The 57,671-nt window shown below is 67.6% G+C and carries 54 protein-coding genes and 2 tRNA genes (2 of these 56 running past the window's edge); 28 read left to right on the top strand and 28 right to left on the bottom strand.

All coding sequences use genetic code 11. The annotated features are described in order from the left end of the window. The 4 genes in view from pcaB to CJ179_RS39560 are tightly spaced (at most 33 nt apart) and all read left to right on the top strand, a layout consistent with a single transcriptional unit that may run on beyond the window. Positions 1-632, top strand: the 3' portion of a protein-coding gene (gene pcaB / locus CJ179_RS39575; RefSeq protein WP_095865154.1) for a 3-carboxy-cis,cis-muconate cycloisomerase. 721 nt of this gene lie to the left of the window's left edge; only the last 632 of its 1,353 coding nucleotides appear in the window; its start codon lies beyond the left edge, outside the window; it ends in the stop codon at positions 630-632. After that, the gene (gene pcaD / locus CJ179_RS39570; RefSeq protein WP_095865153.1) at positions 629-1,822 is read left to right on the top strand and encodes a 3-oxoadipate enol-lactonase; all 1,194 of its coding nucleotides are present in this window, start codon (positions 629-631) and stop codon (positions 1,820-1,822) included. The genes pcaB and pcaD overlap by 4 nt, the downstream gene beginning before the upstream one ends. After that, positions 1,819-2,616: an IclR family transcriptional regulator gene (locus CJ179_RS39565; RefSeq protein WP_072946553.1), complete on the top strand. Its 798-nt coding sequence runs from the start codon at positions 1,819-1,821 to the stop codon at positions 2,614-2,616. Before pcaD ends, CJ179_RS39565 begins: the two co-directional genes overlap by 4 nt. Positions 2,617-2,649: 33 nt before the next feature. Further along, positions 2,650-3,861: an acetyl-CoA C-acetyltransferase gene (locus tag CJ179_RS39560; protein ID WP_072946552.1), complete on the top strand. Its 1,212-nt coding sequence runs from the start codon at positions 2,650-2,652 to the stop codon at positions 3,859-3,861. Between the two features lie 73 nt (positions 3,862-3,934). Here CJ179_RS39560 and CJ179_RS39555 read toward each other — a convergent pair whose 3' ends face one another. Further along, complete coding sequence (locus tag CJ179_RS39555) at positions 3,935-4,426, bottom strand: metallophosphoesterase (RefSeq protein WP_072946551.1); 492 nt, start codon at positions 4,424-4,426, stop codon at positions 3,935-3,937. A gap of 37 nt (positions 4,427-4,463) precedes the next feature. Further along, entirely contained in the window at positions 4,464-5,378 is a 915-nt protein-coding gene (locus tag CJ179_RS39550) for a shikimate dehydrogenase (RefSeq protein WP_095865152.1), read from the bottom strand. A 109-nt stretch (positions 5,379-5,487) separates the two neighbouring features. Between CJ179_RS39550 and CJ179_RS39545 the strand changes: the two genes are divergently transcribed. After that, positions 5,488-6,165, top strand: coding sequence for a TetR family transcriptional regulator (locus CJ179_RS39545; protein WP_072946549.1), 678 nt, complete (start codon positions 5,488-5,490; stop codon positions 6,163-6,165). Between the two features lie 122 nt (positions 6,166-6,287). After that, a complete protein-coding gene (locus CJ179_RS39540; RefSeq protein WP_095865151.1) occupies positions 6,288-7,688 on the top strand; it encodes an MFS transporter in 1,401 nt (466 codons plus the stop codon). Positions 7,689-7,748: 60 nt separating this feature from the next. Here CJ179_RS39540 and CJ179_RS39535 read toward each other — a convergent pair whose 3' ends face one another. The 5 genes from CJ179_RS39535 to CJ179_RS39515 all read right to left on the bottom strand — a co-directional run bounded on the left by CJ179_RS39535 (position 7,749) and on the right by CJ179_RS39515 (position 13,092). Next, the gene (locus tag CJ179_RS39535; protein WP_072951781.1) at positions 7,749-8,564 is read right to left on the bottom strand and encodes an ATP-binding cassette domain-containing protein; all 816 of its coding nucleotides are present in this window, start codon (positions 8,562-8,564) and stop codon (positions 7,749-7,751) included. Positions 8,565-8,569: 5 nt separating this feature from the next. Then, the gene (locus CJ179_RS39530; protein WP_072951783.1) at positions 8,570-9,628 is read right to left on the bottom strand and encodes an ABC transporter permease; all 1,059 of its coding nucleotides are present in this window, start codon (positions 9,626-9,628) and stop codon (positions 8,570-8,572) included. A gap of 146 nt (positions 9,629-9,774) precedes the next feature. Next, positions 9,775-10,773 (bottom strand): substrate-binding domain-containing protein, encoded by a 999-nt coding sequence (locus tag CJ179_RS39525; protein ID WP_095865150.1) that lies wholly within the window; start codon positions 10,771-10,773, stop codon positions 9,775-9,777. Between the two features lie 188 nt (positions 10,774-10,961). Next, a complete protein-coding gene (locus CJ179_RS39520) occupies positions 10,962-12,323 on the bottom strand; it encodes an MFS transporter (RefSeq protein WP_095865149.1) in 1,362 nt (453 codons plus the stop codon). Positions 12,324-12,354: 31 nt separating this feature from the next. After that, positions 12,355-13,092, bottom strand: coding sequence for a GntR family transcriptional regulator (locus CJ179_RS39515; protein WP_072947097.1), 738 nt, complete (start codon positions 13,090-13,092; stop codon positions 12,355-12,357). Between the two features lie 203 nt (positions 13,093-13,295). Between CJ179_RS39515 and iolC the strand changes: the two genes are divergently transcribed. The 11 genes from iolC (at position 13,296) to CJ179_RS53430 (ending at position 26,185) form a co-directional block, all read left to right on the top strand. Then, positions 13,296-14,285 carry a 5-dehydro-2-deoxygluconokinase gene (gene iolC, locus CJ179_RS39510; protein ID WP_072947096.1) on the top strand — a complete coding sequence of 330 codons (990 nt, stop codon included), beginning with the start codon at positions 13,296-13,298 and terminating at the stop codon, positions 14,283-14,285. After that, positions 14,278-15,177 carry an aldolase gene (locus CJ179_RS39505; RefSeq protein WP_072947095.1) on the top strand — a complete coding sequence of 300 codons (900 nt, stop codon included), beginning with the start codon at positions 14,278-14,280 and terminating at the stop codon, positions 15,175-15,177. The genes iolC and CJ179_RS39505 overlap by 8 nt, the downstream gene beginning before the upstream one ends. A gap of 21 nt (positions 15,178-15,198) precedes the next feature. Further along, positions 15,199-16,095: a 5-deoxy-glucuronate isomerase gene (gene iolB / locus CJ179_RS39500; protein WP_095865148.1), complete on the top strand. Its 897-nt coding sequence runs from the start codon at positions 15,199-15,201 to the stop codon at positions 16,093-16,095. Continuing rightward, positions 16,092-18,050, top strand: coding sequence for a 3D-(3,5/4)-trihydroxycyclohexane-1,2-dione acylhydrolase (decyclizing) (iolD, locus tag CJ179_RS39495; RefSeq protein ID WP_179377856.1), 1,959 nt, complete (start codon positions 16,092-16,094; stop codon positions 18,048-18,050). The genes iolB and iolD overlap by 4 nt, the downstream gene beginning before the upstream one ends. Positions 18,051-18,085: 35 nt before the next feature. After that, complete coding sequence (locus tag CJ179_RS39490) at positions 18,086-18,991, top strand: sugar phosphate isomerase/epimerase (protein WP_072947093.1); 906 nt, start codon at positions 18,086-18,088, stop codon at positions 18,989-18,991. 26 nt (positions 18,992-19,017) lie between these two features. Further along, positions 19,018-20,118 carry a Gfo/Idh/MocA family protein gene (locus CJ179_RS39485; protein ID WP_095865147.1) on the top strand — a complete coding sequence of 367 codons (1,101 nt, stop codon included), beginning with the start codon at positions 19,018-19,020 and terminating at the stop codon, positions 20,116-20,118. 5 nt (positions 20,119-20,123) lie between these two features. Then, a complete protein-coding gene (locus CJ179_RS39480) occupies positions 20,124-20,996 on the top strand; it encodes a sugar phosphate isomerase/epimerase family protein (protein WP_095865146.1) in 873 nt (290 codons plus the stop codon). A gap of 11 nt (positions 20,997-21,007) precedes the next feature. Beyond that, a complete protein-coding gene (locus CJ179_RS39475) occupies positions 21,008-22,513 on the top strand; it encodes a CoA-acylating methylmalonate-semialdehyde dehydrogenase (RefSeq protein ID WP_095865145.1) in 1,506 nt (501 codons plus the stop codon). 66 nt (positions 22,514-22,579) lie between these two features. Then, on the top strand, positions 22,580-23,968 hold the full coding sequence (locus CJ179_RS39470; RefSeq protein WP_095865144.1) for an NAD(P)/FAD-dependent oxidoreductase: 1,389 nt from the start codon (positions 22,580-22,582) through the stop codon (positions 23,966-23,968). Then, positions 23,965-24,948, top strand: a complete 984-nt coding sequence (locus CJ179_RS39465; protein ID WP_095865143.1) for an ROK family protein — start codon at positions 23,965-23,967, stop codon at positions 24,946-24,948. The genes CJ179_RS39470 and CJ179_RS39465 overlap by 4 nt, the downstream gene beginning before the upstream one ends. 1,009 nt (positions 24,949-25,957) lie before the next feature. Continuing rightward, entirely contained in the window at positions 25,958-26,185 is a 228-nt protein-coding gene (locus tag CJ179_RS53430; protein WP_306454271.1) for an RGCVC family protein, read from the top strand. Between the two features lie 316 nt (positions 26,186-26,501). Here the strand turns inward: CJ179_RS53430 and CJ179_RS39450 are convergent, their stop codons facing one another. Beyond that, positions 26,502-27,044, bottom strand: a complete 543-nt coding sequence (locus CJ179_RS39450) for a hypothetical protein (protein WP_095865141.1) — start codon at positions 27,042-27,044, stop codon at positions 26,502-26,504. 251 nt (positions 27,045-27,295) lie between these two features. Here CJ179_RS39450 and CJ179_RS39445 point away from each other — a divergent pair, with 251 nt between their 5' ends. The 3 genes from CJ179_RS39445 to CJ179_RS39430 all read left to right on the top strand — a co-directional run bounded on the left by CJ179_RS39445 (position 27,296) and on the right by CJ179_RS39430 (position 30,113). Then, positions 27,296-27,790: a hypothetical protein gene (locus CJ179_RS39445; protein WP_095865140.1), complete on the top strand. Its 495-nt coding sequence runs from the start codon at positions 27,296-27,298 to the stop codon at positions 27,788-27,790. Between the two features lie 791 nt (positions 27,791-28,581). Beyond that, positions 28,582-29,604 carry a DUF222 domain-containing protein gene (locus tag CJ179_RS39435; protein ID WP_095865138.1) on the top strand — a complete coding sequence of 341 codons (1,023 nt, stop codon included), beginning with the start codon at positions 28,582-28,584 and terminating at the stop codon, positions 29,602-29,604. Continuing rightward, positions 29,601-30,113: an HNH endonuclease signature motif containing protein gene (locus CJ179_RS39430; protein WP_095865137.1), complete on the top strand. Its 513-nt coding sequence runs from the start codon at positions 29,601-29,603 to the stop codon at positions 30,111-30,113. Before CJ179_RS39435 ends, CJ179_RS39430 begins: the two co-directional genes overlap by 4 nt. A 10-nt stretch (positions 30,114-30,123) precedes the next feature. Here the strand turns inward: CJ179_RS39430 and CJ179_RS39425 are convergent, their stop codons facing one another. After that, complete coding sequence (locus CJ179_RS39425; RefSeq protein ID WP_095865136.1) at positions 30,124-31,590, bottom strand: sugar porter family MFS transporter; 1,467 nt, start codon at positions 31,588-31,590, stop codon at positions 30,124-30,126. 236 nt (positions 31,591-31,826) lie between these two features. Between CJ179_RS39425 and CJ179_RS39420 the strand changes: the two genes are divergently transcribed. Further along, a complete protein-coding gene (locus tag CJ179_RS39420) occupies positions 31,827-32,879 on the top strand; it encodes a LacI family DNA-binding transcriptional regulator (protein ID WP_083395824.1) in 1,053 nt (350 codons plus the stop codon). A gap of 22 nt (positions 32,880-32,901) precedes the next feature. Here the strand turns inward: CJ179_RS39420 and CJ179_RS39415 are convergent, their stop codons facing one another. The 10 genes from CJ179_RS39415 to CJ179_RS39365 all read right to left on the bottom strand — a co-directional run bounded on the left by CJ179_RS39415 (position 32,902) and on the right by CJ179_RS39365 (position 43,166). Then, on the bottom strand, positions 32,902-33,768 hold the full coding sequence (locus CJ179_RS39415) for a sugar phosphate isomerase/epimerase (RefSeq protein ID WP_095865135.1): 867 nt from the start codon (positions 33,766-33,768) through the stop codon (positions 32,902-32,904). A gap of 79 nt (positions 33,769-33,847) precedes the next feature. After that, a complete protein-coding gene (locus CJ179_RS39410) occupies positions 33,848-35,035 on the bottom strand; it encodes a phytanoyl-CoA dioxygenase family protein (RefSeq protein WP_083395823.1) in 1,188 nt (395 codons plus the stop codon). Positions 35,036-35,115: 80 nt separating this feature from the next. Then, a complete protein-coding gene (locus tag CJ179_RS39405; protein ID WP_083395963.1) occupies positions 35,116-35,892 on the bottom strand; it encodes a M23 family metallopeptidase in 777 nt (258 codons plus the stop codon). 288 nt (positions 35,893-36,180) lie between these two features. Continuing rightward, complete coding sequence (locus CJ179_RS39400) at positions 36,181-38,115, bottom strand: bifunctional sugar phosphate isomerase/epimerase/4-hydroxyphenylpyruvate dioxygenase family protein (RefSeq protein ID WP_095865134.1); 1,935 nt, start codon at positions 38,113-38,115, stop codon at positions 36,181-36,183. 7 nt (positions 38,116-38,122) lie between these two features. Further along, on the bottom strand, positions 38,123-38,563 hold the full coding sequence (gene aroQ / locus CJ179_RS39395) for a type II 3-dehydroquinate dehydratase (RefSeq protein WP_072947109.1): 441 nt from the start codon (positions 38,561-38,563) through the stop codon (positions 38,123-38,125). A gap of 67 nt (positions 38,564-38,630) precedes the next feature. Continuing rightward, positions 38,631-39,911, bottom strand: a complete 1,281-nt coding sequence (gene clpX, locus CJ179_RS39390) for an ATP-dependent Clp protease ATP-binding subunit ClpX (protein WP_005248181.1) — start codon at positions 39,909-39,911, stop codon at positions 38,631-38,633. Positions 39,912-40,151: 240 nt separating this feature from the next. After that, positions 40,152-40,814 carry an ATP-dependent Clp protease proteolytic subunit gene (locus tag CJ179_RS39380; RefSeq protein ID WP_072947079.1) on the bottom strand — a complete coding sequence of 221 codons (663 nt, stop codon included), beginning with the start codon at positions 40,812-40,814 and terminating at the stop codon, positions 40,152-40,154. Positions 40,815-40,862: 48 nt separating this feature from the next. Next, positions 40,863-41,450, bottom strand: coding sequence for an ATP-dependent Clp protease proteolytic subunit (locus CJ179_RS39375; RefSeq protein ID WP_011594411.1), 588 nt, complete (start codon positions 41,448-41,450; stop codon positions 40,863-40,865). Between the two features lie 184 nt (positions 41,451-41,634). Then, positions 41,635-43,029, bottom strand: coding sequence for a trigger factor (gene tig, locus CJ179_RS39370; RefSeq protein WP_095865133.1), 1,395 nt, complete (start codon positions 43,027-43,029; stop codon positions 41,635-41,637). A gap of 60 nt (positions 43,030-43,089) precedes the next feature. Next, positions 43,090-43,166, bottom strand: a tRNA-Pro gene (locus CJ179_RS39365). Between the two features lie 139 nt (positions 43,167-43,305). Here CJ179_RS39365 and CJ179_RS39360 point away from each other — a divergent pair. Both CJ179_RS39360 and CJ179_RS39355 read left to right on the top strand, forming a co-directional pair. Beyond that, a tRNA-Gly gene (locus CJ179_RS39360) sits at positions 43,306-43,376 on the top strand. A 248-nt stretch (positions 43,377-43,624) separates the two neighbouring features. After that, positions 43,625-44,461, top strand: coding sequence for a hypothetical protein (locus tag CJ179_RS39355; protein WP_095865132.1), 837 nt, complete (start codon positions 43,625-43,627; stop codon positions 44,459-44,461). A gap of 8 nt (positions 44,462-44,469) precedes the next feature. On the opposite strand, the gene CJ179_RS39350 is transcribed toward CJ179_RS39355, so the two are convergent. Together CJ179_RS39350 and CJ179_RS39345 are read right to left on the bottom strand one after the other, a co-directional pair. After that, positions 44,470-45,267, bottom strand: coding sequence for an Fpg/Nei family DNA glycosylase (locus tag CJ179_RS39350; protein WP_095865131.1), 798 nt, complete (start codon positions 45,265-45,267; stop codon positions 44,470-44,472). A gap of 6 nt (positions 45,268-45,273) precedes the next feature. Next, on the bottom strand, positions 45,274-45,747 hold the full coding sequence (locus CJ179_RS39345) for a ribose-5-phosphate isomerase (protein WP_005248193.1): 474 nt from the start codon (positions 45,745-45,747) through the stop codon (positions 45,274-45,276). A 67-nt stretch (positions 45,748-45,814) separates the two neighbouring features. On the opposite strand from CJ179_RS39345, the gene CJ179_RS39340 reads away from it, so the two are divergent. Then, a complete protein-coding gene (locus CJ179_RS39340; protein ID WP_095865313.1) occupies positions 45,815-46,789 on the top strand; it encodes a M48 family metallopeptidase in 975 nt (324 codons plus the stop codon). Positions 46,790-46,801: 12 nt separating this feature from the next. Here CJ179_RS39340 and CJ179_RS39335 read toward each other — a convergent pair whose 3' ends face one another. Continuing rightward, complete coding sequence (locus tag CJ179_RS39335) at positions 46,802-47,458, bottom strand: DsbA family protein (RefSeq protein ID WP_095865130.1); 657 nt, start codon at positions 47,456-47,458, stop codon at positions 46,802-46,804. A gap of 100 nt (positions 47,459-47,558) precedes the next feature. Here CJ179_RS39335 and CJ179_RS39330 point away from each other — a divergent pair, with 100 nt between their 5' ends. After that, positions 47,559-48,794: an NAD(P)/FAD-dependent oxidoreductase gene (locus CJ179_RS39330; RefSeq protein ID WP_095865129.1), complete on the top strand. Its 1,236-nt coding sequence runs from the start codon at positions 47,559-47,561 to the stop codon at positions 48,792-48,794. A 72-nt stretch (positions 48,795-48,866) separates the two neighbouring features. Next, a complete protein-coding gene (gene pepN, locus CJ179_RS39325) occupies positions 48,867-51,494 on the top strand; it encodes an aminopeptidase N (RefSeq protein WP_095865128.1) in 2,628 nt (875 codons plus the stop codon). A gap of 21 nt (positions 51,495-51,515) precedes the next feature. On the opposite strand, the gene dinB is transcribed toward pepN, so the two are convergent. From dinB to CJ179_RS39305, 4 genes are all read right to left on the bottom strand, one after another. Continuing rightward, positions 51,516-52,742 (bottom strand): DNA polymerase IV, encoded by a 1,227-nt coding sequence (dinB, locus tag CJ179_RS39320; RefSeq protein ID WP_072947072.1) that lies wholly within the window; start codon positions 52,740-52,742, stop codon positions 51,516-51,518. Positions 52,743-52,871: 129 nt separating this feature from the next. Beyond that, on the bottom strand, positions 52,872-53,348 hold the full coding sequence (locus CJ179_RS39315) for a DUF5130 domain-containing protein (protein ID WP_072947071.1): 477 nt from the start codon (positions 53,346-53,348) through the stop codon (positions 52,872-52,874). Then, entirely contained in the window at positions 53,335-53,595 is a 261-nt protein-coding gene (locus tag CJ179_RS39310; protein ID WP_012688329.1) for a hypothetical protein, read from the bottom strand. The genes CJ179_RS39315 and CJ179_RS39310 overlap by 14 nt, the downstream gene beginning before the upstream one ends. Before the next feature lie 75 nt (positions 53,596-53,670). Next, positions 53,671-54,342 carry an HNH endonuclease gene (locus tag CJ179_RS39305; protein WP_167372212.1) on the bottom strand — a complete coding sequence of 224 codons (672 nt, stop codon included), beginning with the start codon at positions 54,340-54,342 and terminating at the stop codon, positions 53,671-53,673. A gap of 140 nt (positions 54,343-54,482) precedes the next feature. Here CJ179_RS39305 and CJ179_RS39300 point away from each other — a divergent pair, with 140 nt between their 5' ends. After that, positions 54,483-54,878, top strand: coding sequence for a globin (locus tag CJ179_RS39300; protein WP_043824253.1), 396 nt, complete (start codon positions 54,483-54,485; stop codon positions 54,876-54,878). A gap of 67 nt (positions 54,879-54,945) precedes the next feature. After that, complete coding sequence (locus CJ179_RS39295; RefSeq protein ID WP_072947069.1) at positions 54,946-56,541, top strand: glycoside hydrolase family 13 protein; 1,596 nt, start codon at positions 54,946-54,948, stop codon at positions 56,539-56,541. A gap of 33 nt (positions 56,542-56,574) precedes the next feature. Here CJ179_RS39295 and CJ179_RS39290 read toward each other — a convergent pair whose 3' ends face one another. Together CJ179_RS39290 and CJ179_RS39285 are read right to left on the bottom strand one after the other, a co-directional pair. After that, positions 56,575-57,261 (bottom strand): hypothetical protein, encoded by a 687-nt coding sequence (locus tag CJ179_RS39290; protein ID WP_095865127.1) that lies wholly within the window; start codon positions 57,259-57,261, stop codon positions 56,575-56,577. Next, positions 57,254-57,671: the 3' portion of a thioesterase family protein gene (locus CJ179_RS39285; protein WP_095865126.1), read on the bottom strand. The gene runs 8 nt beyond the window's last position; 418 of the gene's 426 nt are visible here — the last part of the coding sequence; the start codon falls outside the window, past its right edge; the stop codon is at positions 57,254-57,256. Before CJ179_RS39285 ends, CJ179_RS39290 begins: the two co-directional genes overlap by 8 nt.

Here is a 57,671-nt window from a genome sequence, read left to right as displayed (position 1 = left end):
CCCGCATCGCACTGCTCGCGTCGGCGCTCGGAACGGCCGCGGGCGCGGTGTCGAAGATCGCCACCGACCTCGTGTTCCTGTCGTCCACCGAGGTCGCCGAGGTCAGCGAAGGGTCGCCCGGCGGTTCTTCGGCCATGCCGCACAAACGCAATCCGGTGGCCGCGATCACCGCCCGCGCCGCGGCCCGCCGCACCCCGGGACTCGTCGCGACGATCCTCGGCTCGATGGATCACGAGCAGCAGCGCGCCGCCGGCCCCTGGCATGCCGAGTGGGAAACGCTCACGGACCTGCTGCGCCTCACCGGTGGCGCCGTCGCGCGGATCGCCGACTCGCTCGGCGGACTGAACGTCCACCCCGACGCGATGGCCCGCAACCTCGACATCACCGGCGGCCTGCTCCTCGCGGAACGGGTCACCGGAGCCCTGTCCGCCCACACCGACAACGCGCGGGACCTCGTCACCGCCGCCTGCCGGAGCGGGCACCGACTCGACGAGGATCCGGGGCTCCTCGAATACCTGCCTGCGGACGAGATCCGCGCCCTGCTCGACCCTGCCGGGTACCTCGGCCACGCCCACGACATCGTCGACCGCGCACTGGACACAGTGGCCCGCGGCCGGGAAGGAACGCGATGACAGTCGCACTTGCACACGAAATCTCCGGACCCCGCAGCGGCGCGGCCGACGCCCCCGTCGTCGTCCTGCTCGGATCGCTCGGCTCCAACCGGTCCATGTGGGACCCGCAGATCGCGGCGCTGTCCGACGAATGCCGGGTCGTCGCCGTCGATCAGCGGGGCCACGGCGAGTCGCCCGCACCGGACGGGCCGTACTCCGTCCGCGAACTGTCCGAGGATGTTCTCGCCCTACTCGACGCCCTCGGAGTCGACGCCGCCCACTTCGTCGGACTGTCCATGGGCGGCGCGATCGCCCAGTGGCTCGGCGCGCACACCCCGCGGCGGGTGCTGTCGCTGTCGCTGCTGTGCACCGCCGCGAAGTTCGGCGAACCGCAGGGATGGATCGAACGGGCCGCCGCGTCGCGCGCCGAGGGCCCCGAATCGCTCGCCGATGCCGTCGTCGCACGCTGGTTCAGTGAGGGCCTGGCCAAGCGGGACCCCGAATTCGTCCGGCACTACCGCGACATGATCGCGTCGACGTCGCCCGAGGGATACGCCGCGTGCTGCGACGCCCTCGCCGACTGGGACTTCACCGCCGACCTCGCCCGGATCAGCGCACCGACACTGGTGATCGCGGGCGAGGAGGATCCGTCCACCCCGCCGTCGGTCATGCAGGTCCTCGCGGACGGCATCACCGGCGCCCGGTTCGAGGTGCTCTCCCCCGCCGCCCACGTCGCGAACCTCGAGCAGGCGGGCGCCGTCACGGCGCTGCTGCGCGAACACATCGCCGGCGGCGGATACGCGCGCGGACGACGCGCCGCGCACGCACAGGGCATGACCGTGCGCCGCTCGGTGCTCGGCGACGCCCACGTGGACCGCTCCGTCGCGGGGACCACCGACTTCACGGCACCGTTCCAGGACTTCATCACCCGCACCGCGTGGGGCGACATCTGGTCGCGCCCCGGGCTGGACCACGAACTGCGCCGGCTGCTCACGATCGCCGTCCTCACCGCGGTCGGCAACGAGCACGAACTCGACATGCACATCCGGGCCGCCCTCCGCGCGGGCGTCGACGCCGACACCATCGGCGAAGTGCTCCTCCACACCGCCGTCTACGCGGGAGTGCCCAACAGCAATCTCGGGTTCGCCCTCGGCAAGCAGGCCCTCGCCGACCTGGCCGCCGAGCCGACAGTGGAGGATTCGCAGACATGACAGCCACCGAACCGACGGAGAAGATCCTCCCGTCCCCCGACTACGTGCAATCGCTGGCCCGGGGCCTGGCCGTGATCCGCTGCTTCGATCACCAGAATCAGCGGCGCACGCTCAGCGACGTCGCCCGCGCCACCGACCTGACCCGCGCCACCGCGCGCCGGTTCCTGCTCACCCTCGTCGAACTCGGCTACGTGGCCACGGACGGTTCCGCATTCTGGCTCACCCCGCGGGTCCTCGAACTCGGGTACAGCTACCTGTCGAGCCTGTCACTGCCGGAGGTCGCGCAGCCGCACCTCGAGAAGTTGAGCCACAAGGTCCACGAGTCGTCGTCGGTGTCGATCCTCGACGGCGCCGACATCGTGTACGTCGCCCGCGTGCCCGTCAGCCGGATCATGACGGTGGGCATCACCATCGGCACCCGGCTGCCCGCGTACGCCACCTCGATGGGACGGGTCCTGCTGGCGGGACTGCCCGACGACGAACTCGACGCGTACCTCGAGAAGCTCGACATCCAGCGGCTCACCGAGCGCACGATCACGGCCCGCGACGAGCTGAAGGCCGCGATTCTCGCGGTCCGCGCGGACGGCATCTGTGTTCTCGACCAGGAACTCGAGGCGGGCCTGCGGTCGATGGCCGCACCGATCCGCAACGCCTCCGGGCTCACCGTCGCCGCGGTGAACATCTCCACGCCGGCCGCGCGGTACAGCCTCGAGGATCTGCATTCCGATCTCATCCCGTCGCTGCGGGTCACCGCAACCGACATCGAACAGGACCTCGCCACCGTCAACCGTTGACGGTGGCGAGGAATCTTCACGAAAGGCCTTTCCATGCGTGACGTCGTCATCTGCGAGCCCCTCCGGACGCCGGTCGGGCGGTTCGGCGGAGTGTTCAAGGACATCACTCCCCAGAGCCTCGCCGCCACCGTCATCACGGCGCTCGTCGAACGCACCGGCATCGACGGCAGCCAGATCGACGACGTCATCCTCGGTCAGGCGTCCCCGGGCGGAGAGGCCCCGGCCCTCGGCCGGATCGCCGCCCTCGACGCCGGACTCGGCATCGACGTCCCCGGCATGCAGGTGGATCGCCGCTGCGGATCCGGTCTGCAGGCCGTCATCACCGCCGTGCTGCAGGTGGCGTCCGGCGGCAACGACCTCGTGCTCGCCGGCGGCGCCGAATCCATGAGCCAGGCCGAGTTCTACACCAACCCCAACATCCGCTGGGGCGTCAAGGGCGAAGGGGTGCAACTCGCCGACCGGCTCGCCCGCGCCCGCGTCACCGCCGGCGGCGCGAACTTCCCCGTGCCCGGCGGCATGATCGAGACCGCCGAAAACCTGCGCGCCGAGTTCGACATCAGCCGTGAGGACCAGGACGCGCTCGCCGTGCAGTCGCACCAGCGGGCCGTCGCCGCGCAGGAATCGGGGCGCTTCGCCGAGGAGATCGTCGGAGTGACGGTACCGCAACGCAAGTCGGACCCGCTCGTCGTCGACAAGGACGAGCACCCGCGCGCCGACACCACGGTGGAGTCGCTGTCCAAGCTTCGCGCCATCCGCTCCAAGATCGACTCCGCCTCCACCGTCACCGCCGGCAACGCCAGCGGACAGAACGACGGCGCCGCCGTGTGCATCGTGACGACCGCCGAGAAGGCGAAGGAACTGGGACTGAAGCCCCTCGCCCGGATGGCGTCGTGGGCCGTGGCCGGGGTCCCGCCGCGCACCATGGGCATCGGCCCGGTGCCCGCCACGGAGAAGGCGCTCGGTCAGCTCGGACTGTCACTGTCCGACCTGGGTGTCATCGAACTGAACGAGGCCTTCGCCGCGCAGACCCTCGCCGTCCTCCGCAGCTGGGACCTCGACCCCACCGACGAACGCCTCAACCCCAACGGGTCCGGCATCTCGCTCGGGCACCCCGTCGGAGCCACCGGCGGTCGCATCCTCGCCACCCTCCTGCGGGAGATGGACCGTCGCGAATCCCGCTACGGGCTCGAGACGATGTGCATCGGCGGCGGTCAGGGACTGGCCGCGGTGTTCGAGCGGGTCTGATCCAGCGGCTTTCAGCGCACGCACATCGGCGAGCAGGCTCCGGGCCTGCTCGCCGATGTGCGTCCGGGGCCGGTCACAACCGGTGCAACTCCACGTCGCCGAGTTCCCCGTCGCGCACGGTGGCGGTCAGGTACGTGCAGTGCGGCTGACGCCGCCGATCGGTCGGCGATCCCGGGTTCAGCAGTCGCAGACCGGTTTCCGTGGTGGTGTCCCAGGGAATGTGGCTGTGCCCGAAGACCAGGACGTCGGTGTCCGGGAAGGCGGCCGACATCCGTTTCTCCCTGCCAGCGGCGGCCCCGGTCTCGTGCACGACGGTGATGCGCACACCGTCCAGGGTCACGTCGGCTCGCTCCGGCATCAGGGCCCGCAGGTCGTCGCCGTCGTTGTTGCCCCAGCACGCCACGAGTCGCGCCGAGCGTGAGCGCAGCGCCTCGAACGTGGGGAGATCGACCCAGTCGCCGGCGTGGATCACCACGTCGGCGCGGTCGACCTCGTCCCACACCCGGGCGGGCAGGTCTCGCGCCCGTTTCGGGACATGAGTGTCGGCGAGCAGCAATAACCTCACCGTGACAGTCTGCGCCGCCGTGTGGCAGACGCGGGCCTTACGCGCCCGCGAGCGCGGCGGCGTCCTCCGCTTCCAACAGCAGACCCATGTACTCACACATCCGCTGGGCGTCCGGTTCGAGGCCGGTGAAGATCCGGAAGGAGTCGACGGCCTGACCGATGGTCATGCCGATTCCGCTCAGCGTCCGGGCGCCGATTTCACGGGCGCGGCGGAGGAGTTCGGTCTCGGCCGGACGGTAGACGACATCCGCGACCCACAGGTCGGGGCGCAGCAGTGCGGCGTCGAGTGCCATGCCGGGGTGTGCCGCCATGCCGATCGGCGTCGCGTGGATGAGACCCTGGGCCGCACCGACCGCGGCGGGAACGGCGGCGAGGTCGCCTGCCTGGATCTCCCGGTCCGGGAACAGTTCGGCGAGCGAGTCGCGCAGAGCCGTCGAGCGCGTGGCGTCGGCGTCGATGATCGTGAAGTGTCCGACGCCCCGGGTGAGGGCTGCGTAGGCGACGGCCGCTCCGGCCCCGCCCGCCCCGAGTTGCACGACGCGGTTCATCGGCGCGCCTTCGAGGCCCTCGTCCATGTTGCGCGCAAATCCGGACCAGTCGGTGTTGTGGCCGATCAGGCGCCCGCCGTCGATGTGGACCGTGTTGACCGCGCCGAGTTTGCGGGCGTCGTCGGACAGGTCGTCGAGCAGCGGAATGATCGCCTGCTTGCAGGGATGCGTGATGTTGAGCCCGTTGAATCCGAGGAGCTTGGCGGCGCCGAGGAGCCGCGGCAGTCCCTCGACACCCATGCCCAGCGTGTCGAGGTCGAGGATCCGGTAGACGTACCCGAGACCCTGCGCGCGACCCTCTGCCTCGTGCAGCGGCGGGGTCAGCGATTTCGAGATCCCGGTGCCGATCAGACCGCACAGGTAGGACGGGCGGGCGGTGGGGGCATCGAGGTCACGAGAGGTCATGGGGATCACTTCCGGGAGAGGGCGAGAACTAATTAACTATCTAGTGAGTTATGTCACGGTAGCATACCTCCATACCGCGCGGAAGACAGCACAGGCAGGAGTTCCAGGAATGACACGAAGCGAGACCACGGGCGCCATCCCCGAGAAGCAGGCGGCCAAGCGCACGCGCAATCCCGAGAAGACCCGGGAGAACATCCTGCGGGTGGCGATGACGGAGTTCGCCGACAAGGGCCTGACCGGGGCCCGCATCGACGAGATCGCGGCGAAGACCGCCACCACGAAACGGATGCTCTACTACTACTTCGGCGACAAGGACGGCCTGTACCGGGCGGTCCTGCAGCGCGCCTACGAGGAGATTCGCTACGAGGAGTCCCAACTCGACGTCGACCACCTCGAGCCGGCCGAGGCGATCCGGGCACTCGCCGAGCTGACGTTCGACCATCACGAGGCGCACCCCGATTTCATCCGCCTCGTCGCGATCGAGAACACCAATCGCGGCGTCAACCTCGTCCAGGCCGAGGGCCTCCCCGAGACGCAGGCGCCGGCGATCCGCACGCTCGATCGGATCCTCCAGCGGGGGCAGGACGCGGGCATCTTCCGCACCGACACGACGGCGCTCGACATCCACATGCTCATCAGCTCGTACTGCGTCTTCCGGGTGGCGAATCGGTACACGTTCAAGGCGCTGTTCGACTGGGATCTCACCGGCGCGGAGAACCGCCCCCACCTGCGCGCAATGATCGGCGACGTCGTCCTGGCCTACCTGCAGCAGCCGGGAAAAGTATGAACTAACTATTTCGACCATTATTGACTCGAGGCTGTGACCTGGGTTACCTTGCTTATACGACCTACGAACACCTGCTCGTTCGAGCCGCCAGTGTTCACATTCCTCGCTCCCCAGGAGTATCGATGACCATCGACTACGGCACCGGCGTCTCCGGTCGAAATGGTGACGGCAAAGGCCGCTCCTCCGTCGACCCCAACGCTGATCCCACCAACGCGAAGAAGGCCGCGAAGGCCGCCTTCTTCGGCAGCCTGCTCGAGTACTACGACTTCTACATCTTCGCCTCGGCTGCCGCGCTGGTGTTCCCGCACGTGTTCTTCGAGGGATCGAAGAACCCGCTGCTGCTGTCGCTGGCCACGTTCGGCATCTCCTACGTCGCACGCCCCATCGGTGCCGTGTTCGTCGGACACTTCGGCGACCGGGCCGGGCGCAAGAAGGTGATGATGTTCTGCCTGGTGCTCATGGGCGTCGTCACGTTCCTGATCGGCTGCCTCCCGTCGTCCGAGCAGGCCGGGATGGTCGGCCCGGTGCTGCTGGTGCTCCTGCGCATCTGCCAGGGCGTCTCCGCGGCCGGCGAACAGTCGGGTGCGGGCTCACTCACCCTCGAGCACTCCCCCGCTCACCGTCGCGGCTTCTTCTGCAGCTGGACGCTCACCGGCACCCAGGCCGGCTTCATCGTCGCGAGTCTCGCGTTCATCCCCGTCGCCGCACTGCCCGACGAGACCCTCTACAGCTGGGGCTGGCGCGTCCCGTTCTGGTGCAGCCTGCTCGTCCTCGTCGTCGCCTACATCGTGCGTCGCAAGCTCGAAGAGCCCGAGATCTTCATCGCCAACAAGGAGGCGCTGGACGAGGCGCCCGCCCCGCTGCCCGTCGTCGACCTCTTCCGCACGCACTGGCGCGACGTTCTGCGCGTCGTCTTCTGCGCCTTCATCGCCGTCGTCAGCACCGTGTTCTCCGTGTTCGGCCTCGCATACGCCACCACCCCGGAGATCGGGATGAGCCGCACCACCATGCTGTGGGTCGCGATCGCCGCCAACACGGTGGCCCTCGTCTCGCAGCCGCTGTTCGGCATCCTGTCCGACCGCATCGGCCGCAAGCCTGTGTTCATCGGCGGCGCAATCGGTTCGGCCGCCGGAATCTTCCTGTACTTCGCCGCGATCGGCACCGGCAACGTCACGATGATCTTCCTGGCGGGCATCCTGCTGATGGGTGGCGTCTACGCCGGGACCAACGCCATCTGGCCCGCGTTCTACGCCGAGATGTTCTCCTCACGGGTTCGCTACTCCGGCATGGCGATCGGCACTCAGCTCGGTTTCGCTCTGGCCGGTTTCGCACCGACCATCGCCCAGGCCCTCCGCGGCGGCGACCCCAAGAACTGGGTGCCGGTGGCGATCTTCACCGCCGTCTGCGCACTCATCGCCGCGGCGTCCGCCTCCACCGCCAAGGAGAACTCCCGCACCCCGCTGCTCGACCTCGACAAGGAGGACGTCGCGCTCACGAAGACCAAAGCGAACGCGAAGGTCTGATCCACTCGGAAACGAACGATGCGCCCGGCACGTGTGCCGGGCGCATCGTCGTGTCGGTTCCTAGCGCCGGAGTTCGTGGGTGAGTGCTTCGAGTTCGTCGCCGCCGGCCATCTGCTGGGTGAGTTCTTCGAGGCTGATCTCGTCGAAGGTGCAGTCCAGTTTCTGCCGGCCGCGGTTGAGGAGCACGAAGTGGTCACCGACCATGTAGGCGTGGTGCGGGTTGTGGGTGATGAACACGACCCCGAAGCCCTGTTCCTTGGCGGCGGAGATGTAGCGCAGCACCATCCCGGACTGTTTGACACCGAGGGCGGCGGTGGGCTCGTCGAGGATCAGGACGCGGGCGCCGAAGAAGATCGCCCGGGCGATCGCCACGCACTGGCGCTGACCGCCGGAGAGCGAGCCGATGGGGGCGTCGACGTCGGGCAGCTCGATGCCCATCTTCGACAACTCGGACATCGTGGTGGCACGCATACCGTTCGCGTCGAGGGTCTTGAGCGGTCCCTTCCGCAGTTCCTGGCCGAGGAAGAAGTTGCGCCACACCGGCATCAGCGATACCACCGCCAGGTCCTGGTACACGGTGGCGATGCCCTTGGACAGGGCCTCCTTCGGGGAGCCGAACGTGAGGGCTTCACCGTCGACGAGCAGCTCACCCTCGCTCTGCTGGTGCAGCCCGGCCATGATCTTGATCAGGGTGGACTTGCCGGCCCCGTTGTCGCCGAGCACACCGGTGACCTCCCCGGCCTTCACGCGCAGGTTGATGTCCTGCAGGGCGATGATGTTGCCGTACTGCTTGCCGACGTGTTTCAGTTCGATCAGCGGGATCTTGTCGCCACCACCGGGTTCGGTATCGACGGGCATCTGTTCGATGGTACTCATACGGGTCACCTCTTGGCGGCGTAGTTGCGGAAGGCATTGTTGGCGATGACCGCGAACAGCAGCATCGCGCCGAGGAAGAACTTGAACCAGTCCGGGTTCCAGCCGGCGTAGACGATGCCCTGGTTCGTCATACCGAAGATGAACGCGCCGATCGCGGCGCCGATCGCGGTGCCGTACCCGCCGGTGAGCAGGCAGCCACCGATCACCGCGGCGATGATGTAGAGGAACTCGTTGCCGATGCCCTGCCCGGACTGGACGGTGTTGAACGAGAACAGCAGGTGCATGCCGACGAACCAGGCGGCGAACCCGACGGTCATGAACAACCCGATCTTGACCCTGGTGACCGGGACGCCGATGGCGCGGGCGGAGTCCTGGTTGCCGCCGACGGCGAAGATCCAGTTCCCGATCCGGGTCTTGAACAGCACCCAGGTGGCGATCGCGGTGAACAGCAGCCACCACAGCACGGTGATCCGCACCGACACCCCGCCGACGACGAACGAGGACGCGAACACCTTCTTCGCCGAGTCGAACCCGGCCATGTCCGAGACGCTGGGGGTGGCGACCTGCCCGGTGACGAGTTTGGTGACGGCCAGGTTGATGCCGGTGAGCATCAGAAACGAGCTCAGGGTGATCAGGAAGCTGGGGATCTTCGTCTTCATCACCAGGTAGCCGTTGAAGAACCCGACCGCGAGCGAGACCACCAGGGCGAGGGCGGCGCCGGCCCACAGGTTCAGGTGCAGGTTGTAGGCGATCATCGACGCCGCCAGCGAGCTGGTGGTGACCGCGACGCCGGCGGAGAGGTCGAACTCCCCGCCGATCATCAACAGCGCCACCGCGCACGCCATGATCCCGATCGTGGAGGAGGCGTAGAGCACCGTGGCCAGCGCCTCGGGACTGCGGAACGGGGGTGCGACGACCATGAAGAAGACGAAGATCGCGATCGCACCGAACAGGGACCCGATCTCGGGGCGGACCAGCAGCCGTTGCAGGCGTTTTTGTTCCTTCACCCGTTCGTCGTGGACGACCTTGTGACTGGCAAGGTCCAGATCTTGCTGTGTGGACATGATTTCCTCTCCGCGCCGGTGGATCTCAGCGTTGTGCGGTGCCGGCCGGTCCTGCGACCGGGTCGATGGTGACGGTGATTGTGTGTGCGAGAGATGGACCCACCGGGGTCCGGATCGTGTGTCCTGTCATGTGAATCGACCGCCGGTCAGCGGGTGCCGGCCTTGGCGTACTCGGCGACCTTGTCGATGTTGGTCTTGTCGATGAACGACGGCCCGGTCAGTGTCGGCCCGCCGCCGCCGATGACGTTGCCGTTGTTCAGGTAGAGCCACAGCGAATCGATCGCCAGGTAGCCCTGCAGGTACGGCTGCTGGTCGATGGCCCACTGCACGCTGCCGTCGGAGATGGCGTCGACGAGCGCGGCGTTGGTGTCGAACGTGAAGACCTTGGCGGGGCTGCCCGCGTTACCGACGGACTGGACGGCGGTGAGGGCGATCGGCGCGCCGAGCGCGAGCACGCCGTCGATGGACGGGTCCTGCTGGAGCTTGGCGGCGATCGTCGAGTTCACCGACGGCATGTCCTCGCCGTTGACGTTGAGCGTCTCGAACGTGCCGCGGAACGTCTGCTTGGCACCGGCGCAACGGGATTCGAGCTGAATCTGGCCCTGCTGCTGAATGACGCAGACGACGTGCTTGGCGCCGTCGTCGTTCAGCCGGTTGCCCGCAGCCTGGCCGGCGATGGTCTCGTCCTGCCCGAAGTACTGCGTGACGCCCATGTCCTTCCAAGCGCCGTATCCGGCGTTGAACGCGGAAATCGGGATACCCGCGTCCTGCGCGCTCTTGACGGCGGGCGCCATCGCTTCGGGGGTGGCGAGGGTGAGTGCGAGGCCGTCGACCTTGGAGTCGATCGCCGTCTGCACGAGGTTGGCCTGGTTGGGGGCCTGAGGATCGGAGGAGTACTTCAGTTCGACGTTGTCCTTGTCGGCGGCATCCTGCGCACCGGTGCGGATCAGGTCCCAGAACGTGTCACCCGGCGCCGCGTGGGTGACCATCGCGATCGTGATGCGCGGGGTGTCGGCGCTGCCCGCGCCGATCCCGGAGCCGCTGCTGTCCGGCTTGCCGCCGGTGCTCGAGCACGCCGCGAGGCTCATCACCAGGGCACTCGCGCAGGCCAGCACTGCCACGCGACGCCGATTGGGGAAGTTCATCTGTTTTTCCTCTCGGGGGGACGAACGGCTCGTTGACGTCTTGGCCGTGTGCCTTAGATGTAATACGCGTCACACCAGAAAGTCAATAGTTTGTCTGGACATTAGGACCACATATCAAATGCGCGGGCGCACGTGTCACCGCTGTGGGCCCGGAAATCGAGCGGAAATGCCGAAATAAGGGGACGCGCTCAGCGCGTGACCGATGCACCGGCGTCGCGCGGCAGACGCAGCGTGTCGACCACCGTGCCGAGCATCAGCACACCCAAAAGGACGAAGGTCCAAGAATATTCGGAACCGAACCCGTGCTCGGACGACGTCGCCAGCGGCGTGAACGCGGTGAGCGCGAGAGCCGCGAGTGCGATCCCGAGGCCGGCTGCCAGTTCCTGCACCGCGGCATTCAGAGTGTTCGCGTGCGTGAGGTCGGCGCGATCGACGTCGGAGAACGCGAGACTGTTGTATGCGGTGAATCCGACCGAACGCAGGGCTCCGCTCACGAAGAGGACCGCCGCGATGACGGGCATCGGGGTCGACGAACTCAGTGCGGCGAGCAACCCGAAGCAGCCCACCGACAGCAGCGCGTTCACCAGCAGGATCGGCCTGATACCGAAGCGCCGCATCAGCGGCGTCGTGAAGGGTTTGATCGCGATGTTGCCTGCGAACAGCGCGGCGACGAGTAAACCCGCGAGAAACGGCGTCCAGCCGAAGCCGAGTTGGAACTGCAGTGGCAGCAGGAAGGGCACGGCCGTCACGATCAGGCGGTAGAGCGAACCTCCGGTGACGGTGGCGCGCAGCGTCCGGACGCGCAGCACGCGGACGTCGACGAGTGGGTGCGGTGTGCGGACGAGATGGACCGCGGACGCGACCAGCAGGACGACCGCGACCACTCCCCCGAGCGCGACCCGGCGCCAGTCCGTGCCCGTCACGCGGATACTTTCCAGGGCGATCAGCGCCGCCGCGATCCCCGTTCCGACCCCGAGCAGGCCCCGCCAGTCCAGCCTCCTCGCCGACCGCGAGCCGGCCCCGTGAACCAGCCTCAGCGACAGCAGGATTCCGAGGACCCCGATGGGAATGTTGATGACGAAGATCCACCGCCACGAGCCCACCGTGGCGATCGCGCCGCCGAGCAGGGGCGCGATGACGGGCGCGGCGAGCGCGGGCCACGTCAGCAGGGCTATCGCGCGGACGAGATCGCCCTTCGTGCTCGACCGCAGCACCGCGAGCCGTCCGACCGGCACCATCATGGCGCCGCCGACTCCCTGCAGCACCCGCATCGCGACGAGCATCGGCAACGACACACTCGCGGCGCACCCGATGGACGCCAGGGTGAACACGGCGATGGCGGCCACGAACACCCGGCGGGTCCCGAACCGGTCGGCCACCCACCCGCTCGCCGGGATGAGGACCGCGACCGTGACGAGGTAGGCGGAGATCGCGATGTTGACGTCGACGGGGTCGACGCCGAAGGAGTCGGCGATCAGCGGGACGGCGGGGGCGATGATGGTGGCGTCGAGAATCTCCATGAAGAGGGCGCCCGCCACCAGCAGGGCCATTCCCCGGGGGAACGACGTCGCGCGCCCCGTCCTAACGATCGACAACGGTGGTGTCGAAGTAGTACCGCGACGCCCGGTAGCAGTGGCTGCCGAACTCGACGGCGCTTCCCGAGTCGTCGAACGCGGTCCGGTTCATCGTGAGCAGCGGCGCCCCGGTCTTCTCGTCGAGGAGTGACGCCTCCGCCTTGCTCGCCGCTTTCGCGCCGATGCGTTGCCGTGCGAGGCGAATGTGCACGCCGCGGGCGCGGAGTGCGTGGTAGAGGCCGTGCGCCTCGAGTTCGTCGGGGTCCGGCGCGAGATCCACCGGGATGTGGTTGGTCATCAGCGCGAGTGGTTCGCCGTTGGTGCTGCGGAGGCGCCGGATGGACGCGACCTCGCTGCCGGGTTGCAGGTTGAGTTCGGCGGCCACGTCCTCGGCAGGCACGGCGACCTGGTAGTCGAGGAGCTTGGTGGTCGGGCTCTGCCCTGCGCGGGCGAGGTCGTCGAAGAGACTGGTGAGCTCGACCGGCCGGTGCACGGCGCTCTGCACGACTTGCGTGCCGACACCGCGTTTGCGGACGAGCAATCCCTTGTCGACGAGTTCCTGGATGGCGCGGCGCGTGGTCGGGCGCGACAGGTTCAGTCGTTTGGCGAGCGCCAGTTCGTTCTCGAAGCGGTCGCCGGGCGCGAGTTCCCCGCCGATGATCGCGTTCTCGATCGTCTGCGCGAGCTGGAAATACAGCGGAACCGGGCTCGATCTGTCGAGCTCGACTGCGAGTGGTGCACCCACGGACAACTCCGATCCTCGTGCGCGTGGCGACGTCCGCCGCCGCCGATCTTTCCGGCAGTGTATGCGAACACTAACACCAGATTGACTTCAAGTAATAATGTCAGGACAAAGTCTTGACAGGAGCCGGTGATGTGGAGCACAGTTTCAACCAGACCTCGGCGCCCTGCGCAGACCACCCACAACGACCTATTCGGGAGTCAGCCTTGACCACCAACCAGACGCAACCCAACCGGAACGGATTGGACGTCCTCGCCATCGGGCGCTGCGGTGTGGACATCTACCCATTGCAGACCGGCGTCGGACTCGAGCACGTCGAGACGTTCGGCAAGTTCCTCGGCGGAAGCGCCGCCAACGTCGCCGTCGCCGCCGCCCGCCTCGGCTGCCGCAGCGCTCTCATCTCGGGCGTCGGCAACGATCCGTTCGGACGCTACGTCCGCACCGCACTCACCGATCTCGGCGTCGACAACCGGTACGTCGGCATCGACACCGACCACCCGACCCCCGTCACGTTCTGCGAGATCTTCCCGCCGGACGACTTCCCGCTGTACTTCTACCGCAAGCCGGTCGCCCCGGACCTGCAGGTGAAGCCCGCAGACCTCGACCTCGACGCGGTCCGCGACGCGAAGCTGTACTGGTCGACCGTCACCGGACTGTCCGAAGAGCCCAGCCGCAGCGCACATTTCGCCGCATGGGAAGCTCGCGGACGTCGCAGCCACACCGTTCTCGACCTCGACTACCGCCCGATGTTCTGGTCCTCCCCCGCCGACGCCACCGCGCAGGTGCAGCGTGCCCTCCAGCACGTCACCGTCGCGGTCGGCAACCGCGAGGAGTGCGAGATCGCGGTCGGCGAGACCAACGCCCACAAGGCCGCCGATGCGCTGCTCGACCTCGGCGTCGAACTGGCCATCGTCAAGCAGGGCCCCAAGGGTGTGCTCGGCAAGACCCGCACGCAGTCCATCACGGTGCCGCCCAACGAGGTCGACGTCGTCAACGGCCTGGGCGCCGGCGACAGCTTCGGCGGGTCGCTGTGCCACGGCCTGCTCGCCGGGTGGCCGCTCGAGAAGATCCTGCGCTACGCCAACGCCGCGGGGGCGATCGTCGCTTCCCGGCTCGAATGCTCCACCGCGATGCCGACGGCCGACGAGGTCCGTGAGCTCGCCGAATCCACCGCTTCGGAGGCTGTCAATGTCTGAAACTCTCGCTCACCGCGCAGTCTGCGCGTCCTACGCCGACGTCACCGAGGTACGCGCCAGTGATCCGGCCGCCATCGACCGTGCCTGGGCGACCCGCATCGCCCGGCCCACGGTGCGCGGCAACGGCCGGCTCATGATCGTCGCCGCCGACCACCCCGCCCGCGGCGCGCTGTCGGTCGGCGACCGCCCGACCGCGATGAACAGTCGCACCGACCTCCTCGACCGCCTCCGCACCGCGCTGCGCAATCCCGGCGTGGACGGCGTGCTCGCCACCGCCGACATCCTCGACGATCTGGTGCTGCTCGGCGCGCTGGACGACAAGGTGGTCATCTCGTCGATGAACCGCGGTGGCCTGGCAGGCGCCAGCTTCGAACTCGACGACCGGATGACCGGCTACAGCGCGGCGGGCACCGCGAAGGCCGGCATGAACGGCGGAAAGATGCTGTGCCGCATCGACCTCGACGATCCGGGCACCCTCTCCACCCTCACCGCCTGCGCGGAGGCCGTCGATTCGCTGGCCGCGGCCGGGCTGATGGCGATGGTGGAACCGTTCCTGTCGCGGCGTGTCGACGGCAAGGTCAAGAACGACCTCAGCGCCGACGCCGTGATCAAGTCCATCCACATCAGCCAGGGACTGGGCTCCACGTCCGCCTACACCTGGATGAAGCTTCCGGTGGTCGACGAGATGGAACGCGTCATGGACGCGACGACGCTCCCCACGCTGCTGCTCGGCGGAGACCCGCAGACGGCCCCCGAGGAGACGTTCGCGAGCTGGGCGAAGGCCCTCGCACTGCCATCGGTCCGCGGCCTGATCGTCGGACGCACCCTGCTGTACCCGCGGGACGAGGACGTCGCCGCCGCGGTCGACACCGCCGTATCCCTCGTTCACTGACGCACGCCGGAGAGGCCCACGATGAACAGCAAGTACTACGTTCCGGTCGGTTCCGCGGCCACCGGGCCGTTCGACCTCGAGGTCACCCCCGAGTCGGCGGGCTGGACGGAATCGAGCCTCCGGGTGCTCACCCTGGCACCCGGCGGGTCGGCCGAACTCACCACCGGCGACGACGAGATCATCGTCGTGCCGCTGGCCGGGTCGGCGTCGGTGTCGAGTGAGGGCACCGAGTTCGCGCTCACCGGGCGCCGGTCCGTGTTCGACGGGCCGAGCGACTTCGCCTACGTGGGACGGGCCTCCGCCTACACGGTGGCGAGCGCGACCGGTGGCCGTTTCGCACTGTGCGGCGCCCGCGCCCGGCAGAAGTTCCCGTTCCGGTACGTTCCGGCCGCGGACGTGTCCGTCGAACTGCGCGGCGCGGGCAACTGCAGCCGGCAGGTGCACAACTTCGGCACCGCCGACCGATTCGAGGCCGACTCGATCATCGCGTGCGAGGTCGTCACGCCCGGCGGCAACTGGTCGTCGTACCCGAGCCACAAGCACGACGAAAACAGCGACGTCGAATCCCAGCTCGAGGAGATCTACTACTTCGAGATCGCCGAAGCCGGCGACACCGCAGTGGATTTCGGCGGCACCGGATTCGGCTACCATCGTGTGTACGGCACTCCCGAGCGGCCCATCGAGGTGCTCGAGGAAGTGCGATCCGGCGACGTGGTCCTCGTCCCGCACGGCTACCACGGACCGTCGATCGCCGCCCCCGGACATCACATGTACTACCTGAACGTGATGGCCGGGCCGGGCGAAGAACGTTCCTGGAACATCTGCGACGACCCGGCCCACACCTGGCTGCGCGGCAGCTGGGAACACCAGACCGTCGATCCCCGCCTCCCCCTCCACGCACCGTCCGAAGGAGCATGACCGTGGTGTCCACCGCGCCGATGTCGGCGAGCAAGAACCCCAACGCCGAGGGCACCGTCCACCTCACGGTGGCTCAGGCGACCATCCGATTCCTCGCCGGCCAGTACGTCGAGCGGGACGGCGAACGCACCAAGTTCTTCGCAGGCTGCTTCGGCATCTTCGGTCACGGCAACGTCGCCGGTCTCGGTCAGGCGCTGCTGCAGGCCGAGATCGACGCCGTCGAGGCCGGCACCGAACCGGAACTGCCGTACGTCCTCGGCCGTAACGAGCAGGCGATGGTGCACAGCGCGGTCGCGTACGCACGCCAGAAGGATCGCCTGCAGACCTGGGCCGTGTCGGCCAGCGTCGGCCCCGGCTCGACCAACATGCTGACCGGTGCGGCGCTCGCCACCATCAACCGGCTGCCCGTCCTGCTGCTGCCCGCCGACACGTTCGCCACCCGCGCGAGCGCACCGGTGCTGCAGGAACTCGAACTGCCGTCGAGTGGGGACGTCACCGTCAACGACGCGTTCAAGCCGCTGTCGCGCTACTTCGACCGCGTCTGGCGGCCCGAGCAGTTGCCGTCGGCGCTGCTCGGCGCGATGCGCGTGCTGACCGACCCTGTCGAGACGGGCGCGGCCACCGTCGCCATCCCGCAGGACGTGCAGGCGGAGGCGTTCGACTGGCCCGAGTCGATGTTCGCCGAGCGCACGTGGCACGTCGCCCGGCCGCTCCCCGAGAAGTCGGCGATCGCGCGGGCCGCGGACGTCATCCGGTCGGCGAAGAAGCCGCTGATCGTCGCGGGCGGTGGCCTCATCTACTCCGGCGCCACCGAGGCGCTGGCCTCGTTCGTCGAGTCGACCGGCATTCCGGTCGGCCAGAGTCAGGCCGGCAAGGGTTCGCTGCCGTACGACCACCCGCAGTCGGTCGGGGCGATCGGCTCGACGGGCACGACCGCGGCCAACGCTCTCGCCACCGAGGCCGACGTGATCATCGGCATCGGCACGCGCTACAGCGACTTCACCACGGCGTCGCGCACCGCGTTCAACAACCCCGACGTGCGGTTCGTCAACATCAACGTGGCGTCGATCGACTCGGTGAAGCAGGGTGGCGTCAGCGTCGTCGCGGATGCCCGCGAGGCACTCGAGGCGCTCACCGCGGCACTCGGCGACTACCGGGTTTCCGACGAGTACCGTCTGCGCACAGCCGAACTCGCAGAACACTGGGAGTCCACGGTCGACGCGGTCTACAAGATCGACGACGACTCGCTCGGCCTCAACCAGAACCAGGTCATCGGCCTCGCCAACACGCTGTCCGATCCTCGCGACGTCGTCGTGTGCGCCGCCGGCTCCATGCCCGGCGACCTGCACAAGCTGTGGCGCACCCGCGACTCGAAGGGTTACCACGTCGAGTACGGATTCTCCTGCATGGGCTACGAGGTCGCCGGTGGTATCGGCGCCAAGATGGCATGCCCCGACCGCGACGTGTTCATCATGGTCGGCGACGGCTCCTACCTGATGATGGCCACCGAACTCGTCACGGCCGTGCAGGAGAACGTCAAGGTCATCGTGGTCCTCGTGCAGAATCACGGCTTCGCGTCCATCGGATCGCTGTCGGAATCACTGGGCTCCCAGCGTTTCGGCACCGACTACCGCTACCGGGGTGACAACGGCCGGCTCGACGGCGACATCCTGCCCGTCGATCTGGCGGCCAACGCGGCGAGCCTCGGCGCCGACGTGATCCGCGCGAACACGGCCGCCGAGTTCGCCGACGCCGTCAAGGTAGCGAAGGCGAGCGACAAGACCACCGTCATCCACGTCGAGACGGACCCCCGGATCGCCGCCCCGGACAGCGAATCCTGGTGGGACGTCCCGGTCAGCTCGACCAGCACCCTCGAGTCCACGCAGAACGCGTACGAGACGTACGCGCAGTGGAAGAAGATCCAGCGTCCGTTCCTCCGCCCGTCCGGCAACTGACCCGCCCCCAGCAGAACTTTCGAAAGGATTTCCCGATGAGCGTCATTCGCGTCGGATCGGCCCCCGACTCCTGGGGCGTGTGGTTCCCGGAAGACCCGCAGCAGACCCCCTACGGCCGGTTCCTCGACGAGGTGTCCGCATCCGGTTACGAGTGGATCGAGCTGGGGCCGTACGGCTACCTGCCCACCGACCCGCAGCAACTCCGCGACGAACTGGCCGCCCACAATCTGAAGCTGTCGGCGGGCACCGTCTTCGAGCACCTGCACCAGGACGACTCCTGGGATGCCGTGTGGACCCAGATCGAGGACGTCGCGAAGCTGACCGCCGCCGTCGGCGGCAAGCACGTGGTCGTGATCCCGGAGATGTGGCGCGACCCGGGCACCGGCGAGGTGCTCGAGGACCGCAACCTCACCGCGGAACAGTGGAAGAAGAAGACCGGCGGCATGAACGAGCTGGGCAAGAAGATGTTCGAGCAGTACGGCGTCAAGGCGCAGTACCACCCGCACGCCGACAGCCACGTCGACACCGAGGAGAACGTGTACCGCTTCCTCGACGGCACGGACAGCGAATTCGTCAACCTCTGCCTCGACACCGGCCACATCAGCTACTGCGGCGGCGACAACCTCGCGATCATCGAGCGGGCCCCCGAACGGATCGGATACCTGCACCTCAAGCAGGTCGATCCCGAGGTTCGCGCCAAGGTCGAGGCCGAGGACCTGCCGTTCGGCGAAGCCGTCAAACTCGGCGCGATGATCGAGCCCCCGCTCGGCATCCCCGACCTGCCGCCGCTGCTCGCCGCGATCGAGAAGCTCGACATCGACGTGTTCGCGATCGTCGAGCAGGATCTCTACCCCTGCGCCGTGGACGTGCCGCTCCCGATCGCCCAGCGCACCCGCAAGTACCTGGGGTCCTGCGGGATCCCGTCCGTCAAGTTCGTCTAACCGACCACGTCAGGAGCTAGTCAGCTATGTCCGAGAGCAACGACCTGCGCATCGCCGTCCTGGGTGTCGGAATGATGGGCGCCGACCACGTCGCGCGGATCACCGACCGCATCAAGGGTGCGACCGTCGCCGTCGTCAACGACTACTTCACCGAGAAGGCCGAGGAGATCGCGGCCGGAATCCCCGGTTGCCGCGTGGTCAACGACCCGCTCGACGCGATCGCCGACCCCGGTGTCGACGCGGTCGTCCTGGCCACCCCCGGTCCGACACACGAGAAGCAGCTCCTGGCCTGCCTCGAGCACGGCAAGCCGGTGATGTGTGAGAAGCCGCTGACCACCGATGTCGCCACGTCCCTCGAGATCGTCAAGGCGGAAGCCGAGCTCGGCAAGAAGCTGATCCAGGTCGGCTTCATGCGGCGCTTCGATCACGAGTACGAGCAGCTGAAGTCCCTCATCGACGACGGCGTGTTCGGGCGGGTGCTCCTCGCCCACTGCGTGCACCGCAACCCGGTGGTGCCGCCGAGCTTCGACAGCTCGATGATCGTCAAGGATTCGCTGGTCCACGAGGTGGACGTCACCCGCTTCCTGTTCGACGAGGAGATCACGTCGGTCCACGTCCTCAAGCCCGCCGCGAACCCCGGTGCGCCCGAGGGACTTCAGGACCCGCAGATCGCGTTCTTCAGCACCGAGTCCGGTCGTCACGTCGACGTCGAACTGTTCGTGACCACCGGTGTCGCCTACGAGGTGCGCACCGAGATCGTCGCCGAGAAGGGTTCGGCGTTCATCGGCCTCGACGTCGGACTGGTCCGCAGGTACGGTACCGGCGCGGGAACCGGCCGCTCGGGTGCCGGCATGTACGGCGGAGAGATCACCCCGTCGTTCAAGGAACGCTTCGGCCAGGCGTACGACGTCGAGATCCAGCGGTGGGTGAACGCCGTCCGCACGGGCGCGGAGACGGGTAACTACGTCGACGGCCCCGGCGCGTGGGACGGCTACGCCGCCGCCGCCGTGTGCGCGGCCGGCGTGCAGTCACTGGAGACGGGCGAGCGCGTCACCGTCGAGATGGTCGACCGTTCCTCCATTCCGGGAGCGGAGCCTGCGGAGCGACCCATCGGACCGGGAGCCTGATCACGATGAAGATCGCACTCGATCCCACCCCGTTCCACCACGACTACTCGCTGCTCGAATTGCCGGCTGTCGTCGCGGAACTCGGCTTCGAGCACCTGCAGCTCACGCCGCACCGCGACATGATCCCGTTCTTCAACCACCCGAAGGCCGACGACGAACTGGTCCGTCAGTTCCGCAAGGCCTGCAGCGACGCCGGCGTCGGCATCGCCTCGGTGTTGCCGGTCCTGCGGTGGTCCGGCCCGGACGAGGACGCCCGCGAGGCGGCGGTGCGGTACTGGAAGCGCGCCATCCAGATCACCGTCGACCTCGGTGTGAACGTGATGAACACCGAGTTCAGCGGCCGGCCGGAGAAGGCCGAGGAGTCGGAGCGCGCCTTCTACCGGTCGATGGAGGAACTCGTCCCCATCATCGAGCGTGAAGGCATCGACGTTCGCATCGACCCGCACCCCGACGACTTCGTGGAGAACGGCCTGGACGCCATCCGGATGATCCGTGGCATCAATTCCAAGAACTTCGGCCTCGTATTCGTCGCGTGCCACTCGTACCACATGGGCGCCGGAATGCTCGAGATCATGCGCGCGGCGGGCGACATGCTCCGGCTCGTTCACGTCGCGGACACGATGGATCACCATCGCTCACACGGACTCCGGTACATCACCAATCCGCCCGGCAACCCGGTTCGTGTGCATCAGCACCTCAAGATCGGCGACGGCGACCTCGACTGGGACGAGTTCTTCGGCGGTCTCGGCGAACTCGGCTTCTACGACAAGCCCGACACGGTGATGGTGTCCAGCGTTTTCGCCGAGGACGAGAACGCACACGACGTCTCCCGCTACCAACTGAAGACCATGAAGGATTACATCGCGCGCACGCGGTGAAAGGACAACACATGAGCACCAACATCACTCGCGAGATCGCACACTGGTCCGACGGCAAGACCTTCGCCGGCACCAGCGGTAACACCGCCCCCGTCACCAACCCGGCCACCGGCGCCGTCACCGGACAGGTCGCCCTCGCCAGCGTCGAGGACGCCCGCGCCGTCATCGACGCCGCCGCCGCCGCCTTCCCCGCCTGGCGCGACACCTCCCTCGCCAAGCGCACCCAGATCATCTTCACATTCCGCGAACTACTCAACCAGCGCAAGGGCGAACTCGCCGAGATCATCACCTCCGAACACGGCAAGGTCGTCTCCGACGCCCTCGGCGAAGTCTCCCGCGGCCAGGAGGTCGTCGAATTCGCCTGCGGCATCGCCCACCTGCTCAAGGGCGGCATGACCGAAAACGCCTCCACCAACGTCGACGTCTCCTCCCTCCGCCAACCCGTCGGCCCCGTCGGCATCATCTCCCCCTTCAACTTCCCCGCCATGGTCCCGATGTGGTTCTTCCCCATCGCCATCGCCGCCGGCAACACGGTGGTGTTGAAGCCGTCCGAGAAGGACCCCACCGCCGCCATCTGGATGGCCGAACTCTGGGCCGAAGCCGGACTGCCCGCCGGGGTCTTCAACGTCCTGCAGGGCGACAAGACCTCCGTCGACGAACTCCTCACCAACCCCGCAATCAAGGCCATCAGCTTCGTCGGATCCACCCCCATCGCCCAGTACGTCTACGCCACCGGCACCGCCCACGGCAAACGCGTCCAAGCCTTGGGTGGCGCGAAGAACCACGCCATCGTCCTCCCGGACGCCGACCTCGACCTCGCCGCCGACGCCATGGTCAACGCCGGCTTCGGATCCGCCGGCGAACGCTGCATGGCCATCTCCGCCCTCGTCGCCGTCGGCGACATCGCCGACGAACTCGTCGCGAAAATCACCGAACGCACCAACACCCTCAAGACCGGCGACGGCACCCGCGATTCCGACATGGGACCGCTCGTGACCAAGGTGCACCGCGACAAGGTCGCCTCCTACATCGACGCCGGCGAAAACGACGGGGCCACCATCGTCGTCGACGGCCGGCAGGTGCAGCCCGACGGCGGCAAGGACGGATTCTGGCTCGGCCCCACCCTGATCGACCACGTCACCACCGACATGTCCGTGTACACCGACGAAATCTTCGGACCCGTCCTCTCCGTGATCCGGGTCGACTCCTACGACGAAGCCCTCGAACTGGTGAACTCCAGCCAGTTCGGCAACGGCACCGCCATCTTCACCAACGACGGCGGCGCCGCCCGCCGATTCCAGAACGAGGTCGAGGTCGGCATGGTCGGCATCAACGTCCCCATCCCCGTCCCGATGGCCTACTACAGCTTCGGCGGCTGGAAGAACTCCCTGTTCGGCGACACCCACGCCCACGGCACCGAAGGCGTCCACTTCTTCACCCGCGGCAAGGTCGTCACCACCCGCTGGCTCGACCCCAGCCACGGCGGCCTCAACCTCGGATTCCCCCAGAACGCATAAGTACTGGTTCTCCGCGCCGGACCGTCCGCGGTCCGGCGCGGCGTCCGTTCGATCGAAAGGAACTTCATGAGCGACACCTCTCTCGCCCGCCGTCATCGGGTCGTGGTCATCGGATCGGGATTCGGCGGCCTCTTCGCCACCAAGGCCCTGAAACGGACGGACGTCGATGTCACTCTGATCGATCGCACGACGCATCACCTGTTCCAGCCGCTGCTGTACCAGGTGGCGACGGGAATCCTGTCGGAGGGCGAGATCGCGCCCGCGACCCGGCTGGTCCTCGAGGACCAGCAGAACGCGTCCGTCCTCATCGGCGGAGTCGAGAAGATCGACGTCGCCGACCGGACTGTCACGTCCACCCACCGGGGCCGCACGACCGTCACCGAGTACGACAGTCTCGTCGTCTCGGCGGGCGCCCGCCAATCCTATTTCGGCAACGACCATTTCGCCGAGCACGCACCCGGAATGAAAACGATCGACGACGCCCTCGAGCTGCGCGGCCGCATCCTCGGGGCCTTCGAAAGCGCCGAGGTGAGCACCGATCCCGCCGAGCGGGCGCGCCTGCTGACGTTCGTCGTAGTCGGCGCCGGACCCACCGGAGTCGAGATGGCGGGCGAGATCGCCCAGCTCGCGCATCGCACTCTCGCCGGCGCGTACCGCACCATCGATCCCCGTGACGCGCGCATCATCCTGCTCGACGCGGCACCGACGGTGCTCCCACCGTTCGACGACAAGCTGCGCCGGGCGGCCGCGGACACGTTGGAGAATCTCGGGGTCGAGATCCAGTTGGGCGCGATGGTGACCGACGTCGACGACGACGGACTCACCGTCCGCGACCAGGACGGAGCCGAGCGGCGGATCGAGGCCACCTGCAAGATCTGGTCTGCGGGCGTCGCAGCCAGCCCGCTGGGCAGGCAACTCGCCGAACAGACCGGCGCCGGCACCGACCGCGCGGGCCGGGTCCTCGTCGAACCCGACCTCACCCTGCCCGGCCACAGCAACGTCTTCGTCGTCGGGGACATGATGAACCGGGACGGTCTTCCCGGCGTCGCGCAGGTCGCGATCCAGGGTGGCCGCTACGCCGCGCAGCTGATCGCCGCCGAGGTGCGGGCCCACCGGAAGGGTCGCGACAAGCCCGAACGCGCCCCGTTCCGCTACACGGACAAGGGCAGCATGGCGATGATCTCCCGCTTCAATGCGGTCGCGAAGGTCGGCCGCCTCCAACTGACCGGGTTGCTCGCCTGGCTGCTGTGGCTCCTGATCCACCTGGTCTACATCGTCGGATTCAAGAGCCGGCTCGCGACCGCCATGTCCTGGACGTGGTCGTTCCTGGGCCGGACCCGGGGACACCTCGCCGTCACGGAACAACAGGTGGTCGCCCGGACCGCGATCAGCCGGCTCGATGCCTGGGAGGATTCCCGGGCGGTACCCGAGGCGGCGACGGCCTCGGCACGGTGAGTACCGTCGCCTCCGTGCCTGTCTCCGCTCTCACCGTCGGCATCGACGTCGGTGGTACCAGTATCCGGGCCTGCGTGGTCGACGACACCGGCGAGGTGCTCGATTCCGTGCAGGCGCCCACACCGCAATCGGCCAAGGCCCTCGAGGACGCGCTCGACCGTACCGTTCGCGAACTCGCGGGCCGCCATCCCGTGTCCGCCGTCGGGCTTGCGGTGGCCGGCTTCATCACCCCCGACCTCACCACCGTGCGGTTCGCGCCGCACCTGCCGTGGAAGAACGTGCCGGTCGCCAACGACCTCAGCGAGCGGCTCGGGCTGCCGGTGGTCCTCGAACACGACGCGAACGCGGCCACGTGGGCGGAGCACCGATTCGGGGCCGCCGCCGGCGGTCGCAACGTGGTGATGGTCGCGATCGGCACCGGCATCGGTGCGGCCCTGCTCATCGACGGGACGCTGTACCGCGGGAGCCACGGAGTCGCTCCCGAACTCGGCCACCTGCAGGTGGTTCCGGGCGGCAGACCCTGCGCCTGCGGCAAGCGCGGGTGCTGGGAACGGTATTGCAGCGGAACAGCACTCGTGGACACGGCCATCGAGCTTCTCGCCGCCGACCCCACGAGTTCGACGATCCTCGCACGCGAGGTGGCGAGCGATCCGGGATCGCTCACCGGCCGCCGGATCGCGAGCGCCGCGCGGGACGGCGACCCGCTGGCCATCCGCACGATGGAGGAGTTCGCACGGTGGCTGGGTGTCGGACTCGCCATGGTCGGCGACGTCTACGACCCCGACCTCGTCGTCATCGCCGGCGGTGTCAGCGGCTCGGCTCCGCTGTTCCTCGACCATGCGCGGGACGTCTATGCCTCTCTCGCAACCGGTTCCGGACACCGCCCTCTCGCCCGCATCCGCGAAACCCAACTCGGCGAATCGGCACAGCGCATCGGGGCCGCCACCCTCGCGAGGCTCTCCGCGCCCGTGCGTGGTTGACGAGTCTCTGGACTCGTCAACCACGCACGAGCGCGGTCTCAGGTGCGGCCGTGACCGATGAAGAAGCATCGAACTACGTGGGCGCGTCGACGAGGAAGAGATTCCGGTCCTGGCCGCCAGCTGGAACGAGGGATGCAGGCGACGCACAACTCCATCACCGATGACGCGTCGCCCACCACGAGCAATGCGTCGTGGCAGCCCGCTCTCGACCACACAGGCAGCAGTTGACGCGTCGCCGCCGGATTCTCCGGCCCCGAGACCGGGAAGATGGAAAGGCTGTTCGTCGACGACATGCACCGGGGCCGCGGCGTGGGTTCGCCGCTGTTGTGCGATGCAGACGGCAGCCCCTTCCCACTACTCCACCTCGCGCACTTCACACCTTCGCGTCAGCCGTCCGGTAGCGTCGCGAGACTCGGGGCCAAATCTCATCTGGGATGGCCACTCGGTGTCCGGTTGGCCACTTGGGTGAGATTGCATTCGACGTGGCGGCATGGCGGGTCTCGAATCCGGTGGCGGAATCTCACGGCGAGTGACGGGCCGGTGGCGGATCCGTCATCGTGGAGAGGCTCGCCCACCTTCGGCGATCCAGATCGTTCGGGGTGTCCCGATTGACGCCCCGAAAGGACAACATCATCGGACGGGGCTACGGAACGGCGCTGGTCAGCGAGTTCCGGTCAACGGCCGGCTTGCGGGACGTGCCGATGCGGGTTCCGCTTACGGCGAAGATTCCGCAACGAAACATCGAGGACTCGTTCGGTTGCAATTGCGACAGGATCGCCCAGGGTCGAAAAGGGTCGTCGGGACGTTGTGAACCGCCGACGCGTTCCCGCAATACGGTCCGTGCGCTGACACTTCTGCTGCGTGAGGGTCGTTCCCCGCGGAGCCTAAGGGGCGGCGGGGAGTGTAGCCTCGTGGATGTCGAGGGTCATTCGAATATGCGCGGTCGCGCCATGTCGTCCTCGGCGCCCAAACCGGCCCGAAGTCAAGGGCCGAGAACTGGAGCGCCGCCATGGCGTCGAACCCGACCGATGTGTCGAACTCTCTAGCGGCTTCCGAGTCACCTAGCCCTGCCCGGGCAATGGAATCGACGTTGTCCTGCACGGCATGTCCGCACAGCCCGGATTCCCACGATGCGCTCGGTATTCGGTTTTGCGCCGTGACCTCGGACCGAAACCTCGACCGAAAGTGCATCTGCGCTGGCGAACAGGCGACTGGACAGCACTACTCCCGGTACTGAACGAGAAGTTCACCCAAACGGGAGCTTCGCTGGCGGTACCGGGAGCACGGCATGTTTGGTGGATTTGAGGATCTCGAATTCGCCAGTTTCTCCGAACCCACGCCGCTCCAGATCGGACTGAGCTGGCAACCGGCCCTGTGTCAGATCGGGACAACGACGGCGATGAGCGCGAGCAGTGTCGCGACGTTGGCCATGGGACTGTGCGGCCCACCGCATGGGGCAGGCCGAGCGCGTCGATCGCGATTGAACACCGGGGCGCTTTCTGCCATCCGGTGGTGCCCCGGTCGTCCGGTGGTCTCCTGCATCGCGCAGGTCGTCATTCGATGAGCGTTAGTCGATCCCTCAGCGACTCACGGACCTGAGTCTTGCCCCACCGGCCGATGTGCTGACAGAGCACGCCAATGGCGGCAACGGTGTCGTCGGTATGGGTATCGATCCAAACCGGACCATCGTCGCGCTTCCGCGGCAGCAGCATGTGTTGTCCCTGTGAGGGCCACTGCACGAAGTCGTAGCCAGCAAGATCTGACTGAACGGTATCGGCCACCCAGACCGCGGCCTCATCGAACGGAGCATCCATCGACAAGCCGTCGCAGCGGGCGAACCCACTGATGCCGCGTACGCCCTGCCAGCCAATGGTGACGGCGTAGTCGCCGTTAACGGCAAGCTCCCACCCCGATCCGTCCAACCGCACGTCGCGCCCGTACCGCAGGCACCGCAGATCGCGGGCGACAGCTTCGAGAGCACGCACCCATACCTGCGGCGCCTCAACGTCGTGATCAGACCCGATCGCCGGACCACCGTCGAGCAAGCCGAAGTGCCACACCAAACTGTCCTGATTCCACAAGTCCTGGATCGGCATAACGCTATCTTCGCGCGTCCGAGCTGCCCGCCGGTGCGATTAAGTGACTGCACACCAGGCCCCGTCTCGACGCTGTTACCTCGGAGACGGAAGCGGCGTGTCGTGCGCAACACGGTGCTCCAGCTCTGCGAGTACCGCCCGCTGGTCGGATAGGGATCGATACCGGCATCCGATCGATGATGGAGATGCAACCAGGGGTTGGTGTGGCACGGGCTTGTCACGTTGCGTCGACTTGGGGCGATACCTGGATCATGAGGGTGAGGAAAGCCGCGATAGGTGCCAGCGCTCTTGTCGCGATCGCAACCGTCGCCGGCGCCTGCTCGCCCGAGGGCACCGAATCGCGCGATCCGACCGCCGTCGTCCAATCCACACAGTTCGCACCGCCGCCGGCGCCGATCACCGATCCCGTGCCCACCGCCGAGCAACTGACCGCCCTGTACAACGCCACCACCAACTACTCGATACGCGAGGAGGACCGGGCGCGGCTCCTGGATGGTCCCACCGACCAGACCCTGCCGATCGCGCGGGCTTGGGGTGCGCAACCCTCACCCCAATACCTCCAGTTCACCGCCGTAGAACCCGTCGGCCCAGAGATGGTCAACGCGACTGGGCAGGGCCACATCGAAGGCATGGAACCGTACCCAGTGGGACCAATTCCCTTCGTGCGTGTCAACAACGAGTGGAAGCTATCCCGCGCCTTCATCTGTGGCGGATTGTTTCTCTCCGCACCACAGGTCTGCGGCTGAGGCTTTGCCCGGCACGCGCAACCGGTCTATTCAGATCGGTGACCGTTGCCGATCGCTATTCGGCGCAAAGCTGCACCTGCTTCTGGGCTCGGTCCGTATCGTTCGAAACGGGAGTCGTCGATGAATATTCGTAGTCTCGTCCTGGAAATCTCGCGCGTAGTCATACTGGCGCGTGATGACGGACGTCATGTGTTGCGACCCCTGAACGGCTTCGCGAAGTTGCCTACTGGCCGACGACGGTTGGTTCCATGTGGAGGCCACCACTCCTTGACAACGCGGAGAGTCTGATCGAAGAGCACACGCCGGGGGACGTCCCCGGCGCCTCACGGTGGGTCCTCCACGGTAACGCCGAGCCCGAGGTCCAGATCGATCTCACTCTCGAGGACGGCAGCTCACCGACGGTTCACCGGCTCGGCAACTTCTGGGCCATCGAGTGGGTCAGCATCCCGCAAAAAGCCTTTCTCTACAGGTCTGACAGGCCAGAAGACAGCCAGCCCCACAAGATTCGAATGATCCGTCCAAGCTACCTACCGCCCGCGTGGGTTTCAGGGCGTGCTGATCGCCCGTCGCGACAGGGCATCGGCACGGCCCGCTTCCCGATCGCTCAATAAATGCCAGCGAATTGAGACAGATTGCGGTAGTCATGCCGTGAGACAGGCGACAAGTCCGCAGGTCGCAGTGTCTCAGAATGCCACCGGCAGCGAGCCCCTACACGCCCGAAAAATTCTCTGATACTTGTCGGCGACCCCCGGTAGGATCGAAGATACGTTCGATACCGGGGGTTGAAGACCATGGGGGACAACAGTTCCAGCGCGGCCGCACTCGACGCGACGCCGCCGGGGATCGTGGCTGTCGAGGGGCTCCGAAGAGGCGAATCGGTGCTGGCGCAGGCTCAATACCGGCAGGTTGTCGCGGTGACCGAATTCTACGATCTCTGCTGCGACGAGGACGAACGCCGTGGCATCAACCCTGCTCACTCCGGTTCCCACGCGGCCGTGGAGGTGTCGGTCGCACTCGGCATCAACGAACCGGTGGTGACCGCCTGGATCGACCTCGGACTCGAACTGCGCTACCGCCTGCACGGCACCCGAGATGCATTCGCGGCCGGGCGAATCGACCTCGATCAGGCACGGGTCGTCGCCGCGATGCTCACCGGCGTCAGCGACAGCAAGTTGGAGCAACTCGAAGCCGCGATCCTCGACGGACGCTCCCTACCGCCGTCGAAACTGCGCGCCCGAGCTCGACGGCTCATCGCCCGCCACGACCCCGACAGCGTCGCCCACCGCAACAAACTCGCCATCGCCGATCGCGACGTGTGGATCCGGCCCGCGGAGAACGGCATGGCCTACCTCGATGGCCACCTCCCCGCCGCCGACGCCCACACCCTCGCAACGCGGCTGCGGGAAATGTCGATCCCCGACGTCTGCGCCCACGACCCACGCACCCTCCCTCAACGCCGAGCCGACGCACTCACCGCGCTGGTCCCCCAAGCACTTCGTGCAGGGAGGTACCCCCAGACGGCACCGGACGCCTCTTCTGCCTGTGCGGTCGGGAACAGTGCCCAGCCCGCGTCGCCACTGCGGGCACGCGGCGGGCACCGCTCGTCCAGATCGTGGTCAACGCCTCGACGTTCCTCGGACTCGACGACCTTCCCGCCCACCTCGAGGGATACGGGCCGATCTGTGCGGACTCCGCGCGTACATTGGCCGCCGACAGTGTCTTCCAGCGTATCCACACGCTGGCCACCGAAGGCAACCCAGGTGGGCACGTCCTCGGGGCCGGCCCCGTTCAGAAGACTCATGGCATACCCGTGACCTACATCCGGAACGCAGCAACCAGACCCGAACTCACCTACGCACCGGGGACGGCTCTCGGCCGCCGGATCAGGGCCCGCGACGGCAACTGCCGCTTCCCCAACTGCCAGGTGTCAGCACGGCTCTGCGACATCGACCACACGACCCCGTTCGACCGCAACCGCCCCGAGAACGGCGGTCTGACGGTCGAGTCGAACCTCGCCTGCCTCTGCCGGCGTCACCACCGGCTGAAAACCGACGGCTCCTGGACCGTTCGGCAGACCGGAGCGGGGAAACTCGAATGGACCACGCCACGCGGCGAAATCATTCGAACCGAACCGGAAGGGGCGGCAATCGAATTGACCCACAACCACATCCGAGAGATGCAGCACTCCCGTGCCCTCCGGTTGCTCACCGAACTCTCCCACGACCAGCAGGACGCCGAGTACCTGAACCAACTCCACGGGCGGCGCCGCACACACCGCAACGCACCGGTACCACCACCCGCAGGCGGTGGTACCGGTGCGTGAGAACCGTCGATCAGTGAGTCGCGACGGCGGCGGCGTTTCCTGCTGCCGATGTGGCGGGGTTACCTGCGCCGAGCCGGTCCTCCAACTCTTCGAGGCTGCGGCCCTTGGTTTCCGGGACGAAGCGGTAGACGAAGTACACCGACATCAGGTTCACGAGCACGAACAGGCCGAACGTTCCGGTGGATCCGAGAACCGAGTTGAGGATCGGGAAGACGAACGAGATGAACGCGTTGGTCGTCCAGAGCACGAATACCGCGATACCCATCGCGAACCCGCGGATGGCCATCGGGAAGATCTCCGACAGCAGCAACCACACGCAGGTGCCGATGAAGCACTGGACGAAGGCGACGAACACCATCATCGCGGCAAGGATGATGTAGCTGCGGCCGGTGGACGAGGGCAGCAGGAACACCAGCGACAGCGCGGCCTGCGAGGAGGCCACACCGATGAAACCGGTGAGCAGCATCTTGCGGCGATTTACGAAGCCCAGCAGAACGATTCCGAGGATCGTCATGACTACCGATGTGACACCGACCGCGATGGTGGCCACCAGGGACGCGCTGACACCCAGCCCGCTCTGCTCGAGGATCGTCGGCGCGTAATAGTTGACCGTGTTGATGCCCGTCGCCTGCTGCACGATGGCCAGACCACAGCCGATCCAGAGGATCCGGCGCATCCAGGGGTAGTCACGCAGGTAGTGGACGGCGCCGCTGGTCTTCGACTTCCGGTCGCGGGCGGCGTGGAAGCTGATGCTGGCGTACTCGTCGGCGGCCTCGGACTCGCTGCGGCTCATTTCGAGGGTCCTGCGGGTTTCGGCGAGGCGGCCCTTCGACGCGTACCAGCGCGGTGAATCCGGGAGCACGAGCATGCCGAGCAGCAGGAGAACCGCGGGCACCGACGCGATGGCCAGCATGTACCGCCACACCGTCGGATCCTCGATGAGGTGATCGAGCAGGGCGTTGATCGAGAAGGCGAGCATCTGACCGGTGACGATCATCAGTTCGTTGATGGTGACCATCCGGCCGCGCCGCTCCACCGGGGCCATCTCGGCCAGGTACAGCGGGCAGGTGACGGCGGCGGCGCCCACACCGAGACCGAGGACGATCCTGGCCAGCACCATGATCTCCACGTTGGGAGCCATCGCACACCCGAGGGCACCGACGAGGAACAGGCCCGCGCAGACGAGCAGCGTGCGCTTACGTCCGAGGGCATCGGACAACCGGCCGCCCAGCAGCGCGCCGACGGCCGCACCGGGGAAGAGCAGTGAACTCACGACGGTGGCTTCGCCGACCGCACTGAGGTTCAACTCGTCCTTCATGTAGAGCAGCGCACCGGAGATCACGCCGGTGTCGTAGCCGAACAGCAGGCCTCCGAGCGTGGAGATGACGGTGAGCTTGGTCAGGAAGCGTTTGTGACTGCGCTCGTTATTCGCAGCGCCGCCTCTTCCGCGTGCACTGGCAGCCTTGGTGGTCAACATCAGGTGTGGCCTTTCTGGGAATGCTCACGCATCACGACACGGAAGATCGGTTCACGTGTGTCGATATCGCCCGGGACGCGCTCGGCTCGATGCAGCCGAGAGGCGTACTTTCCTGGACTGAAGCGCTTCACTAACGCGCTTCAGTTGTCTACTATGAGGTGAATCACAGAAGGTGTCAAGGGCTGGGGTCGCGATCCGTGAGAACGTCCCTGACGACGCAACCGAGGGAGATCGACATGCTCGACGACCGAGCCACCGCGCACGCGGATGCGGAGCGGGCACCGGCGGGCCTGCACCGACGCCCCACGATGGCCGATGTCGCGACGCGGGCCGGGGTGTCACGCACCCTCGTGTCACTGATCTTCAGCAACAAACCGGGCGCGTCCGACGAGACCCGGGACCGCGTCCTGCAGGCCGCGGACGAACTCGGCTACCGCCTCGACCGGGCCGCCCGCATGCTCGCCCGCGGCCGCAGCCGCACCCTCGGGGTGCTCATGGACGTCCACCAGACCTTCCAGGCCGACCTGATCGGAACGATTTACGCGGAGGCCGAAGCCGCCGGATACGAGGTCCTGCTGTCCGCGAGCGCACCCACCCGCGACGAGCACAAGGCGATCGAAGCGCTCCTCAGCCACCGGTGTGAGGGCCTGATCCTGCTCGGCCCCCTCTCCGAGGCGGACTATCTGCGCACGCTCGCGGACCGGGCCGTGGTCACCGTGGTCGGCCGCGCACTCCCCCACACCGCTGTCGACACCGTGCGGACCGCCGACGCCAAAGGCATCCGGCAGTCCGTGGACCACCTGGTCGAACTCGGACATCGCGAGATCGCGCACGTCGACGGCGGCGCGGACCCGGGCTCACCCGAGCGGCGTCGCGCATATCTCGCGGCGATGCGCAGGCACGACCTCTCCGACCACATTCGCGTCATTCCCGGTCAGCACACCGAGGAGGCAGGCGTCGCCGCCGCGAACACCCTGCTGGCCGAGGACCGCCTGCCCACCGCCGTGCTCGCCGGCAACGACCGCTGCGCCATCGGCCTCATGGACGTGTTCACCCGTGCCCACGTCGACGTGCCGGGCGACATCTCGATCGTCGGGTACGACGACAGCCACCTGTCGCAGTTGTCGCGGATCGACCTCACCACCGTGCGGCAGGACACGGAGGGCCTGGCGCGGCACGCCGTGCAGTTCGCCGTCGGCCGACTCGAGGACGAGGACCTCGACCCGCAGGATTTCGTGATCGACCCCCACCTGATGGTGCGCGGCACGACCGGGCCTGCCCGGTCGTAGCCGCGCCCGTCGGCACAAGGCCCTACTTCGCGATGCTTTTCAGGTATTCGACGCTTCGGACGACGTCGCGCACGGGACCTTCGCCCTCGGGTTCCGCCGCGAGAATGGTGTCCTGTTCGAGGACGTACCAGCCGTCGTAGGCCTGATTCTGCAGCCGCTCGACCACACCGGCGATGTCCACGTCGCCGGTACCGAGCGGCGTGTACATGCCCTGGGCGACGGCCTCGGTGTAGGTGAGTTCACCCGCCCGGACCCGGCCGAGGAGTGTCGCATCGACATCCTTCAGGTGTGCGTGGGCGATCCGCTCGGGGGCCGTGGAGACCAGGTCGAGCGGGTCGGTGCCGCCGATCAGGAGATGTCCGGTGTCCAGGCACAGCGGGATCGACGAGCCGTCCAGGATGCGGTCCACCTCGGCGCGGTTCTCGATCATCGTCCCCACGTGCGGGTGGATCACCGCCCGCAGGCCCCGGTCGGCAGCAGCGGACGACAGACGGTCGAGATTGCGCAGCAACGTCTTCCATCCGGAGTCGTCGAGTTCGGGGCGCGAATCGTAGCCGACCGCCCCCGTCACCGCCGCCAGGACGATGACCTCCGACCGCGACGCGACGAGCGAATCGAGCGCCCCGCCGATCGCAGCGACCGTGTCGTGATCCGGGTCGTGCAGGAGCACCGGCACGAATCCTCCGACCGCCGTCAGGTCGTACCGGGCGAGGGTGTCCGTCAGCTCGCATGGATCCGAAGGGAGGAATCCGTCCGGACCGAGTTCGGTGGCCGCGAGGCCCGCGTCGCGCATCTCGGTGAGCACCCGGTCGGGATCGAGCTGGTGACCCCAGCCCTCCACCTCACACACTCCCCACGAAATGGGCGCGCCTGCAAGTCGAATCGTCATCGTCGTGTCTCGTCCAATCGCACCGGACGGTGCTGTCGTAGTGAATCCGCGTGTCCGTCGATCACGCCTCGGAGCCCGTTCACGGTTGCCGCCGCGCGGTCTGCGCGGCCAGACGCTCCGCGAGCACCGCCGGACCGACGCTGTCCCGCAACGCTTCCCACACCGTGTCCACCTGGGTGGCCGGCGCGAGACTGTGCACCGGCTGATCGTGGTCGAGGTTGGTCGGGAACGGGTAGCACTCGGCGGTCGCGACGACGGCATTGCGGAGAGTCCGCTCGCTCGCCCCCACACTCTGCCGGGCCAGCAACGTCGGATACACGGCGTTCGCCATGGCCTCACGGTCCAGCACTTCCATCGCCCGGCCGAACGGCGACGAGATCTGCAGCAGATTGGCCATCCGCCGGATCGACTCCGAACGGTTGTGGCCCGCACCGTGGTAGAGCGCCGGGTTGAAGAACACCGCGTCGCCCTTGCGGAGCGGCAACTGGACGTGACGGTCGCGGAAGAACTCGACGAACTCCGGCCGCGAGAATGCCACATAGCCCGCCTCGAACAGCTGCGAGTACGGCAGATACAGGGTGGGTCCGCTCTCGACGGGCATGTCGCAGTGCGCCACCGCGCCCTGCAGCGTCAGCGCCGCCGACATCCGGTGCAGATGCGCCGGATACTCGGGCAGCTCGTGCGAAGGCACGATGCCGAGGTGGTAGTCCCGATGCGGAACCTGCGCGGCCCCACCGGGATTGACCACGTTGACCTGCGACGTCACCTGGTACAGCGGCCCCAGCCAACTCTGGCAGATCAGCGCGAGGATGTCGTTGGCGTAATAGTCGGCGAACACGTCCGGTGCGCCGAGAGCCAGCTTCTGCGCGGCGTTCCAAATGCGGTCGTTGGCGCCCGCCTTGCCGAAGTGGTCACCCACCACACCACCCGACGCATGCTGCTGCGCAATGAGGAGGTCGAACTGTTCGGTGGCACGATCCACCACGGCGGGGTCGCCGAAGGCGTTCTGGAATACCACGATTCCGGGACCGTCGGTGAGCGCGCGCACGAGTTCGGTCTGCACGGCACGGCGGGACTGCGCCTCGTCGAGGTGCGGAATCAGCGATTCGCTGCGGTACACCGGAACGTTCTGCTCCATCGAGTGGGCGAACGGATAGTCGGTCAGATTCGTCGAGCGGTCCACGGAGGCGCGGAACGCGTCGAGGTCGCAGTCCGAGTCGTGGATCCACTCACGCCGGCCGGTCGGCGGAGGAGAAATGAGGGTCATGGAGACAGTCTTGCGGTGATGCAACCAGCAGACAACACCAGAAACCCATCATTTTCACCTCAGCAGGCAGCGAGGTGCCCCTAGCTGCCCTGCCCTCCGGGCACGGGGACGCCGCGCGAATTGAGCCAGCCCGCCGGATCGATCTTGGTTCCGTTCGCCGTCCACACCTCGTAGTGCAGATGCGGTCCGGTCGACTGCCCCCGGTTGCCCATGGTGGCGATCTGGTCGCCGGCCCGGACCGGCTGCCCGACCGAGACCAACGAGGTGTCGATGTGGCCGTACACGCCGATGGTGCCGTCGTCCTGCTGCAGGCGGATCCACAGCCCGAAGCCCGACGCCGGACCGCTCTCGATCACGGTGCCGTTGGTGACGGCCTTGATCGGAGTGCCGATGGAGTTCGCGATGTCGATGCCGTTGTGGTTGGTACCCCAGCGCTGGCCGAAGCCGGACGTGAACGTGCCGTCGGCCGGGAACAGGACCGCGGGTCGGCGAGCCGCCTCCTCGGCCGCAGCCTGACGTGCGGCCTGTTCGGCCGCCTCCCGGGCCAGGCGCTCGGTCTCGGCCTTCTGGGCCACCAGCCTCTCGACCTCACGCTGGGCGGCGCGCTGGATCTGCTCGGTGTGGTCGGTGAGTTCCGGGCGTTCGACCTGCAGGAACTGCGGCGGCGGAGTGAGCGACACACCCGCCTCGGTGGATGCGTGCGCCACCTCCCCGGTGGCGGCGGAGGCGATGGCGCCGGACACGAGCAGCGCAGTAGCCGCCAGCGAGGTCGCCACCACGTGCCGGCGGGCGGACTTCGCAGAACGGGTGCGCCGGGCATGCCGGGCCTGCGGGACGGTGTTCGCGTGTAGAGCCAAGACCACATTCCTCCGTCGAGTTCGTGACTGATAACGAAACGGTCACGGTTTCGACACAGGTTAGTACGTATTGGCCAAAAACCCACGTGTCGCATTGACGCCTGTGCTGTCGGTCGCCGACTCCGGTCGGATTTTTCGACCCCATCAGTCACATGCACCCCGGGAGCGCGCATCGACGACAGTGGTCACGCTCCAGACGTGTCGGACGTCACTGTCACCGCGCTCAACGGAAAGACGACGGCGCCCGTGGTCGTGACCACGGGCGCCGTTATCTGTCGGGTCGGCCGCTCAGCCGGCCGCCCGCAATTGGGCAGCCAGACGCATCGCGGAGTTCGCGTCCCCGTACCCCTCGTAACCGCCGACGCGTTGCACGACCTCGAAGAACAGGTCGGCGCCCACCGTCTGGGTGAACAGGTGGAAGAACTCGCCGTGGGCGTCAGCGTCGTACATGATGCCGGAACCGCTCATGCGGTCGAGGAGTTCGCGGGAGAGTCCGAAGCGGGCCTCGAGGTCGTCGTAGTAGTTCGGCGAGATGACGAGCGGCTCGAAGCCGTTCGACTGCATGGTCGCCGCGGCGGTGAAGATGTCCGTGCACGCGAACGCGACGTGGCTGATCCCACCGCGCCGGGCCGCGGCGATGTGGGAGTTTCCCGACACCGCACCCGGAACCATGTTGAGCGAGATGCGCAGCGGACGGTCGACGCCGTCGGCGCCCGTCTGATCCATCGTCAGCGCCTGACTACGCATCATCCCGACCGCGTCCGTGACGTCGAGGCCCTCGTGCGGCGCCATCGCGAACACCGAGCGGAGCAGCAGCATGATGCCGTCCCAGTTGTCCGACGGGACGGCGAGCGCCACGTGATCGACCCCGGTAAACACCGGCACCTCGTCCTGCCAGCGCGACTCCGTCGGATACAGGTCGAACGCCGACTGCCACGACGCGGCGCTACCCGGACCGCGCAGATCCAGCGACGTCGCATCGGTGATCTTGAGACGCACCACATCGGACTCGGGAGCGGTGTCCACACCGGGCAGCAGGACCTCGTGCACCGGGACCTCGAGCGCCGCGGCGCGCTCCCCCCACGCGTCGGGGTCGCTCGACCGGATGCCGATCTGGGTGAGCACCGGAAGGTGCGCCGGCAGACCCGGCGCCGTCCACACCGTGCCCGCGGTGGCGTCGACCACAATGGTCATCCGGCCGTGCCGCCACAACTGGAGGTCGTGGCTGCGATGCCGGCCCACCAGACGGAATCCGATGTGCTGCAACGCTTGCCGGAGGTCGGAATCCTTACCGGGACCGGCGGCGAGCCGGAGCGACACGATGCCTTCGAGCGGTGCGCGCGGCGGCGGCTCGAACAGCGCCAGACCCCGACCGGTGTCCTCACCGTGCTCGGCCTGCACCCGGGCGACCTCCTCCTGGAGGTACAGCAGCGAGCGGTGCGCGTCGGCGGCCGTGCGACCCGTCGACGACTGCCGGAACGTGTCGTTGAAGATCTCCAGCGACCACGGCCCGGTGTATCCGGCCGCCTGGACGTGGGCACCGAACGTGGCGAGATCGAAGTTGCCCTGCCCCGGGAAGTTCCGGTGGTGCCGGCTCCACTGCAGGATGTCCATCGACATCCGGGGCGCATCGGCGAGCTGCAGGAAGAAGATCTTCTCCCCCGGGATGTCACGGATGCCGGACGGGTCGTCGCCGCGGGAGAGGATGTGGAAGCTGTCGAGGCAGGTACCGAGGGCGGGATGGTCGGCGTCCTGCACGATCTTCCACGCGTGCCGGTACCTGTTGACGTGCGTGCCCCAGGCCAGCGCCTCGTAGGCGATGCGGAGCCCCCGGCCGTGTGCGTGCTCGGCGAGGGTGTGGAGTTGCTCGGTCAGGCGGGCGTCGTCGCGCACCGCCTCGGGCAGTGGCGACGAGCAGACCAGCAGGGTGTCGCAGCCGAGCTGCTCCATGATGTCGAACTTGCGCTCGGCCCGGATCAGGTTGCGCGCGAACGTCGCGTCGTCGGCCGAATCCAGATCGCGGAACGGCTGATACAGATCGAGGGTGAGCCCGAGATCCGCTGCGCGGGATGCCAATTCACGCGGCGACCACGGCGAGCTCACGAAATCGGGTTCGAACACCTCGAATCCGTCGAACCCGGCTGCCGCGATCGCGGTGACCTTCTCCTCCAGCGATCCACTCAGGGACACCGTGGCAACGCTCGTACGAACCTGTCGTCCCATGGCGCCGTCAGCCCTTGTTGCAGATGAAGTCGACGGCCAGCGAATAGCCGAGGATGCCGAGTCCGGCGATCACTCCCGTGGCGACCCCGGACACGTACGAGTGGTGCCGGAACTCCTCGCGGGCGTGCACGTTGCTGATGTGCACCTCGACGAGGGGCACCTCGAGCGTCACCAGGGCGTCGCGCAGCGCCACCGACGTGTGCGTGAAACCACCCGGGTTGATCACGACGCCCGACGCCGTGGTGCGGGCCTCGTGCACCCAGTCGATCAGGTGACCCTCGTGGTTGGACTGCCGCGCGACGATCTCACGTCCCGCCTTCGCGGCGGCGGTGCGGCACAACTCCACGACGTCGTCGAGCGTCTCCCGCCCGTACACCTCGGGCTGCCGTTGCCCCAGCAGGTTCAGGTTGGGGCCGTTGAGAACAAAGATCGGTCCGGGAGCGGTCATCGCGCGCATTACCTCCATTTGTACGAACTAGTGAGTTAGTTCGCACCCAGGATACAGCGCGCCCCGCCTAGGCGGACTTGTCCCGGCGTTCTCCCCGCTCCGGCTTGCGCGGGACGATGGTCGGGAGCACGTTGTCATTGACCGTCTCCGCGCTGACCACGACCTTTTCGACGTCGTCCCGGCTCGGGATGTCGTACATGACCGGAAGCAGGACCTCCTCCATGATCGCGCGCAGACCACGAGCACCGGTGCCGCGGAGGATCGCCTGATCGGCGATGGCCTCGAGCGCGTCCGTGGTGAACTCCAACTCCACGCCGTCCATGTCGAACAACCGGTTGTACTGCTTGACCAGTGCGTTCTTCGGCTCCGACAGGATCTGGACGAGCGATTCCTTGTCGAGGTTGGTCACCGACGCCACGACAGGGAGACGGCCGATGAACTCGGGGATGAGCCCGAACTTGATCAGGTCTTCCGGCATGACCTCCGCGAAGTGGTCCTGCGTGTCGATCTCCGCCTTGGACCGCACCTCGGCACCGAAACCGATGCCCCGCTTGCCGACGCGATCGGAGACGATCCGCTCGAGGCCGGCGAACGCGCCCGCCACGATGAACAGGACGTTCGTCGTGTCGATCTGGATGAACTCCTGATGCGGGTGCTTGCGACCTCCCTGCGGCGGCACGCTGGCCTGCGTGCCCTCGAGAATCTTCAGCAGAGCCTGCTGCACACCCTCACCGGACACGTCCCGTGTGATCGACGGGTTCTCGCTCTTGCGGGCGATCTTGTCGACCTCGTCGATGTAGATGATGCCGGTCTCGGCGCGCTTGACGTCGTAGTCGGCGGCCTGGATCAGCTTGAGGAGAATGTTCTCGACGTCCTCACCCACGTAGCCGGCCTCGGTGAGCGCCGTCGCATCGGCGATCGCGAAGGGAACGTTGAGCATCTTCGCCAGCGTCTGGGCCAGATACGTCTTGCCGCAGCCCGTGGGACCGAGCATGAGGATGTTCGACTTCGCCAGCTCGACCGTCTCGCCGCGCGCATCACGACCCTTGTCGCCGGCCTGGATGCGCTTGTAGTGGTTGTAGACCGCGACGGCGAGAGTCCGCTTGGCGGCATCCTGGCCGATCACGTAGTTCTCGAGGAAATCCCGGATCTCGGCCGGCTTCGGCAGCTCGTCGAGCTTCACCTCGCTGGACTCGGCCAGCTCCTCTTCGATGATCTCGTTGCACAGGTCGATGCACTCGTCGCAGATGTACACCCCAGGCCCAGCAATGAGCTTCTTGACCTGCTTCTGGCTCTTACCGCAGAAAGAGCACTTGAGCAGATCCCCGCCGTCACCGATGCGTGCCATCTCGTCAGGTCCCTACTTCCTTCGTCTACGTGCAACCATCGAACCGATCCCACGCCGTGCGCGCACCGACCGAAAACGAAAGCCCGTTATGTGACCGTACCCGCAGATCGCGAGCGAGGTCGACTGGTTGTCGGTGATTCGCGCACCGATCTTCCGGGAAAGCCAGCCTTGCCGATCCCGCACCCGGCTCGCGGCAACCGCGCCGTCACGGCGTGTCGCCCGAGCCGGGGCGGCAGGAAATCACTTCTGGGCGCTGAGTTTGCGGTACTCGAGCACGTCGTCGATGATTCCGTAATCCTTGGCCTCGGCGGCCGTGAGGATCTTGTCGCGATCGGTGTCCTTGCGGATCACGGCGGCGTCCTTGCCGGTGTGCTTCGCGAGAGTGGTCTCCATCAGGCGACGCATCCGCTCGATCTCGGCAGCCTGGATCTCGAGGTCGGAGACCTGACCCTGGATGCCGCCGGTCGCGGGCTGGTGGATGAGGACACGAGCGTTCGGCAGGGCCAGACGCTTGCCGGGGCTACCGGCCGCCAGCAGCACCGCGGCAGCGGATGCGGCCTGGCCGAGGCACACCGTCGTGATGTCGGCGCGCACGTACTGCATGGTGTCGTAGATCGCCATCAGCGACGTGAACGAACCACCCGGCGAGTTGATGTACATGGTGATGTCGCGGTCGGGGTCCAGCGACTCGAGAACGAGCAGCTGAGCCATCACGTCGTTGGCCGACGCGTCGTCCACCTGCACGCCGAGGAAGATGATGCGCTCCTCGAACAGCTTGTTGTACGGGTTGGACTCCTTCACGCCGTAGCTCGAGTGCTCGATGAACGACGGCAGGATGTAGCGCGACTGGGGGCCTGTAGGCGCCTGGCCTCCCAGGCTGCGGGGATCGAACAGGTTGGTCATCAGTTCTCCAAAGGATGTGTGGGAGCGGTCAGTGAGGAAGCCGGGCTGCTACTGCCCGGTCCCGCCCGCCTGCGCCGCGCGGGAGACGACGTGGTCGACGAAACCGTATTCGAGAGCCTGCTGTGCGGTGAACCAGCGGTCGCGATCCGAATCGGCGGTGATCTGCTCGACCGTCTGACCGGTGTGCTCGGCGATCAGCTCGGCCATTTCGCGCTTGGTGTGCGCGAACTGCTCGGCCATGATCGCGATGTCACTCGCGGTACCACCGATTCCGGCGGACGGCTGGTGCATCATGATCCGCGCGTGCGGGAGGGCGTACCGCTTGCCCTTGGCCCCGGCGGAGAGCAGGAACTGGCCCATCGACGCGGCCAGACCCATTCCGAATGTCGCGACGTCGCACTCGGCGAACTGCATCGTGTCGAAGATAGCCATGCCGGCGCTGACCGATCCGCCGGGCGAGTTGATGTAGAGGGAGATGTCCCGGCTGGGATCTTCTGCCGACAGCAGCAGGATCTGGGCGCACAGCTTGTTCGCGATGTCGTCGTCGACCTGGGTACCGAGGAAGATGATGCGCTCGCGCAGCAGGCGCTCGTACACCGAGTCGCTGAGGTTCAACCCAGCGGTGGCTGAAGTCATGGCGGGACTCTGCAAAGTCTCCAGGTGATTGGAAGTCACGGTACCTGCCTTCTCCGTAAATCGTTGATTGCTGACACAGACACTAACGAAGGAGGGCGGCACCGGAGTCCCGGTGCCGCCCTACTTCGCTCAAAGCGGAAAACATCTCACGGCCGAACGCGAGGGAAACACCCCGCGACCAGCATTACTTCTGGTCTTCGCCCTCGGCGGAATCCGACGCGACCTCGTCCGTGGACGCGGTCCCTTCGGCTTCGGCCTCACCGTTGCCGAACAGTTCGGCGGTGTCGACAGCGGCACCCGAGGTGTCGGTGACGGTGGCCTGCTCGACGACACCGGCGAGAGCCTTGCCGCGACGCACGTCGGCGAACACGGCGCCGAGCTGACCGGCCTGCTGGATCTGCTGGATGAACTGCTCCGGCGCCATGCCGTAGCGCTGCGCCTGGAACAGGATGCGCTCGGTGAGCTCGTCCTGACCAACGGTGACGTCGGAGGCGTCGGCGATGGCGTCCAGCAGGAGCTGGGTCTTCACCGAGCGCTCGGCGCTGTCCTTGGCGTCCTTGTCGAACTCTTCGCGGCTCGTGCCCTGCTCCTCGAGGAGCTTGTTCAGCGCTTCCTCGTCGTGGTCGAGTCCGTGCACGGCGTCGTGCAGCGCAGCGTCGACCTCGGCCTTGACGACGGCCTCGGGCAGCGGGACCTCGACGGTCTCGAGCAGGGTCTCCAGGACCTTGTCGCGGATCTGACCGGCCTGCTCGACCTTGCGGACGCGTCCGACGCGCTCACGCAGGTCGGCCTTCAGCTCGTCGAGGGTGTCGAACTCACTTGCCAGCTGAGCGAACTCGTCGTCCTCGGCAGGCAGCTCGCGCTCCTTGACGGTGCCGACGGTGACGGTGACGACAGCTTCCTTGCCCGCGTGGTCACCGGCGACGAGCGTCGAGGTGAACTCCTTGGACTCGCCGGCCTTGACGCCGACGACGGCCTCGTCGAGGCCCTCGATGAGCTGACCCGAACCGACCTCGTGCGACAGACCGCTCGCGGTGGCCTCGGGAACGGCCTCACCGTCGACAGTGGCCGACAGGTCGATGGAGATGAAGTCTCCGTCCTCGACCGCACGCTCGACACCGGTGAGGGTGCCGAAACGCTGACGCAGCGACAGCAGCTGCTCCTCGACGGCCTCGTCGGTGATCTCGATCGGATCGACGGTGACGCTCAGCTCGCTGTAGTCGGGCAGCGTGATCTCGGGACGGACATCGACCTCTGCGGTGAACTCCAGGAGTTCACCGTCTTCGATCTTCGTGATCTCGATCTCGGGCTGACCGATCGCCTTCACCGAGGCGCTGGTGACGGCCTCGGAGTAGCGGGACGGGAGTGCGTCGTTGACGACCTGCTCCAGGACGGCGCCACGACCGACACGGGCTTCGAGCAACTTGGCCGGTGCCTTACCCGGACGGAAGCCGGGGAGACGGATCTGTTGCGCGAGGGCCTTGTAGGCCTTGTCGAAATCAGGCTTGAGCTCCTCGAAGGGCACCTCAACGTTGATACGGACTCGCGTCGGGCTGAGCTGCTCGACGGTGCTCTTCACGGACTGGCTCCTTCGTGTGGTCGTGCTTTTTCTGTGCGGCAGTTACCTGCCCTGTGGTTCTGGTCGGGGTGACAGGATTTGAACCTGCGACCCTCCGCTCCCAAAGCGGATGCGCTACCAAGCTGCGCTACACCCCGGTCGAAGCCGGCTCTCGCCAACCTCGCGAGGACCCGAGGTAGAATCCTACGGCCCCCCGATTATGAAATCCAAAGCGAGGTTGGGTACAGTCACTCATCGCAGACGACATGCATGGCGATCCCAGGTTGTCGTATGCACGGGGATGTAGCTCAATGGTAGAGCCTCAGTCTTCCAAACTGATTACGCGGGTTCGATTCCCGTCATCCCCTCCGCACAGGAGCGTTCCCACCCCAGGGAACGCTCCTTTTTTCTTGCACACGGGCGGTCGCGCACATCCGATTCGCTATGACATGCGTCACAGTCGATCGAGCGACCCCCCGCCTTACCCCTCGCCCCCGTTCGCCGAGCGCGTAACCCCGATATCGATCAGTACTCTGGGAGATGTCCGATTTGTCCCCTACTCGTGGATGTTGCAGCCCCCGCAGCCGGCGGTCCGCGAGAACTCCGGAGGCCCACCGTGGAACTGCTACTCATTCTCGTGATCGTGGCGGCGGTCGCCTTCCTGGTGGTGAGGAGCCGCAACAACCGCGCCGGGCAGACCGCGAACCAGCTCGAGGACGCCAAGGCGGACGCACGCCAGGCCATCGAACGACTCGGCGGACAGGTGTACAGCCTCACCGGCTCCGACACCGCCTCACAGCAGGCACTGGCCGACGCGTCCGAGCGCTACACGGCGGCGGGCTCCCAGATCGATCAGGCCGCCACCCCCGTCCAGGCACGCCTCGCCAAGCAGACGGCACTCGAAGGCCTCTACTACATCCGTGCCGCCCGGACGGCCATGGGCATGGACCCCGGCCCCGAGATCCCGTCGATCGACGGGCAGAAGTCCGCGGGCGCGGTCACCGAGGACCGTGAGGTCGAGTTCGAGGGCAGGCAGGTCGCGGCGTCACCGAACCCGTCGTCGAAGACACCGAACTACTACCCGGGCGGTCGCGTCGCGGGACGCCCGGTTCCCGCAGGCTGGTACTCGGAGCCGTGGTGGAAGCCCGCCCTCGTCGCGGGCGCGTGGGGCCTCGGTTCGATGTTCCTGTTCTCGGCGATGTTCTCCGGGATGGCCGGCGTGGGGTACGACGCGCAGGCCTTCGAGAGCGGCGCGGGCGACGCCTCGCAGGACGGCGGCGGTGACGCGGGCGCAGATGCCGGCGGCGACGGCGGCGACTCCGGTGGGGATGCCGGCGGCGATTCCGGTGGCGACATGGGCGGGGACGCCGGCGGCGACGGCGGCGGCGGATTCGACTTCGGCGGCGGGGACGGCGGTGGAGGCTTCGACTTCGGTGGCGGCTTCGACTTCTGACGCGGCCGTCAGGACGGCTGGCAGCTCGGGCACCAGAAGAGGTTGCGGCCCTTCATGACCGAGTGGGCCACCGGTGTGCCGCAGATGCGGCACGGCGATCCCGCCCGCCGGTAGACGTACGTCCGGGGGCGGTCCTTCGCGTATGCCGGATCCCCGTGATCGTCCTCGGGGCGGACGACGTGCATCTTGCCGCGGCGGACACCGACCTTCATGAGGGCGACGAGGTCGGCCCACAGCGCGTCCCACTCGTCGCGGGACAGTCCGCGGCCGGCCCTGTCCGGGTCGATCCCGCGCCGGAACAGGACCTCCGCCCGGTACACGTTGCCGACGCCCGCGATCACGGCCTGATCCATGAGCAGCGCCCCGATCGGGGTCTTCGACGCCGAGATGCGTTTCCACGCCTTGTCGGGGTCGGCGTCCTTGCGCAGAGGGTCCGGTCCGAGTCGCGCCTCGATGGCGGCGACCTGAGGCGGGTGGAGAACCTCACACGCCGTCGGGCCGCGCAGGTCGGTGCCGAATTCGGCGCCGACCATCCGCATCCGGACCTGCCCGACCGGCGGTTCCATGGGAACGGCCGCTTCGGTGAACGCTCCGTACAGGCCCAGGTGGACGTGCACGACCAGCCCGGACTCGTAGTGATGCCACAGGTGTTTACCCCAGGCCTCGGACTTGACGAGGACGCGGCCGTCGACGAGGGCCGCGTCCTCGGAGAATCGGCCCTGCGGGCTCAGCACCCGCACCGGCGAACCGGCGAACCGGCGTTGGTGTAGCCGGGCCAGCCGGTGCAGGGTGTGACCTTCGGGCAAGGACGATCAGGCCTCGGGCAGGGCCGGCGCGACACCGGTCTTCTCGAACTCGGACAGGATGTCGATACGGCGCTGGTGGCGCTCCTCGTTCGACCACTCGGCGGCGAGGAACGCGTCCACGATCGCGAGGGACTCCTCGAGGGAGTGCATGCGCCCGCCGAGTCCGATCAGCTGAGCGTTGTTGTGCTGTCGGGCCAGCTGCGCGGTCTCGACGCTCCATGCCAGGGCGCAGCGCGCACCCTTCACCTTGTTCGCCGCGATCTGCTCGCCGTTGCCGCTGCCGCCCAGCACGATGCCGAGGCTGCCCTCGTCGGCGACGACACGACGTGCCGTCTCGATGCAGAAGGCGGGGTAGTCGTCGAGGGCGTCGTAGACGTGAGCGCCGCAGTCGACGGTCTCGTGGCCTGCGGCCTTCAGATGTTCGATGATCTCGTTCTTACGTTCGAATCCGGCATGGTCGGCACCCAGGTATACGCGCATGACTGGTGATTCTGTCAGGCGTCCTCGCGAATCGTGCCGGGGCCCCGGGACGCTTATCGTGATCAGCATGTATCCCGACAACGGACAGAACTGGGGACAGGCGTATCCGGGACATCGGCAGGCCCCCGCGCAGCAGCAGTGGGGCGGCGGGAGGGGATGGAATCCCCCGGCCCCGTTGCCGGGCCTCATGCCGAACGACAGGCCCGCCCGGCACTCGTGGGAGATCCCGCTGCTCGTGGCCGCGGTCGTACTCACCGTCGTCGCCTACGTGGCGGCTATCGCGGCGCTGTTCCTCGGGGTGGTGTCCACCTGGGTGCTCATCGTGCTGGTCGCGCCGATCCTCATCGCCGTCGGCCGCGGCCAGCTGTACGGCTCGCAGCAGGTGAACGGGATCAAGATGACGCCCACCCAGTTCCCCGACGGCTACCGGATGGTGGCGGAAGCGGCCGCACGGTTCGGGATGGCCGAGCCGCCCGACGCGTACGTCGTCCTCGGGAACGGCCGGATCAACGCATTCGCGTCCGGGCACGGCTTCCGCCGCTTCGTCGTCGTGTACAGCGATCTGTTCGAGATCGGCGGCGAGGCCCGCGAGCCCGACGCCCTCGCCTTCATCATCGGCCACGAGGTCGGGCACATCGCCGCCGGCCATGCCTCGTATTGGCGGCAACTGGGACAGTTCGCCGCCAACTACATTCCCGTCGTCGGGTCCGCCCTGTTCCGGTCGATGGAATACACCGCCGACAATCACGGCTTCTGCGTGCGGCCCCAGGGCGCCCGCGGCGCGATGGGTGTGCTCGGCGCGGGCAAGTATCTGGTGAGCGTCGTCGGATTCGACGAACTCGCCGACCGGGCCACCACCGAACGCGGGTTCTTCCCGTGGTTCGTGAATCTGCTGTCGGGACATCCGGTGCTGACCTGGCGCGCCGCCGCCCTGCGGAACCGGACCCGGCACGGCCACCTGTTCGTCAAACCCGGCCAGATCTACCGCGATCCGCTGCAACTGCAGTACGCGGGCGATCCGGCCGGGCCCGTCACTCGGTGACCGGGACGCGACTCAGTCGAACTGAGGGTCCTCGTTGCGGGTGCGCTTGAGCTCGAAGAAGTGCGGGTAGCCGGCGAGCGCCACCGCGCCGTCCCACACCTTGCCCGCGTCCTCCCCCCGCGGAATCCGCGACAGCACCGGGCCGAAGAAGGCGACACCGTTGACGTGGATGGTCGGGGTTCCGACGTCCGGTCCGACGGCGTCCATGCCCGCGGCGTGGCTCTCCCGCAGCGCGGCGTCGTACTCGTCGGATTCGGCGGCGTCGGCCAGCTCGGCCGGCAGCCCCACGTCGGCGAGCGACTTGACGATCACGTCGCCCAGGTCCTTGTTGCCCTCGTTGTGGATGAGCGTGCCCATCGCGGTGTACAGGGGCAGCAGGATCTCGTCGCCGTGCTTCTGTGCTGCCGCGATCAGCACCCGCACCGGCCCCCAGGCCTTGGTCATCAGCTCGCGGTATTCGTCCGGCAGATCCCGGCCCTCGTTGAGCACGGCCAGGCTCATCACGTGGAAGTTCGCCTCCAGGTCCCGCACCTGTGTGGCCTCGAGGATCCATCGCGACGTGATCCAGCACCACGGGCAGAGGGGGTCGAACCAGAAATCAGCGACGTCCTTGGTGGTCCCGGTGTTCGTCCCAGCACTCACGTGATGCTCCTTCTCGGTGATGTACACATTCCCGTCCAGTCAACACCTCGCTGCCGGGAATCCTTCCCGGAGACCCCGCCGACGGCAGTAGGGTCGGAAGTGGTCGACCGGAAGGGAGCATCCTCACATGTCCTCCACTCGCACGTTCGTCGTCGTCGGCGGTGGCCTCGCCGGAGCGAAAACGGCAGAAGCTTTGCGTGACAAGGATTTCGACGGATCGATCATTCTCCTCTCGGAGGAGGAACACCTCCCCTACGAGCGGCCCCCGCTCTCGAAGGAACACTTCGCCGGAAAGAAGGCTCTCGGCGACTTCACCGTCCACCACGGCGACTGGTACCGCGACCATCACGTGGACCTGCGGTACGGCACCACCGCCACCGCCCTCGACCTCGGCGCCCACACGGTGACGCTGCCGGACGGTTCCACGCTCGGGTACGACAAGCTCGCGCTGGCCACGGGTTCGCGCTCACGCCGCCCACCGATCACCGGTTCCGACGCCGAAGGCGTCCACTACCTGCGCACTGTCGACGAATCGGACCGGTTGATCGCCGCGGTCGGCGACGGCAGGCGGCTCGTGGTGATCGGCGCCGGCTGGATCGGTCTCGAAGTGGGAGCCTCCGCCCGGGAGAAGGGCGCCGACGTGACGGTCGTGGAAGCCGCCGAACTCCCGCTCCTCGGCTCGCTCGGCCCCGAGATGGGCACCGTGTTCGCGGAACTGCACCGCGAGCACGGTGTTCAGCTGCATCTCGGCGCCACGGTCGATCGGATCGTCGTCGAGGACGGCAAGGCCACCGGCGTACGACTCGGCGACGGGACGGTCCTGCCCGCCGACGCGGTCCTCGTCGCCGTCGGCGCCGCGCCCAACGTCGAGATCGCGGAACGGGCCGGGCTCGACGTCGACGGCGGAGTTCTCGTCGACGCCGGATTGCAGACCAGTGACCCCGACGTCGTCGCGGTCGGCGACATCGCGGCGCAACTGCATCCGCAACTCGGCACCCGGATCCGGGTCGAGCACTGGGCGAACGCCCTCAACCAGCCGGCGGTCGCCGCCGCGACCATGCTCGGCCAGGAGGCCGAATACACCCGGCTGCCGTACTTCTTCACCGACCAGTTCGACCTGGGCATGGAGTACACCGGGTACGCGCCGTCCGACGGGTACGAGCGGGTCGTGGTGCGCGGCAACCTTCCCGGACGGGAGTTCCTCGCGTTCTGGCTCGACGCGGACAACCACGTCCTCGCCGGCATGAACGTCAACATCTGGGACGCCACCGATCAGATCAAGCAACTGGTGTCCTCGGCCGCCCCGGTCGATCCCGACCGGCTGGCCGACCCCGCGGTGCCGTTGACCGACCTGTCCGGTTAACGCCCCGGGCCCACTCGTGATGGGATGGCAGCATCGAGTACGAGCACCGCCGCCGATCACGAGGAGACCTCTGTGGCCCCACCGAACCTGACCCGCGAACAGGCAGCCGAACGAGCCGGACTGCTGACCGTCGACAACTACCTGATCGAACTCGACCTCACCGACGGGACAGGTCAGCCCGGAGTCGGGACGACAATTCAGCCCGGAGTCGAGACGACAATTCAGCCCGGAGTGGAGACGTTCTCCTCGCGGACCACCGTCACGTTCGGGGCCACCCCCGGCGCGTCCACGTTCGTCGACATCGTCGCTGCGCGTGTGCATTCGGCAACGCTGAACGGCTCCCCCGTCGACGTGTCGGATTACGACGAGTCCACCGGCATCACGCTCACCGGTCTCGCGGAACGCAACGAACTGGTGGTCGAGGCGGACTGCGCGTACTCGCACACCGGCGAAGGTCTGCACCGCTTCGTGGACCCGACCGACGACGCCGTCTACCTGTACTCGCAGTTCGAGACGGCCGACGCCAAGCGCATGTTCGCCTGCTTCGACCAGCCCGACCTGAAGGCGACTTTCGACGTGCACGTCACGTCCCCCGCCGACTGGAAGGTGATCTCCAACTCCGCGACCGTCGAGACGGTGGCGGCCGAACCCGGCAGGCACATCTTCCGCACCACACCGAAGATGAGCACCTACCTCGTCGCGCTGATCGCGGGCCCGTACGCGGAGTGGACCGACAACTACTCCGACGAGCACGGCGACATCCCCCTCGCGATCTACTGCCGCGCCTCCCTCGGGCAGCACATGGACGCCGAGCGCCTGTTCACGGAAACCAAGCAGGGCTTCGACTTCTACCACCGCAACTTCGGCACCCCCTACGCGTTCGGGAAGTACGACCAGCTGTTCGTCCCCGAATTCAACGCGGGCGCAATGGAGAACGCCGGCGCCGTGACGTTCCTCGAGGACTACGTCTTCCGGTCCAAGGTGACGCGGGCGTCGTACGAGCGGCGCGCCGAGACCGTGCTGCACGAGATGGCGCACATGTGGTTCGGCGACCTCGTCACCATGCGCTGGTGGGACGACCTGTGGCTCAACGAGTCGTTCGCGACATTCGCCTCCGTGCTGTGCCAGAGCGAGGCCACCGAATACACCAACGCCTGGACCACGTTCGCCAACGTCGAGAAGTCCTGGGCGTACCGGCAGGATCAGCTGCCGTCCACCCACCCCATCGCCGCCGACATCCCGGACCTCGCCGCGGTCGAGGTGAACTTCGACGGCATCACGTACGCGAAGGGCGCCTCCGTCCTCAAGCAGCTCGTCGCGTACGTCGGGCTCGACCCCTTCCTGTCCGGTCTGCGGGACTACTTCCGCGACCACGCCTTCGACAACGCCACGTTCGACGACCTCCTCGGCGCACTCGAGAAGTCCTCGGGCCGCGACCTGTCCGACTGGGGCACCCAGTGGCTCAAGACGACCGGGCTCAACATCCTGCGTCCCGAGTTCGACGTCGACGCGGACGGGAAGTTCACCCGGTTCACCGTTCTGCAGTCCGGCGCCGCACCGGGTGCCGGTGAGCACCGGGTGCACCGCATCGCGGTCGGCGTGTACGACGACCGGGACGGCAAGCTCGTCCGCACGAAGCGGGTGGAACTCGACGTCGACGCCACCGAACGCACCGACGTCACCGAACTCGTCGGTGTCGAACGCGGTCAGCTGATCCTCGTCAACGACGACGACCTCACGTACTGCTCGCTGCGGCTCGACCCCGACTCGCTGGCCGCCGCCATCGAGCGGATCGGCGACATCGAGGAGCCGCTCCCCCGCACCCTGGTGTGGTCGGCGGCGTGGGAGATGACACGGCAGGCCGAACTCAAGGCGCGGGACTTCATTGCCCTCGTGCAGCGCGGCATCGGCGCCGAAACCGAGGTCGGCGTGGTCCAGCGACTGCTGATGCAGGCCCAGACCGCGCTGCACAGCTACGCCGAACCCGGGTGGTCCAAGGAACACGGCTGGCCCGACTTCGCGAACCGCTTGCTCGAACTGGCGCGGGAAGCCGAGGCCGGGTCGGACCATCAGCTGGCGTTCGTCAACGCGCTGGCGGGCGCGCAGCTGTCGCCGTGGCACACCGAGGTCCTGCAGGAACTGCTGGACGCCGCACCGGAAACGGTCGGGCTGCCGGGGCTCGTCGTCGACACGGATCTGCGCTGGCGTCTCGTCACCGCCCTCGCCGGGGCCGGTGAGATCGACGCCGAAGGCATCGAGACGCCGTTCATCGACGCCGAAGCCGAACGCGACCCGACCGCGGCAGGGGCCCGCAACGCCGCCGCCGCGGCCACCGTCCGCCCGCAGGCCGCGGTGAAGGAACAGGCCTGGAACCGGGTAGTCGGCGACGACTCCGTGCCGAACATCACCGCCCGCTCGATCATCGGCGCGTTCGCCGGTCACGGTCAGTCCGACATCCTCGAGCCGTATGTCGCCCGCTACTTCGCGGACATTCCCGCGGTGTGGGAGCGGCGTTCGAGCGAGGTCGCACAGACCGTGGTGGTGGGGCTGTACCCGTCGTGGTCGATCAGCGAGGAGTCCGTGGCGGCGGCCGACGAGTTCCTGGCCGGCGACCGTCCGCCGGCCCTGCGCCGCCTGGTGGTCGAGGGCCGCGCGGGAATCGTCCGTTCGCTCGCGGCCCGGAAGTTCGACGCGAGCTGATCGGTGGCCGATCCTGCCGGCCTAGTCCGGCAGGATCGGCACGCTCACCCCCTGATCCCGGCCCAACAGGACCGCGCGGGTTACCGCCGAGGAGCCGAACCGGTCGCGGAGGCTGTCGAGCGTGGTGTCGAGCGTGCTGCGGGTGTAGGGATCGAACGGCAGCGCCAGTTGCTGCGGGCAGTCGTCCTCGAGGTTGGCCACCGCGACGCCGACGAGGGTGATGCCCTTGCTCTCGATCATCGGCATCGCGTTGCCGAGCAGGCCCCGGGCCGTGGTGAGGATCGTTTGCGTCTGCGCCGACGGCTGCGCCAGGGTGTGCGACCGGGTGGCACGGGTGAAGTCGTCGAACCGCAGCCGCAGCACCACCGTGCGCCCCACCCGCCTGCCGCGGCGCAGCCGGCCCGTCACCCGGTCGACCAGCGTCACCAGGGCGGCGTCCACGTCCTCCCTCGACGTGGGTCTGCGCCCCAGGGCGTGCTGGGCGCCGACGGATCTCCGTCTGCGTCCCACCTGCACGGGACGGGGATCCCGCGCCCAGGCGAGCGCGTGGAGGTGGTGGCCCGCAGCCGGTCCGACGATGGACACGAGCAACTCTTCCGGATAGTGGGCCAGCCGGCCGACGGTGGCAATCCCGGCGTCGCGGAGCTTGCGCGACGTCACCGCCCCGACTCCCCACAGCCGTTCGACCGGCAGCGGGTGAAGGAATTCGATCTCGCCGTCCGGCGGCACGTGCAGCAGTCCGTCGGGCTTACCCACCGCGCTGGCGACCTTGGCGAGGAACTTCGTTCTCGCGACGCCGACGGTGATCGGCAGACCCACCTGCTCGCGCACGTCGCGGCGCAGTCGCGCCGCGATGTCGACCGGTGTGCCCGCGATCTTGCGCAGACCCGCGACGTCGAGGAACGCCTCGTCGATCGACAGACCCTCGACCAGCGGTGTCGTGTGCCCGAAGACCTCGAACACGGCCTTGCTCGCGGCCGCGTACGCCGACATCCGCGGGCGCACCACGACGGCGTGCGGACACAGGCGCAACGCCTGCGCACCGCTACTGGCCGTGCGCACCCCGTACGCCTTCGCCTCGTAGCTCGCAGCCAGCACGACACCACCGCCGACGATCACCGGACGACCCCGCAGTGCGGGGTCGTCCCGTTGCTCCACCGAGGCGTAGAACGCGTCGAGGTCGGCGTGCAGGATGGTCGCCTCGGCGCCACTCGAGATGCGCGGGCGCGGCGAATCGGACACGAACATATGTTCGCATCGACCACCGACAGAAGTCGAGGACGGTTCAGCCCCCTCGGCCGCCGACACACCGACGGCCCGTCACAGTTCAGCGGGACTGAACGGTGACGGGCCGTGCGGAAGCCGATCTGTGCGGATCTACGGCGAGGCGATCGCCGCGCTCATCACGCGAATGGCGCTGACGAGACCGTCGATGAGGTCTCCGTCGCCGAACGACGACACCGCTGCCGTCGCCCCGAGCTGGGCGACCCGGTCGGTGACCCGGTCGGCCACGGCCCGGCCGCTGCGGATCTCGACCGTCCGCTGGTTGGGCGAGACCGCGATGAGGACGGACCGTTCCGCCTCGGGAGTCGTCGGGAAGAGCGCATCGGCGCCGGCCGCGGTGTTCTCGCCGAGGTCGCCGACGTACGCGTTGAAGCGCACCTTCGTCTTGCGGGTGCCTTCGGTGAGGGCATCGTCGAGGCGGACGAGTTCGTCCGTCGTGAACGGCAGGTCGTCGGTGAAGGGCTCACCGACGCGGTGCACGCCCGAGATGCGACCACTGGCGGTCACGACGCTGCCGACGGGCAGATTGTCCGCGGATACGGTCGCGGGGATCAGGTCACCACTTGCCACTTGCCGAGCCTCCAATCAGGTCTTCCGAACCGGCGTGCGCGCCGTGGTGCCCGCCGTGATGACCGTGCGTGGTCACCTCGTCGACGGCGCTCCACAGCACCGGCGCATGCGTCCATTCCTCGCCGAGGTGGAACGCGGGCGGCACGGGGCCCGGCGTCTTCTTGCCGACGAACGACATCGCCGCGAAGAAGGCGGTGATCAACGCCGGAATTCCTACGAATATCAGCACTGTCTCGAGAATGCTCACAACGCAAACGGTAGCCCAGAACCGTGCGAAGGGAAGCGTCAGGGCCGAACTTCGAAGAGCGGTCGTGCGGAACGCTCAGGCGGCGCCTTCACCGAGGTAGGGCATCCACGACGGGTGCAGGTCCTTCGTCGACGCCAGCAGTCGCCAATGCGGGCCCGACGGCGGCACCAGAGAGGCCCGGAGCGTCCAGCCGAGTTCGCTCAGCAACTTGTCCGCCTTGCGATGGTTGCAGGGCGCGCAGCAGGCCACGCAGTTCTCCCACGAATGCTCGCCGCCACGACTGCGGGGAACCACGTGATCGACCGTCTCGGCCTTGGACCCGCAGTAGGCGCAGCGGAACCGGTCGCGGTGCATGAGGGCCGCGCGGGTCATCGGAACGCGCGCGCGATACGGGACGCGGACGTAGTTCCGGAGGCGGATCACGGACGGCACCTGAACGGACCACTGCTCGGAGTGGACGACCGGGGCCTGGGGATCCTCGTGGACGGTGTCGGCCTTACCGCAGGTCATCAACACCACGGCACGGCGGGCAGGAAGGGCGGTGAGCGGCTCGTAGGTGACGTTCAGGAGAAGCACCCGGCGCTTGATCCAGAGCGGAACCGCATTCTCGCCCGGGAAAGAAGGCTCGGCGCTGTGCGCGGAGCCTTCGGTGATCACTTGTAAAGCAAACGCCCCTGAAACCCCGGCACTCCGGGCATCAGTGGGCACGAGTTGTCGGTGCGCGCGGGCGCTGTGTCGATTCTTCATGCGACCTCCGGGAGATTGCCACCAAGTGCACCATGAATTGCCTGCGTGCGCACGCCCATTTCCGACAAAAATGCAGGACATTCGGTGAACAGACGGTGACGAAGACGGTTCCCGCCCGCACGTGCACAATGGAAGACGCCATGACTGACGTGCAGCAGACCTTCTATGAGGCGGTGGGCGGAGCGGAGACGTTCCGCAAGCTCACCGCGCGCTTCTACGAGGAAGTCGCCAAGGACGACATCGTCCGGCCCCTCTACCCCGAGGAAGATCTGGGTCCGGCCGAGCGCCGGATGCGGATGTTCCTCGAGCAGTACTGGGGCGGACCGCACACCTATTCGGACGAGCGCGGCCACCCGCGACTGCGGATGCGTCACCACCCGTTCAAGATCGGCCCGATCGAGCGCGACGCGTGGCTGCGGTGCATGCACACGGCGATCGCGTCGATCGATTCCGGGACCCTCGACGACGCGCATCGCAAGGCTCTCCGGGAGTACATGGACATGGCCGCGGCGTCGATGGTGAACTCCGCCTTCTGAAGCCGACGCGCGCCGATTACGCCGGTCGAGTCGTGGCGGGGACGATCGTTTGGCACGATGGGCGATTGTGAGCACTCCCGCCGAAACATCCGCCGACGACACACAGCCGGCACCCTGGTGGTCCGACGCCGTCTTCTACCAGGTCTATCCCCGCTCGTTCGCCGACGCGAACGGTGACGGCGTCGGCGATCTCCAGGGAGTGCGGGACAAACTCGGCTACCTCGAACTGCTCGGCGTCGATGCCCTCTGGCTGAGCCCGGTCATGCGTTCCCCGATGGCCGATCACGGCTACGACGTGTCCGATCCCCGCGACATCGACCCGTTGTTCGGCGACCTCGAGGTCATGGACGACCTGATCGAGGCGGCGCACGCGCGCCAGATCAAGGTGACGATGGACCTGGTGCCCAATCACACCAGCGTCGAGCACGACTGGTTCCGCGCCGCCGTGGCGTCGCCGCCGGGCAGTCCGGAACGCAACCGGTACATCTTCCGCGACGGCCGCGGCGAGGACGGCGCGGAGCCGCCGAACAACTGGCCGAGCATCTTCGGCGGTCCGGCGTGGACCCGGATCACCGAGGCCGACGGCACGCCCGGCCAGTGGTACCTGCACATCTTCGCAGCGGAGCAACCCGACCTGAACTGGGACAACCCGGAGGTCGTCGAGGATCTCACGAAGACGCTCCGGTTCTGGCTCGACCGGGGTATCGACGGATTCCGCATCGACGTCGCGCACGGCATGGCGAAGCCGGAAGGTCTGCCGGATCACGACTGGTCCGCCAACGAACTGCTGCACAACTCGGACGACGACCCGCGGTTCGACAACCCCGCAGTCCACGACATCCACCGCGGCATCCGCAAGATCCTCGACGAGTACCCGGGCACGGTGGCCGTCGGGGAGATCTGGGTCCGCGACAACGAACGCTTCGGCGAGTACATCCGGCCCGACGAACTGCACCTCGGGTTCAACTTCCGGCTGGCGGAGGCCGAGTTCTCGGCGGAGACTGTCCGGGAGGCGATCGAGAACTCCCTGACCGCCGTCGACCAGGTCGGCGGAACCCCCACCTGGACCCTGTCGAACCACGACGTCGAACGGGAGGTCACCCGGTACGGCGGCGGCGAGATCGGCACCGCACGCGCCCGGGCCATGATCCTCGTCGAACTGGCGCTGCCGGGTGCGGCGTTCCTGTACAACGGCGCCGAACTCGGCCTGCCGAACGTCGTCCTGCCCGATTCGGCGTTGCAGGACCCGGTGTGGGAACGGTCCGGTCACACCGAACGGGGCCGCGACGGATGCCGGGTGCCCGTTCCGTGGGAGGGCACCGAACCGCCGTTCGGGTTCAGCAGCGGCGAGCCCTGGCTGCCGATGCCTGCCGAGTGGGCAGGCCTGACCGTCGAAGCGCAACTCGAGGACGTCACGTCGACGCTCTCGCTGTACCGGGCGGCACTCGAACTGCGCTCGTTCCGTCCGGAGTTCTCCGGTCCCGGAGTCGACTGGTACGGCAGTCCCGAGGGCTGCTTCGCCTTCCGCAGGCGCGGTGGTCTGATCTGTGCCCTGAACGCCACCGAGGCGCCGATCTCGCTGCCTCCCGGCGAGGTGCTGCTCAGCAGCGCGCCGCTCGTCGAGGGACAGCTTCCGCCGAACGCGGCTGCGTGGCTCATCTGACCCGGACCCACCCAGTTGCGGTGTGCGCCCGGCCTACCGGGCCACCGACAGCGGAATCCCCCCACCGCGGTGCCGGTAGATCGACCCGAACCGGGCGTCCACCCGCAGCCACGAGGCGGTGGCCCGCACCCGGACCAGTTCCGAGGCGTCGATGCGGTCGAGGTCGATGTCGGCGGTCAACCGATCCGAGCCGGCGTGCGGGACGAACCCCATCGCGGTGAGCGCGAACACCACCCGCATCGGGATGCCGACCGTCTGCCCCGCGCCCTCCACCCGCAGGACCTCCTGGTCGAGCAGTGACGCGGGCGGGCCGTGGCTGCTGCCGTGCTCCTGCGCCAGCGCCGCACCGCGCTGTGCGAGGTCGACCAGGACGCGCGCCGGAACGTCGTCGACGTGGACGAAACCCTCCGTCGGAGGCAGGGCGCCCCGCCACGCCGAATCCATCGAGAACCCCGGATCGATGTCGGCTGCGGTCGCCGCTTCGAGCGCGGCGAGCAGTTGGTCACCGGCAGCCGACGTGTCGTCCGGGGTGATCGTCCCCGCGATCGTGCGCACCGCCAGCGCGTCGAAACCGGTTGCCGCCCAGGCCGTCAGACGGCCGGGTCCGCGTTGGCGGAGACGCACCACCGTCGCCTCGTCCAACCGGACCACCCGGGTGAGGAAGGTGGCGAGATCGCCGCGCTCCGTCGCGTCCGGGATCGACAGGACGCGCTCATGCACGCTGCCAGCTCTCCAGGTAACCGCGCTCGACGTCCATGATCCTGCGGAGCCGCTGAGTGTCGATGTCGAACGCCGCGATCTGCGTCGACGCAATGATGGACGGCGCGACCGAGACGTCGACGCCCTTCGGGCGGACCTCGTAGTTGATCGTGAAATCGACGGCGCGAACCTTCTCGACCCACATCAGCACGTCCAGCGGTGAATCGCTGTGCCGGAGCTGCCCGCGGTAGCGCACGTGCAGGTCGGCGATGACCGCGCCGTCACGCAACGTGACCGTGGGCCGGTCGTCCTCGAACAGCCAGGGAATCCGCGCCTCCTCCAGCAGCGTCACCATCCGAGCGTGGTTGATGTGCTGGAAGACGTCCATGTCCGACCATCGAACTTCGACCTCCGCGTGAAAGCCCTCGCTC

Origin of the sequence: Rhodococcus sp. ACS1, from assembly GCF_002300155.1 — a bacterium.
GTDB lineage: Bacteria > Actinomycetota > Actinomycetes > Mycobacteriales > Mycobacteriaceae > Rhodococcus_F > Rhodococcus_F koreensis.
This window is presented reverse-complemented; position numbering and strand designations above follow the sequence as displayed.

Coding starts and splice junctions, on each gene's coding strand:
- CJ179_RS39445 (WP_095865140.1), top strand. CDS start 27,296: ATGAGGGTGAGGAAAGCCGCGATAGGTGCCAGCGCTCTTGTCGCGATC.
- CJ179_RS39535 (WP_072951781.1), bottom strand. CDS start 8,564: ATGAGTACCATCGAACAGATGCCCGTCGATACCGAACCCGGTGGTGGC.
- CJ179_RS39480 (WP_095865146.1), top strand. CDS start 20,124: ATGAAGATCGCACTCGATCCCACCCCGTTCCACCACGACTACTCGCTG.
- CJ179_RS39475 (WP_095865145.1), top strand. CDS start 21,008: ATGAGCACCAACATCACTCGCGAGATCGCACACTGGTCCGACGGCAAG.
- CJ179_RS39490 (WP_072947093.1), top strand. CDS start 18,086: ATGAGCGTCATTCGCGTCGGATCGGCCCCCGACTCCTGGGGCGTGTGG.
- CJ179_RS39375 (WP_011594411.1), bottom strand. CDS start 41,450: ATGACTTCAGCCACCGCTGGGTTGAACCTCAGCGACTCGGTGTACGAG.
- CJ179_RS39545 (WP_072946549.1), top strand. CDS start 5,488: ATGACACGAAGCGAGACCACGGGCGCCATCCCCGAGAAGCAGGCGGCC.
- CJ179_RS39400 (WP_095865134.1), bottom strand. CDS start 38,115: ATGGGACGACAGGTTCGTACGAGCGTTGCCACGGTGTCCCTGAGTGGA.
- dinB (WP_072947072.1), bottom strand. CDS start 52,742: ATGTTCGTGTCCGATTCGCCGCGCCCGCGCATCTCGAGTGGCGCCGAG.
- CJ179_RS39345 (WP_005248193.1), bottom strand. CDS start 45,747: ATGCGCGTATACCTGGGTGCCGACCATGCCGGATTCGAACGTAAGAAC.
- iolB (WP_095865148.1), top strand. CDS start 15,199: ATGAACAGCAAGTACTACGTTCCGGTCGGTTCCGCGGCCACCGGGCCG.
- CJ179_RS39470 (WP_095865144.1), top strand. CDS start 22,580: ATGAGCGACACCTCTCTCGCCCGCCGTCATCGGGTCGTGGTCATCGGA.
- CJ179_RS39565 (WP_072946553.1), top strand. CDS start 1,819: ATGACAGCCACCGAACCGACGGAGAAGATCCTCCCGTCCCCCGACTAC.
- CJ179_RS39550 (WP_095865152.1), bottom strand. CDS start 5,378: ATGACCTCTCGTGACCTCGATGCCCCCACCGCCCGCCCGTCCTACCTG.
- CJ179_RS39505 (WP_072947095.1), top strand. CDS start 14,278: ATGTCTGAAACTCTCGCTCACCGCGCAGTCTGCGCGTCCTACGCCGAC.
- CJ179_RS39340 (WP_095865313.1), top strand. CDS start 45,815: ATGTATCCCGACAACGGACAGAACTGGGGACAGGCGTATCCGGGACAT.
- CJ179_RS39415 (WP_095865135.1), bottom strand. CDS start 33,768: ATGACGATTCGACTTGCAGGCGCGCCCATTTCGTGGGGAGTGTGTGAG.
- CJ179_RS39435 (WP_095865138.1), top strand. CDS start 28,582: ATGGGGGACAACAGTTCCAGCGCGGCCGCACTCGACGCGACGCCGCCG.
- pcaD (WP_095865153.1), top strand. CDS start 629: ATGACAGTCGCACTTGCACACGAAATCTCCGGACCCCGCAGCGGCGCG.
- CJ179_RS39540 (WP_095865151.1), top strand. CDS start 6,288: ATGACCATCGACTACGGCACCGGCGTCTCCGGTCGAAATGGTGACGGC.
- CJ179_RS53430 (WP_306454271.1), top strand. CDS start 25,958: ATGGCGTCGAACCCGACCGATGTGTCGAACTCTCTAGCGGCTTCCGAG.
- iolD (WP_179377856.1), top strand. CDS start 16,092: ATGACCGTGGTGTCCACCGCGCCGATGTCGGCGAGCAAGAACCCCAAC.
- CJ179_RS39330 (WP_095865129.1), top strand. CDS start 47,559: ATGTCCTCCACTCGCACGTTCGTCGTCGTCGGCGGTGGCCTCGCCGGA.
- CJ179_RS39485 (WP_095865147.1), top strand. CDS start 19,018: ATGTCCGAGAGCAACGACCTGCGCATCGCCGTCCTGGGTGTCGGAATG.
- aroQ (WP_072947109.1), bottom strand. CDS start 38,563: ATGACCGCTCCCGGACCGATCTTTGTTCTCAACGGCCCCAACCTGAAC.
- CJ179_RS39560 (WP_072946552.1), top strand. CDS start 2,650: ATGCGTGACGTCGTCATCTGCGAGCCCCTCCGGACGCCGGTCGGGCGG.
- CJ179_RS39380 (WP_072947079.1), bottom strand. CDS start 40,814: ATGACCAACCTGTTCGATCCCCGCAGCCTGGGAGGCCAGGCGCCTACA.
- CJ179_RS39410 (WP_083395823.1), bottom strand. CDS start 35,035: ATGACCCTCATTTCTCCTCCGCCGACCGGCCGGCGTGAGTGGATCCAC.
- CJ179_RS39525 (WP_095865150.1), bottom strand. CDS start 10,773: ATGAACTTCCCCAATCGGCGTCGCGTGGCAGTGCTGGCCTGCGCGAGT.
- CJ179_RS39450 (WP_095865141.1), bottom strand. CDS start 27,044: ATGCCGATCCAGGACTTGTGGAATCAGGACAGTTTGGTGTGGCACTTC.
- CJ179_RS39305 (WP_167372212.1), bottom strand. CDS start 54,342: ATGAAGAATCGACACAGCGCCCGCGCGCACCGACAACTCGTGCCCACT.
- CJ179_RS39520 (WP_095865149.1), bottom strand. CDS start 12,323: ATGGCCCTGCTGGTGGCGGGCGCCCTCTTCATGGAGATTCTCGACGCC.
- CJ179_RS39300 (WP_043824253.1), top strand. CDS start 54,483: ATGACTGACGTGCAGCAGACCTTCTATGAGGCGGTGGGCGGAGCGGAG.
- CJ179_RS39425 (WP_095865136.1), bottom strand. CDS start 31,590: ATGTTGACCACCAAGGCTGCCAGTGCACGCGGAAGAGGCGGCGCTGCG.
- CJ179_RS39530 (WP_072951783.1), bottom strand. CDS start 9,628: ATGTCCACACAGCAAGATCTGGACCTTGCCAGTCACAAGGTCGTCCAC.
- clpX (WP_005248181.1), bottom strand. CDS start 39,911: ATGGCACGCATCGGTGACGGCGGGGATCTGCTCAAGTGCTCTTTCTGC.
- CJ179_RS39420 (WP_083395824.1), top strand. CDS start 31,827: ATGCTCGACGACCGAGCCACCGCGCACGCGGATGCGGAGCGGGCACCG.